At 45.4% G+C, this 42,384-nt stretch carries 33 protein-coding genes and 2 rRNA genes; 15 read left to right on the forward strand and 20 right to left on the reverse strand.

From position 1 onward, the window contains the following. The first annotated feature begins 396 nt into the window (after positions 1-396). The gene (locus NBH15_RS23080; protein WP_128134957.1) at positions 397-921 is read left to right on the forward strand and encodes a histidine phosphatase family protein; all 525 of its coding nucleotides are present in this window, start codon (positions 397-399) and stop codon (positions 919-921) included. A gap of 12 nt (positions 922-933) precedes the next feature. On the opposite strand, the gene NBH15_RS23085 is transcribed toward NBH15_RS23080, so the two are convergent. The 6 genes from NBH15_RS23085 to NBH15_RS23110 all read right to left on the reverse strand — a co-directional run bounded on the left by NBH15_RS23085 (position 934) and on the right by NBH15_RS23110 (position 7,084). Next, on the reverse strand, positions 934-1,347 hold the full coding sequence (locus NBH15_RS23085) for a PaaI family thioesterase (protein ID WP_250823646.1): 414 nt from the start codon (positions 1,345-1,347) through the stop codon (positions 934-936). Positions 1,348-1,375: 28 nt separating this feature from the next. After that, a complete protein-coding gene (xpt, locus tag NBH15_RS23090; protein ID WP_007657631.1) occupies positions 1,376-1,942 on the reverse strand; it encodes a xanthine phosphoribosyltransferase in 567 nt (188 codons plus the stop codon). Positions 1,943-1,948: 6 nt separating this feature from the next. Further along, positions 1,949-3,328, reverse strand: coding sequence for a nucleobase:cation symporter-2 family protein (locus tag NBH15_RS23095; RefSeq protein WP_128134959.1), 1,380 nt, complete (start codon positions 3,326-3,328; stop codon positions 1,949-1,951). 27 nt (positions 3,329-3,355) lie between these two features. After that, positions 3,356-5,185: an endonuclease/exonuclease/phosphatase family protein gene (locus NBH15_RS23100; RefSeq protein ID WP_250823663.1), complete on the reverse strand. Its 1,830-nt coding sequence runs from the start codon at positions 5,183-5,185 to the stop codon at positions 3,356-3,358. A 226-nt stretch (positions 5,186-5,411) separates the two neighbouring features. Further along, entirely contained in the window at positions 5,412-6,437 is a 1,026-nt protein-coding gene (locus NBH15_RS23105) for a threonine aldolase family protein (protein ID WP_128134960.1), read from the reverse strand. 137 nt (positions 6,438-6,574) lie between these two features. After that, positions 6,575-7,084: an RNA polymerase sigma factor gene (locus tag NBH15_RS23110; RefSeq protein ID WP_128134961.1), complete on the reverse strand. Its 510-nt coding sequence runs from the start codon at positions 7,082-7,084 to the stop codon at positions 6,575-6,577. A gap of 263 nt (positions 7,085-7,347) precedes the next feature. Between NBH15_RS23110 and NBH15_RS23115 the strand changes: the two genes are divergently transcribed. Next, positions 7,348-8,733 carry an NfeD family protein gene (locus tag NBH15_RS23115; protein WP_250823647.1) on the forward strand — a complete coding sequence of 462 codons (1,386 nt, stop codon included), beginning with the start codon at positions 7,348-7,350 and terminating at the stop codon, positions 8,731-8,733. Here the strand turns inward: NBH15_RS23115 and NBH15_RS23120 are convergent. Beyond that, positions 8,728-9,384, reverse strand: coding sequence for an AlbA family DNA-binding domain-containing protein (locus tag NBH15_RS23120; RefSeq protein ID WP_128135243.1), 657 nt, complete (start codon positions 9,382-9,384; stop codon positions 8,728-8,730). The two genes, NBH15_RS23115 and NBH15_RS23120, sit on opposite strands and share 6 nt — an antisense overlap. Before the next feature lie 70 nt (positions 9,385-9,454). Here NBH15_RS23120 and NBH15_RS23125 point away from each other — a divergent pair, with 70 nt between their 5' ends. After that, positions 9,455-11,716, forward strand: a complete 2,262-nt coding sequence (locus tag NBH15_RS23125; RefSeq protein ID WP_250823648.1) for a cation:proton antiporter domain-containing protein — start codon at positions 9,455-9,457, stop codon at positions 11,714-11,716. 28 nt (positions 11,717-11,744) lie between these two features. Then, a complete protein-coding gene (gene kdsB / locus NBH15_RS23130) occupies positions 11,745-12,512 on the forward strand; it encodes a 3-deoxy-manno-octulosonate cytidylyltransferase (RefSeq protein WP_250823649.1) in 768 nt (255 codons plus the stop codon). Here kdsB and NBH15_RS23135 read toward each other — a convergent pair. The 3 genes from NBH15_RS23135 to pyrG form a co-directional block, all read right to left on the reverse strand. Continuing rightward, positions 12,484-13,317: a DUF6057 family protein gene (locus tag NBH15_RS23135; protein ID WP_250823650.1), complete on the reverse strand. Its 834-nt coding sequence runs from the start codon at positions 13,315-13,317 to the stop codon at positions 12,484-12,486. The genes kdsB and NBH15_RS23135 overlap by 29 nt on opposite strands. 281 nt (positions 13,318-13,598) lie before the next feature. Further along, entirely contained in the window at positions 13,599-15,497 is a 1,899-nt protein-coding gene (gene yidC / locus NBH15_RS23140) for a membrane protein insertase YidC (protein WP_128135247.1), read from the reverse strand. A gap of 11 nt (positions 15,498-15,508) precedes the next feature. Next, the gene (pyrG, locus tag NBH15_RS23145; protein ID WP_128135248.1) at positions 15,509-17,113 is read right to left on the reverse strand and encodes a CTP synthase; all 1,605 of its coding nucleotides are present in this window, start codon (positions 17,111-17,113) and stop codon (positions 15,509-15,511) included. Between the two features lie 231 nt (positions 17,114-17,344). Here pyrG and NBH15_RS23150 point away from each other — a divergent pair, with 231 nt between their 5' ends. From NBH15_RS23150 to NBH15_RS23200, 11 genes are all read left to right on the forward strand, one after another. After that, positions 17,345-18,883, forward strand: coding sequence for a DUF3078 domain-containing protein (locus NBH15_RS23150; protein WP_250823651.1), 1,539 nt, complete (start codon positions 17,345-17,347; stop codon positions 18,881-18,883). A 101-nt stretch (positions 18,884-18,984) separates the two neighbouring features. Next, positions 18,985-19,404, forward strand: coding sequence for a SoxR reducing system RseC family protein (locus NBH15_RS23155; RefSeq protein WP_128135250.1), 420 nt, complete (start codon positions 18,985-18,987; stop codon positions 19,402-19,404). A 9-nt stretch (positions 19,405-19,413) separates the two neighbouring features. After that, positions 19,414-20,379, forward strand: coding sequence for a Fe-S cluster domain-containing protein (locus NBH15_RS23160; RefSeq protein WP_250823652.1), 966 nt, complete (start codon positions 19,414-19,416; stop codon positions 20,377-20,379). Positions 20,380-20,391: 12 nt separating this feature from the next. After that, positions 20,392-21,723: an electron transport complex subunit RsxC gene (gene rsxC, locus NBH15_RS23165; RefSeq protein ID WP_250823653.1), complete on the forward strand. Its 1,332-nt coding sequence runs from the start codon at positions 20,392-20,394 to the stop codon at positions 21,721-21,723. A gap of 12 nt (positions 21,724-21,735) precedes the next feature. Next, complete coding sequence (locus NBH15_RS23170; protein ID WP_122328723.1) at positions 21,736-22,695, forward strand: RnfABCDGE type electron transport complex subunit D; 960 nt, start codon at positions 21,736-21,738, stop codon at positions 22,693-22,695. A gap of 2 nt (positions 22,696-22,697) precedes the next feature. Beyond that, complete coding sequence (locus NBH15_RS23175) at positions 22,698-23,333, forward strand: RnfABCDGE type electron transport complex subunit G (RefSeq protein ID WP_128135253.1); 636 nt, start codon at positions 22,698-22,700, stop codon at positions 23,331-23,333. Beyond that, positions 23,326-23,910: an RnfABCDGE type electron transport complex subunit E gene (locus NBH15_RS23180; protein WP_250823654.1), complete on the forward strand. Its 585-nt coding sequence runs from the start codon at positions 23,326-23,328 to the stop codon at positions 23,908-23,910. Before NBH15_RS23175 ends, NBH15_RS23180 begins: the two co-directional genes overlap by 8 nt. 18 nt (positions 23,911-23,928) lie before the next feature. Beyond that, positions 23,929-24,501: an electron transport complex subunit RsxA gene (gene rsxA, locus NBH15_RS23185; RefSeq protein ID WP_007657600.1), complete on the forward strand. Its 573-nt coding sequence runs from the start codon at positions 23,929-23,931 to the stop codon at positions 24,499-24,501. Positions 24,502-24,522: 21 nt separating this feature from the next. Beyond that, entirely contained in the window at positions 24,523-25,563 is a 1,041-nt protein-coding gene (gene galE, locus NBH15_RS23190) for a UDP-glucose 4-epimerase GalE (protein ID WP_007657598.1), read from the forward strand. A gap of 298 nt (positions 25,564-25,861) precedes the next feature. Beyond that, positions 25,862-26,224 (forward strand): Hpt domain-containing protein, encoded by a 363-nt coding sequence (locus NBH15_RS23195; RefSeq protein ID WP_128135254.1) that lies wholly within the window; start codon positions 25,862-25,864, stop codon positions 26,222-26,224. Positions 26,225-26,236: 12 nt separating this feature from the next. Continuing rightward, positions 26,237-28,594, forward strand: a complete 2,358-nt coding sequence (locus NBH15_RS23200; RefSeq protein WP_250823655.1) for a hybrid sensor histidine kinase/response regulator — start codon at positions 26,237-26,239, stop codon at positions 28,592-28,594. Between the two features lie 15 nt (positions 28,595-28,609). Here NBH15_RS23200 and NBH15_RS23205 read toward each other — a convergent pair whose 3' ends face one another. The 10 genes from NBH15_RS23205 to NBH15_RS23250 all read right to left on the reverse strand — a co-directional run. After that, positions 28,610-29,236, reverse strand: a complete 627-nt coding sequence (locus NBH15_RS23205) for an HAD family hydrolase (RefSeq protein ID WP_250823656.1) — start codon at positions 29,234-29,236, stop codon at positions 28,610-28,612. 110 nt (positions 29,237-29,346) lie between these two features. Then, positions 29,347-29,997: an NAD(P)-dependent oxidoreductase gene (locus NBH15_RS23210; protein ID WP_250823657.1), complete on the reverse strand. Its 651-nt coding sequence runs from the start codon at positions 29,995-29,997 to the stop codon at positions 29,347-29,349. Between the two features lie 69 nt (positions 29,998-30,066). Further along, on the reverse strand, positions 30,067-30,795 hold the full coding sequence (locus tag NBH15_RS23215; protein ID WP_250823658.1) for a peptidylprolyl isomerase: 729 nt from the start codon (positions 30,793-30,795) through the stop codon (positions 30,067-30,069). A gap of 529 nt (positions 30,796-31,324) precedes the next feature. Then, positions 31,325-33,151, reverse strand: a complete 1,827-nt coding sequence (locus tag NBH15_RS23220) for a peptidase U32 family protein (protein ID WP_250823659.1) — start codon at positions 33,149-33,151, stop codon at positions 31,325-31,327. 33 nt (positions 33,152-33,184) lie between these two features. Next, positions 33,185-34,930, reverse strand: a complete 1,746-nt coding sequence (locus tag NBH15_RS23225) for a PD-(D/E)XK nuclease domain-containing ATP-binding protein (protein WP_250823660.1) — start codon at positions 34,928-34,930, stop codon at positions 33,185-33,187. Positions 34,931-34,978: 48 nt separating this feature from the next. Next, positions 34,979-35,911, reverse strand: coding sequence for a homoserine O-acetyltransferase MetA (metA, locus tag NBH15_RS23230; RefSeq protein WP_250823661.1), 933 nt, complete (start codon positions 35,909-35,911; stop codon positions 34,979-34,981). Positions 35,912-36,074: 163 nt separating this feature from the next. Next, positions 36,075-40,589, reverse strand: coding sequence for a multidrug efflux RND transporter permease subunit (locus NBH15_RS23235; RefSeq protein ID WP_250823662.1), 4,515 nt, complete (start codon positions 40,587-40,589; stop codon positions 36,075-36,077). Then, the gene (locus tag NBH15_RS23240) at positions 40,586-41,752 is read right to left on the reverse strand and encodes an efflux RND transporter periplasmic adaptor subunit (RefSeq protein ID WP_046146546.1); all 1,167 of its coding nucleotides are present in this window, start codon (positions 41,750-41,752) and stop codon (positions 40,586-40,588) included. Before NBH15_RS23240 ends, NBH15_RS23235 begins: the two co-directional genes overlap by 4 nt. A gap of 333 nt (positions 41,753-42,085) precedes the next feature. Beyond that, positions 42,086-42,196, reverse strand: a 5S ribosomal RNA gene (gene rrf, locus NBH15_RS23245). Positions 42,197-42,297: 101 nt separating this feature from the next. Beyond that, positions 42,298-42,384: ribosomal RNA gene (locus tag NBH15_RS23250) — 23S ribosomal RNA — on the reverse strand; the annotation flags it as partial.

The raw sequence follows: 42,384 nt of genomic DNA on the forward strand, positions 1-42,384 counted from the left end.
TGGTTGTATCATAGATCATGGATTACTTGTTGTGTGGTAACTTTAAAGTAATTCTTTCTTTGATATTTCCAATGGCTTTTTTCGTTTTAAGGGTATTTTTTCTTAAATTGATGACATTGGGTTCTAACCCTGGGTCCCCTTGAATCCTTCTCTTCCAGAGGCACCCTGTAGGGGTGCGACAAGGTAGAAAGGGTTGATATTTATCTTGTTCCGCCCCTACAGGGCGGAAAGGCAGGAGCGAGTTTTCATAAACCCAGGGTTGGAACCCTGGGCTGGTTTGTTAAAGCCTTACAGGCTTATATTGACACCGTAAAGGCGGTTCGCGAACCGCCCCTACCAACGACGCAACATTCACATCTGATAATATTCGAAACATTCATATCCGACAATATAAATATGGAAGCGACAATATCACTTATATTAAGCCGTCATGGAGAGACGGAAGAGAATAAATTGCATATTATGCAGGGACAGATGCCCGGTCATCTGTCTGAGTTGGGCAAACAACAGGCGGAACAGTTGGCCGACCTGCTGGAAGAGGAAGAAATAGATGTAATTGTCAGCAGCGACCTGGCCCGGAGTTACGACACTGCTATGGCTGTTGCCCGTCGCAAAGGGTTGGAGCCTGTCCAGACACCGCTGCTCAGGGAAATGGATTGGGGTATCTATACCGGAAAAGTGGCTAATGAAATGGACTTCAAGAATCTGCCGGAAAGTGTGGAGAGTGTGGAGGCTTTATATAAAAGAGCCGGAGAGTTTCTGCAATTCCTGCAAACGAACTTTCCGGGAAAACGTATCCTGGCTATCGGGCACGGAGGTTTCAACCGTGCCATTATCGTCCGTATAGAAAAAAGGCAGCAAGAGGAAATCCTGAAGCTGCCAATCATGAAAAACACAGCTTGCCTGCGTTTTTCACTCTAAATGATATTCACTTTACACCTGGGGCTGCACGACACTGAATGTACCGGATGCTTTGCTGACCAGTTTATCGTCGCAATAAATCTCACATTCACTGAAATGAACGTGCCGTCCCGGTTTGATAACTGTTCCTCTCGCGATCAGTTCCTTTCCCCAGACAGCCCTTAAAAAGGAAACTTTCAATTCAGCTGTCAATACGTCTTTATCGAGCGGCGTCATCGTATAAGCAGCAAAACCGGCTATCGTATCTGCCAAAGCCGCTAACACACCTCCATGAATAACGCCGCTATATTGGCGTTGTTCATCATGCAAAGGCATACGCGCCTCAACGATCCCATCTTCAACAGTAGTGAACTGTACCCCCAAATGATTTACATAAGGGTTTGTCTTCACCCTGTCGAGTAATCTTTCTTTTACTTCTGCATTCATTATTTTTACTCAATTAGTTGGTTTCTTTCTAGCGGATAGTAATCTTACAATCATCCAGATTGTCGATAATGGCCAGGCTTTCCACATGGATACCCGACTCACGCAAGGCTTTTCCTCCATCCTGGAAGGCTTTTTCTATAATAAAGCCCATACCGGAAATGGTTGCACCGGCCTGCTCTGCCAGATCGATCATTCCCAAGGCGGCATTACCGAAAGCCAGGAAATCGTCTATAAAAAGAATATGATCGTCTGCCGTCAGGAAGTTATTACTGATACAAACCGTATAATCACGGTCTTTCGTAAAAGAATGGACTACCGTACTCAGCATGTTCTCCATCGTCTTCGGTTGCTTCTTCTTTACAAATACGACCGGTAACTGCAAAATATATCCCACCATAATAGCCGGAGCAATACCGCTGGCTTCGATCGTTACAATCTTATTAATATGTTCGCCTTTAAAACGATTGATAAATTCTTCGGCAACCTTATACAGAAGCATCGGGTCCATCTGATGGTTAATAAAACTATCGACTTTCAGGATACCTCCCGGATAACATCTGCCATCTTGCAGAATACGCTGTTTAAGTAATTCCATGTGTTTTTATTCTGTTTTATCTACTTGATCTTCCTTTACTCTTATCAAAACATTTGCTATGATAGCCGTCAATCCGCCGGTTGTTATACCTGAGGAAAAGATACCTTTAATCGCTTCGGGAGCCGTTTTCAGAATATCGGGCATCAACTCGACACCGAGCCCCAACGACAAACTGACTGCCAGCACCAGTGTAGCCTTCCGATTGATTTCCTGTGCGGCAATAATACGGATACCGGCCGCAGCCACCGTACCGAACATCAATAAAGTCGCTCCCCCAAGGACCGGATCGGGCATCAAAGAAAAAATAACCCCGACAACCGGAAATAACCCCAACAGGATCAACATTCCGGCAATATAATAGCCTACATACCGGCTGGCAACACCTGTCAACTGGATAATCCCGTTATTTTGTGCAAAGATAGAGTTTGGAAACGAATTAAAGACACCTGCGACGAAAGAATTCACGCCGTCAGCCAACACACCGCCGGATACACGCTTCAGATACCCCTCTCCTTCAATCGATTTACCGGAAATCAGGGAATTGGCAGTGACATCGCCGGTCGCCTCGATCGCAGTAATCAGGTAGACCAGCCCAATGGCAATAAAGGAAGATATATTAAAATCCAACCCATACTTAAAAGGCACCGGAATATTGAATCCGCTCAGATTTTGTGAAGCGGCAGCGCTCATGTCCACCATTCCCAAAGCAAAAGAAAGTCCGTAACCGATACACAGCCCAAGAACAATCGAACTCATCCGCAAGTATTTATTCTTACAACGGTTGAAGAACAGGACGCTCAACAACACCGTCGCCGCCACTCCCAGATTCTCCAAACTACCGAACGTTCCGTTATCCATCGCTGCAAAGCCACCTCCGCAGGAGACAACCCCCACTTTAATCAAGCTCAAACCAATCAACAAGACAACGATACCGGAAACCAACGGTGTAATGATGGAACGCATATACTTAAATGTACGGCTGATAATCATCTCGACCGGAGCGGCAGCCATACAAACACCAAAGATAAGCGGCAATCCGCCAGCCAGGCCGGCAGAGATGATCGGTCCGATAAAAGAAAAACTCGTCCCCTGTATACAGAGCAACCCTGCCCCTACCGGACCGATCCGCTTACATTGTATGAAGGTCGACACACCGGAAGCAAAAAGAGCCATCGACACCAAAAAACCGGTTGTTTCGAGATCCAGTTTCAATGCCCCCGCAATAATCAAAGGCGGAGTAATGATTGCGACAAAAATGGCTAATAAATGCTGCAAAGCGGCAAATAACGTTTCCTTTAAAGGTGGACGGTCATCGATGCCATAAATCAAATCTGTTTCTTTTACCGGGATAATAGTCTCTTCTAACTCCTCTGTGTTAATCTTCATCTTTACTTTATATATTGATATATTCTATTACAGTTTCAAATCCTGCAAGGTTTCGCCTTTGGCATTCAATACACGCAATGTCATTTCCTTTCCTTTCTTCTGAAGGACCATCACTGTGGCACCGTCCATCCGGTATCCTCCTCCCACCATAACGGGGAAGTTATTGCCGTTGGCAGTACCTTTCGGATAATAGGCATGGCGATGGGTATGTGCATTGATACAAATATTAAACGGTGCTTTTGCCAGCAGACCTCCCCATAACTCCAAACACGGATTATAACGATCCACATCTTTACCATAAATAGGTACATGATGAATCAAGACACGTTTTGCCGCCTGTTTGAAAGGTTTCGAGGCCAGTTCTTCTTTCAGGAAACCGACCTGTGCTTCGCGCAAAGCCGAAAAATCATTCAAGCCATAATATACCCAGTGGTCATCCGGTTTGTCTTCGCCACAGTCGAGCATAACGATACGGGTATCACCCCAGTTGAATGCTCCATATGTTTTATCACCTACATAATCGAACAAGCTGCGCAGCCCGATTGAATAAGCATTTCTAATCTCGTGGTTACCACGCAGATAAAAAACAGGAACATCAGCAGCACCGACAGTCTCGTTCAGCTCCGAAAGGAAATGAGTCGCTTCGTCATGATCTTTCGGATCATCGATGCAGTCACCATTAAAGATCACGAAATCATAATCTACATCCTTCACTTGTTTATATAGGGCTTGTAATGTCTCAGAATGTTTGTGCAGGTCGTTGAAGATAATAGTTGTAAAATCAGCATCGGAAGAAGCCGGTAAGGTGAATGAATGGAAATCGGAAACAGCCGTTTCACCGAATACTTTCTTATAGGCCTGATAAAGCATGATTTCCTGTGAGCAAACACGATAATAATATGTCTTGCCTGGTTCCAGATCGTTCAGTCTTACTTTATTTTGCAAGCCATTGCAAATAACTTGTCCGTCCACGATCGTACGTGCTTTTTTCAACTGGTTCTTATCGGTTCCGTATTCTACCCAACTATAAGCAGGCACTGTTGTCTGCCACATAACCGTGATACCGTTTCCTATCGGGTTCTGCAAATAAGGTTCCGTACGGAATATCTGCGCGGCAGGCTGCATAAAAGCAATCTCCGCTACAATCGGACGATGATCGGAGGCAACCGGCTCATTCACAACATAAGTAGAAAGGCGGGTAAATGCCGTTGTGTCCTTGGCATAAGCAGCGATATAATCGATTGTTTCCGTAGGTTCGTCGGCCGGGAAAGTCGGTTGCTTGGTGTTTGTCAGGATAACGAAATCCTTTTGAACCTCCTGTATGACTTCCGAATCAGGATGAGCATTGAAATCGCCGGCAATGAATAAAGGCTTATTGGCTTTTGCCGCTTCCTTACGGATGATATCCAAGGAGGCCAGACGATCTTCCCCTGTCAGTGACAGGTGGGTACAGCAATAAATATATTTCTCAAATTCAACAATCAGCAAAGCACGTTCTTCCTCTCTTCCCGGAAGAGCCAAATAACGGTAACTAAGCGGTTTCTCTTTACTCAGCATCCCAATGCCGTATTTACCGCCGTCATAATTTATTGCGGGAGCATAAACGGGAAACATAAGCGTCTTATCAGCCAATACACGCAAGATGTCGGTCTGGCCGCTTCTCCCCGTTACACTGTCCACTTCCTGAACAGCGACAACATTCGGACGCACCTTATTGATTACATCAGCCGTACGTTGAATATTGGAGACATTATCCAATCCTCTACCGTTACGGATATTATAACTCATGATACGCAAGGTGTTATCCTCCCTTGTCCCTTTCTCCTGTGAATAAAGATTACATAATGGCAGTAACATAAAAAGTATCGCCATGAACCTACTCCCGTGTCTCATCTGTTTATTATTTAGTGATTAACAGAGGACAAAAGTAAGAAAAAGGAATGATTTTCCCTTTAGAGGTAGGTCTAATTTCATTTAGAGGTAGGTGTAAATCGATTTAGACGTACCTCTAAATTCATTTACACCTACCTCTTTTCTCTAAAGGGATGGTAGAAAAAACGAAAATGTTCTAAATATCCCGAAATTATTCTCCCATTATTTCTTTCAAGTCCTGTTCGAACTGTGCAATATCTTCACCGGTCGTATCCCACGAAGTAACCAGGCGGGCCTCGTTATTATCTTCGTTCCACATATAGAAAAAATAACGGTCCTGCAATTTCTTCAGCGGTTCTGCCGGGATGGTGAAAAATATCTGATTGGTTTCAACCTTTTGCGTAAACTGTATCTGCGGATATTGTTTGAGTGCCTCAGCCAGTTTAGCTGCACTGATATTGGCTTTCATCGCATTTTCAAGCCAGAGGTTGTTTTCAAGATAAGGAATAAACTGTGCAGACAGATAACGCAACTTGGAGGCCAACTGAGCCGATTGCTTCCGGTAATACTGCAAATTCTCCGTGATCTCAGGACGGAAGGAAACGACAGCCTCCCCCATCATCATTCCGTTTTTGGTTCCACCGAAGCTCAGGATATCCACGCCGGCATCTACCGTCACCTGTTTCATGGAACAATTCAGATATGCACAGGCATTTGCCAGACGGGCACCGTCCATGTGCAGATACATATTGTGAGCATGCAACAAATCGGCAATGGCTTTTACTTCTTCTACCGTATAGACCGTTCCCAGTTCAGAAACCTGGGAGATATAAACAGCTTTCGGCTGGGAATGATGGCAAACGCCGAAGTTATGCAAACGCGGTTTTATTAATTCGGGAGTAAGTTTGCCGTCGGTTGTCGGAATAGTAACAACCGCACAGCCGGTCATCCGGGCCGGAGCTCCGCATTCGTCTACATTAATATGTGCCGTTTCAGCACACAAAATACTGTTGAAAGGACGCGTCACAGCCTGTAAAGCCACCGAATTTGCACCGGTACCGTTAAAAACAAAGAACGGAGAGGCCTCTTCACCAAATATACTTTTAATCTTTGCCACTGCGGCACTTGTCCAGGGGTCGTCGCCATATCCGATTGCGTGATCCTCATTTGCTTTTATCACAGCCTCCATTACTAATGGATGGACGCCCGAATTGTTATCGCTTGCAAAACTTCTCATTGTGTTTTAGTATTTTGCGGCAAAAGTACGGATTTATTCATTAATATGTCATTTTTATCATCTATATATTAAAAAAGAAGAGGCCTCCAACCGGAAGCCTCTTCTTTTTATTAACTTGTTTATTAGAATATTAACCACTAACTCAGGCGAAAATCCTTCAAAACTTTCTGCAACTCCTGGCGGGCAAAGAAGATACGGCTCTTTACCGTTCCCAGTGGTACATTCAATTTTTCAGCGATCTCATTATATTTATAGCCACTTAAAAACATGGAAAAAGGAACTTTCAATTCATCATTCAATCCATTAATGGCTTTTGTGATTTCCTGAATCTGATAAGCTCCGTCCGGAGAATCAAATCCCGAATCATTCACGACGTCCAAATTATACAAATCAACACCCTGATCAACAACGGTTTGCGTACGAACAATTTTATGATAATTGTTTATAAAGATATTACGCATTACGGTCAAGACCCAGCCTTTAAAATTAATATTGTCAACAAACTTTTCCTGATTGTCTAAAACCTTCAGCGTTGTGTCTTGCATCAAATCCTGGGCGTCATCCCGATTTGCGGTGAGCATCAGTGCAAAATTCATCATGTTTTCTTGCATGCTCAATAATTTTTTCTGAAATTGCAACGCATTCATATTACTTACTATTTATAAAAGGTTAATACCGGTTAAGTATAGCCCCTCACTATTGAGAGACAATACAAATGTAGGAAATATTATTGATACTGGATGGCGCTTTGAGAAATATTAATATTAAAAATCGTAACTTAATATATTTATAACAAATTCAGCTGAAAATGAACAGCTTTTACAAGTTTACAACTTGAAGAATTTCAAAATTTACAAGTTGTATGTTACAATTTTCAATTAAGTATAAAAAGTATAGCTAATTAGACAAAATGATGAAAAATTCAGGATTCTTATTATCACTGTTATTTATAGCGATAACAACCTTTAAATCAACAGCTAAAGAACAAAAACTAGTCTATCAAATCGACATAAAGAAAGAGATTGATAATACTACCCGCTTATACCTTCGTAACGGATTGGAAGAAGCGAAATCATTGGGAGCCGATGCCGTTCTTCTTCATATGAACACCTATGGAGGATTGCTCGAAGCAGCGGATTCAATGCGTACCGCAATCTTGTACAACCCTGTTCCCGTCTACGTTTTTATCGATAACAATGCCGCTTCGGCCGGAGCGCTGATATCGATTGCGTGTAAAAAAATCTTTATGAGGAAAGGCGCCAACATCGGTGCCGCGACTGTCGTTAACCAAACCGGAGCCGCTTTACCTGATAAATATCAATCATACATGCGTTCGATGATTCGATCGACAGCCGAAGCACACGGAAAAGATACGATCATCCAAGGGACAGATACTACATACAGATGGAAAAGGGATCCGCTGATAGCCGAAGCCATGGTAGACGAACGTGTCATTGTTCCGAACCTGATCGACTCGGGCAAAGTGCTCACCTTCACTGCCGACGAGGCGCTGGAATGGGGATATTGCGACGGCATTGCGGAAACACCCGGTGAAGTGATCACAAAGTATCTGGGATACAACGATTATGAACTGAAGACATACGAACCGTCCTGGTATGACGACCTGAAAGGTTTCCTGATGAATCCGATGTTGCAATCGCTTCTTATCATTATTATTATAGGAGGTATCTATTTCGAAATGCAGACGCCGGGGCTCGGCTTCCCGTCGGCAGCAGCCATCGTCGCCGCGATTCTTTATTTCGCACCTTTATATATGGACGGACTGGCACAGAACTGGGAAATACTGGTCTTTATCATCGGATTACTGTTAATTGCAGCGGAGATATTTATCATCCCGGGATTCGGTATAGCGGGCATCAGCGGCATCATCTTTCTGGTTACCGGATTGACACTCAGCCTGCTGAATAATACGGATTTCAACTTCGAAGCAGTTTCTTCCAAAGAAATCGGAGAAGCGGCATTGACCGTCCTGATCGGACTGGGGCTGGGCTTTGTACTGATGATCTGGTTATCCAACAAAATCGGGACAAAAGGTATGTTCCGGAAAGTAGCGCTCCACAAAGACCTTGAAGACGCCCACTCCTCCCCTTCATTGACTCCGCTGATCGGGAAGGAAGGAACAGCCTTCACCGTACTTCGTCCTTCGGGTAAAGTAATGATCGACAACGAACTCTACGATGGTGTATCGGATTCCGGCTTCATTGAAAAAGGGACAAAAGTGAAAGTGGTCCGTTTTGAGAATGCACAGGTATATGTGGAAACCTCCGGCCTATAACGCCAGCTTATCGTTGCCGGGCACCCGTTGATAAAAAATACGTTTATCAACGACCACATATTCCAGGGCATCGATCGCCAGCAAATCGCTCAGAATATTTTTGGCCGTGTAATAATTTACATGGCCAATACGGCAAAGCTGACCCGCATTGATATAAGGATATTGCTCCAGGTAAGAGAACAGCCGCTCTACCGGCTTACTGATCTTCACCAGTGTCCCGTCTTTCCGGCGCTTCTTCTCCCACGAAAGAACCAGAATCTCATTTGCCAGGATATTCTCGTCGGCTACGCGGATATAGGCTTTATACTTATCCTCTTTATCAGGCGCCAGGTGAGGTTTGTCCGCACTGGGCGCTATATAGATTTCCAAAACGGTTTTCCCGTTTATTTCCCAGCGGGTAGCCTCGAAAGGGACTTCCGGCTGAGTGTACATTTTAGATGCAGCCTCAATCATATAATACTCTTCCTCACTACGGACACCGGAGATATTCCCGTTGTCTTTCACCCCAATCAGCAACCGACCGCCATCGGTATTGGCAAAAGCAGACAAGGTGCGGGCAATCTTCTTACTGTCGCTCACTTCGAACTTAAAATCGAGTTGTTGATGCTCGCCCTGTTCAATCAATGCTTCTATCGGATGTTTCTTCTTCATTTTGGCTCATTATTTGACCTGCAAAATTAAAATAAATGTATAACTTTGCCAACCGAAAAAGAGTGAAAGCATGTCACAGATCCCTTCATTAATTTCAGACCTGGCAGTAATACTGATTTCTGCGGGGCTTGTTACTTTGCTTTTCAAGAAATTAAAGCAACCGGTCGTACTAGGCTATATTGTTGCCGGAATTCTGGCAGGACCAGCCATTAAAGAAATCCCTACCGTTACAGACGTAGAAAGTATCCGTATCTGGGCCGACATCGGTGTCGTGTTCCTGCTTTTTGCCCTGGGACTGGATTTCAGTTTTAAGAAACTGATGAAAGTCGGAGGTACCGCCGTTATCGGAGCGGTCACTGTCGTTATCGGGATGATGACGTTCGGCTATATCACCGGATTGTCGCTCGGCTGGGGGCACATGAACAGTCTTTTCCTGGGCGGAATGCTTTCCATGTCGTCCACGACAATCATATTCAAGGCTTTCGACGATATGGGACTGCGCAACCAACGGTTTGCCGGAGTGGTGTTCGGGATATTGGTGGTGGAAGACTTATTTGCCGTCCTGCTGATGGTTTTGCTTTCCACACTTGCCGTCAGTAAACATGTCGAAGGGATGGAGTTACTCGACAGCGTGATAAAACTGGGGGTATTCCTGCTCTTCTGTTTTGTAGTCGGTATTTACCTTATTCCTTCTTTCCTGAAAAGAGCACGGACTTTCCTCAATGACGAAACCCTGCTGATCGTCAGTATCGGCCTATGCCTGGGGATGGTCATGATCGCGACTAAAGCCGGATTTTCTTCTGCACTTGGCGCTTTCGTGATGGGGTCTATCCTTGCTGAGACAATCGATGCGGAACATATAGAACATATCGTAAAACCGGTAAAAGACTTGTTCGGAGCCATTTTCTTCGTTTCCGTCGGCATGCTGATCGACCCGGTATTACTTTGGGAATACAAAATACCGATCCTGATACTGACACTGGTCGTCATGGTCGGACAGATACTTTTTGCCACCTTCGGCGTACTATTATCAGGACAGACTGTCAAAGTCGCCATCCAGTCCGGTTTCTCGCTGGCACAGATCGGTGAGTTCGCCTTTATCATCGCCTCTTTGGGACTGACGCTCAAAGTAACGGATAATTTCCTTTACCCGATCGTTGTGGCCGTATCTGTCATAACAACCTTTTTTACGCCCTATATGATACGTATGGCCGAACCGGCTTATAAAATAGCTGAACGAGTCATCCCGGCAAGCTGGATGAGTTTTCTGGAACGTTATTCTTCTGGCTCCAACACGATCCGGCAGAAAAGTGCCTGGGACAAACTGCTGAAAGCGCTGGTACGTATCGTAGGCACCTATACGGCTGTCACGCTGGTACTGATCTTTATCTGGTTGCAATTCGTCGCTCCGTTCATTATCGACCAGCTACCGGGACTACAAGGACAAATCATATCCCTGGTTCTGATCCTTCTCCTGATCTCACCGATGCTGCGTGCCATCATGATGAAAAAGAACCATTCCGTAGAATACCAACAGTTGTGGCACGATAACAAATATAACCGTGGACCGCTGGTTTCCCTGATTGTGCTCCGTATTATATTATGTATAGGACTCGTCATGCTGCCGATCGCACGCCTGCTGAACACTGCTGTCGGAATAGGACTCGCCATCGCAGCCACCGTCATAGCCCTGGTTATCTTCTCTAAACGGTTGAAGAAGCAGTCGATCCTGATGGAACGCCATTTCTTCACAAACCTGACAGCACGTGAGATGGAAAACGAACGGAACGCCCCCATCAACCAACGGTTCGCCAGCCACCTGCTGGAACGCGACCTTCACCTGGCAGACTTTGAAGTGAAGCAAAACTCCCCCAGTATGGGTAAGACACTCAAAGAACTTAATTTCAGGCAGAAATGCAATGTGAACATCGTCACTATTATCCGGGGAAGCAAGCGTATCAACATACCGGGAGGAAACGAACGGCTTTATCCGTTTGATAAGCTGGTCGTAGTCGGTGCGGATGACGACCTGGCCCATTTCCGCCAATATATAGAGGAGCGTTATAAAGAATCGCTGAATAACCTCCAGGAGACTAAAGAGGTGAATATGGAACAATTCTTTATCAGTGAAGGCTCCGGACTTATCGGCCGGACTATCCTTGAATCCGGAATACGCGATAACTCCGGCTGCCTGGTGATCGGTATCGAACGGGATGCCCGTTCAATCAAAAACCCGCCTCCCACAACCGTATTCGAGCAGGGAGACATTGTATGGATCGTCGGCGAACATGAGAAAGTGCTTCGTCTCAGCGAAGGTAAAACAGTAAAATAATTAACTAACGAATAAAAACAACCGGAGTATGAAGTTTATAGGAATAATACCGGCAAGATATGCCTCCACCCGCTTCCCGGGGAAACCTCTGGCCGACATGGCCGGCAAACCCATGATACAGCGTGTGTATGAACAAGTGAAGGATGTACTGGATGCCGTATGTGTAGCTACCGACGACAGCCGTATCGAAGCAGCCGTGAAAGCCTTCGGCGGAAATGTCGTTATGACTTCCGACCAGCACCGGAGTGGTACCGACCGTGTTTACGAAGCCTACACCAAGGTAGGACAAGGATACGATGTCATTGTCAATATCCAGGGAGACGAACCTTTCATCCATCCGGAACAGATCGAGACGCTAAAAGCATGTTTTATCGATGCCGGCACACAGATTGCCACACTGGTGAAACCATTCCGTCCGGACGATGACTTCGAAACGACATTGTTCAATGCGAACTCACCGAAAGTAGTTATCAACAAGAATAACGAAGCAATGTATTTCAGCCGTTCCATCATTCCTTATATGCGCGGCAAAAATTACCAGGAGTGGTTACCCAACCATACATATTACAAACATATCGGTTTGTATGCTTACCGGGCCGATACGCTGAAAGAAATCACCCACCTGCCCCAATCGTCGCTGGAGCTTGCCGAAAGCCTGGAACAACTCAGATGGCTCGAAAACGGCTATAAGATAAAAGTAGGTATCACCCAACAGGAGACAATCGGCATCGACACGCCTGAAGACATGAAGAAAGCACTTGCTTTTCTTAGCCGACAGCATGGCAGAACGCAGTAAGCGCCAGCAATACCAGTAAAAGTCCGGAAGTGACAGATACAGACCATACACTGATCTGCATATACCGGACTTTCTTAAACTGCGTAGCCACCAACACACAAGCCAGCATGATAGCCGGGAAAAATGCCGGAAGCCATGCTTGTGGATATTGATATGCCTGTTCTTCTGAAAGTGAATACAGTTCTTTCAGGAATTCAGGCAGCACAGTACCCGTTATCAATAGCAAAGCCCAGTACACCCAATGCTTCTCTCCTATTTCCGCCTCGTACAACAATACAAGGATTACAAAAATAAACAACCGGCTCCCCACCATACAATAAACCACAAACAACAAAACAAATCCCGTCATCCAGGAGAGCCATTTTTCCTTTATCTGTATATAACCACAAAATATATACAAAACAATAACTAAAGAAAGAATAGAATTCAAATGATAATAAGGACTACAATAAGTTCCCCACTCCATAATAACCGGAAACAGAGCATACAAAGGAGCCATATTCCCTACATTGAATTTCCGCAGAATAAATAAAGAAGCCCACCATTCCAGCATCAACACGGCTGTAATCAAAACCGCCCCGCCACCGACAGGAACAAACAAAGACGTAAGTACTTTCGCCATTGAACAAGCCAGCCATGCAGGTTTCCCCCAATAGCCGACCAACACTTCCGGCAAACTCGCAACACTTACCACCTCTTCCTTCAGGAACAAATGATCCGAATCAAAAAACTGGAAAAAGATAACGCATAGTAATGCAAAGAGTCCAGCTACCCTCTTTTGCAAAAGCTTTTCTTTCTTATCCATCAGTGAACTATTTTTATACCTATTAAATTCAAAACGTAAAAGCCGGCACTTGCTATTCCGACAGGATAAGTCGTCAACGTAAGCATAATCATCAATAGTTGACTCATATATAATAGTGCAAATATATAAACATTTTAATACAATGCACGACACATTTCTTCAAATTCAAGCGATTGTACAAAATATACAACTTATTGCATAATCCGGACACAAAGAGAGGCGTACCTAAGTCTTTTCCAGACCGGCACGCCTCTCTTTTATTTATCTTGCAGAAAAAGCTGTTATCTTTTCTTTTTCTGATCCTGTTGTTTCTTCAACTGGTCCTGCTGCATACGCTGCGCTTCTTCCAGACGTTTCATGAAACCTGATTTCTTCTGAGGCTTCTTCTTGTTGGCTTCCAGCTTGGCCAGCAGCTTATCTTCATTAATCGTATAACGGAACACCAATGTCTGAACAATCGTGATCAGCGTAGAAATGAAGTAATAGTAAGTCAGACCCGACGCATACTGGTTAAAGAATACCAGGAACATCAGCGGCATCATATACATCATCGCCTTCATACCCGGCATCTGTTGCTGTCCGGTATTGGTCATTTCCATATTATACTTGGTATAGATAACGTTGGTGATTGTCATCAGCAGACAGAACAAACTGATGTGGTTACCAAAATACGGAGTAATAATAGGAATATATTTGTTCCAACTGAAAATAGCATCGTATGTTGATAAGTCGTGCGCCCAAAGGAAACTCTGGTGACGCAGTTCGATTGCCGACGGGAAGAACATGAACAGGGCGATCAAAATCGGCATCTGCAACAGCATCGGGATACAACCCGCCATCGGGCTTGCCCCAGCTCGGCTATACAGTTCCATAGTTGCACGCTGGCGTTCCACCGCTTTCTCCTGTCCCGGATACTTGGCATTAAGCTCTTCCACCTGCGGACGAAGCACACGCATCTTCGCAGACGACATATATGATTTATATGTCAACGGGAATAAAATCAATTTCACGATAATCGTCATCAACAGGATGATCAGACCGTAACTCTTGATATATTTACCCAGGAAGTCAAACATCGGAATGACGAAATACTGGTTCACCCAACGGAAGACACTGGCACCCAACGGAACCAAGCGTTCCAGATCCAACTGCTGGTCCGAAGCAATCCCTTTGTCATACGATTTTAGCAACGGATAGCTGTTCGGCCCGAAGAAATAACGGAAAGTCGTTGCCTCATTGCCTCTCAGGTCGAAAGGAACGGCTGTTGTAGTCTTAAACTCTTTAACGATACCGTCTGCCTCAACCATCTTTGAATCGAAAGTGGCGCTTTCAAAACCTTCATCGGCAATCATCACCGTCGAGAAGAATTTATCTTTATAAGCAATCCATTTCAGACGGCCCGACACCTTCTTGTCTTCACTCTTGCTTTCGCTCAATTGCTCCACATCATCGGACAGGAACTTATAATATAAAGCAGTATATCTGTTTTCATATTTGATACCCTGTTCCTGCTGGCGGATTTTCTGACGCCATACCATATCCAAAGCAGTCGTACTCGGAGCCAGGACACCGTTCAGACCCGTTCCCTTTATATCGAACTGAACCATATAATCGTCCGGCTTGACTGTATAGATAAAGTCCAGCGAACTGCCTTCACCTGTATTTAACCGCATCACCAACTGGTTCGGGTCCTGTGTTTTCACCGGAGTGAAATACAGGTCGGCCGTGTTCAATACGCGGTTGGTTGCTGTTACCAGGGTAAAGTCAAGCGAAGCCTCTTTTCCTTCAAACAAGATGACCGGCTTATCATCATAGGTTGTATAATCCTTCAGGCGGGCATATGAAATACGTCCTCCTTTATTACTGATATGCAGTTCGATCAGGTCATTCGCCAATACAGTTACATCGTCTGTTCCTGTCATTGCTTCAGCGAATACACCGAAACTGCTCTTCAGCCGGGCATCTCTCGCAGAATCCGGCAAGCTATCAAAAGAATTATCGGCAGTGCTTTTGCTGTCTTCGCGTTGCAACTCCGCCTGTTTAGTCAGTTCGATCTGAGCGATCGAGTCCTGATAACGGCGCTGGGCTTCCAACTGCTCAGGCGTCGGTTTGTTAAACCAGCTGAATGCAAATAAAACAATACCAATAAGCAGAAAACCAATTAATGTGTTTTTATCCATCTATAACGTTGTTATTTATTATCAATAGCGGCTTTCACAAAGCTCACGAAAAGTGGGTTCGGATTAACTACCGTACTGTTGTATTCCGGATGGAACTGAACACCAACGAACCATTTCAACGCAGGAATTTCTACCACTTCCACCAGACCGGTTTCCGGGTTCTCGCCTGCACATTTCATGCCGGCTTCTTCAAACTGTTCGCGATACTGGCTGTTGAATTCGAAACGGTGGCGGTGACGTTCCTGGATGTGTTCTTTTCCATAAGCCTCATAGGCTTTGGAACCTTTCTTCAAGATACAGTCGTAAGCTCCCAGACGCATAGAACCTCCCATATTGGTAATGTTCTTCTGTTCTTCCATCAAGTCGATCACCTTAAACGGCGTATTCGGCTCCATCTCGGTCGAATTGGCATCCGTCATACCCAAAACGTCGCGGGCAAATTCAATCACCATACATTGCATACCCAGACAGATACCAAGGCAAGGCACATCGTTTTCGCGGGCATATTTCAAGGCTGCGAACTTTCCTTCGATACCGCGCTGTCCGAATCCCGGAGCAATCAGGATACCATCCATGTCCTTCAACTGTTCAGCCGCATTGGCTTCAGTCAGTTTTTCCGAATGGAACAAATGAAGATCCAGTTTGCGGTCGTTGTAGATAGCTGCTTGCAACAATGATTCGTCGATTGACTTATAAGCATCCTGTAATTCCACATATTTACCAACCAGACCGATCTTAACTGTTTCGGTAGCATCTGTCTTTTTCTTCAGGAACTCTTTCCAAGGTTTCATTTCCGGAGTCGGTCCTACTTCCAATCCCATCTTTTTCAGGATAGTTACATCCATGTTCTGACGCTGCAATACCAACGGAACTTCGTAAATAGTAGGAACGTCGACCGACTGCACTACAGCGTCGGCGTCTACGTTACAGAACAAAGCAACCTTGCGGGTAATATCATTACTCAGCAAATGTTCGGTTCTCAAGACCAGTACATCCGGCTGGATACCCAGTTCCTGCAACTGTTTTACAGAATGCTGTGTAGGTTTCGTTTTAAATTCTTTCGCAGCTGCGATATAAGGTACATAAGTAAGATGTACACATATACAATTCTTACCTAATTCCCATTTCAGCTGGCGAACGCTTTCGATGAAAGGCAGCGATTCGATATCGCCTACTGTTCCACCGATTTCCGTGATCACAAAGTCAAACTTGTACTTCGATCCCAGCAGCTTCACATTTCTCTTGATCTCGTCGGTGATATGAGGAACAACCTGCACAGTCTTGCCCAGATAATCGCCCTTGCGTTCCTTATTTATCACACTCTGATAAATACGACCTGTCGTAATATTGTTCGAGCGTGTAGTCGGAACATTCAGGAAACGTTCATAATGTCCCAGGTCCAGGTCCGCTTCATGTCCGTCTACGGTTACATAACATTCACCGTGCTCATAAGGGTTCAATGTACCCGGATCGATATTAATGTAGGGGTCAAACTTTTGGATAGTAACCTTGTAGCCTCTCGCCTGAAGGAGTTTACCCAATGATGCAGCAATAATTCCCTTTCCTAAAGAAGAGACTACGCCGCCCGTAACGAAGATGTACTTTGTATCTGCCACGATAGTAATATTTTAATTGTCTTTAATTGCTCACTCGCATTTCAAAACTGCAAAGTTAGTCATTTTCATTCAGACAGCAAGTGTCTCGGATATTTTTTCAAAACACATTCATCCGCGTTCCGGTTTCCCTATTAGTTCAGATTGTTATATGATGTGAAAGATTAGTAGATTTCATACTTTTTATCTAATTTCGCACCGTAGATACTTATAGATTGTAAATAAAAAGGAATTATGGTTATCAAGAGATACTTCATTCTATTTTCTATACTTTCATTATTGGCAAACCTGGCAAATGCACAGGAAGTGACAACTATTACCGGAACCAATCTTAAAGATACAGTACAGAGCAATGCGGCTGATACTATCCCTATGATTGAAATCGAAGATCCGGACCTGGATAATATCATAAGCCTGCGGGCACAATTCGAGAAACAAAACCAGTCATATTCTGCACCGGTCACACCGAATGAAAATCTGCTTCGCTTCCTGAAAAAAGACGAAGTGGAATTGTCGGACGAAGCCATGTACTGGGCACGTCTGGTGCGCGATGCTTCCACTATATTCGACGCGAATATGACATTCCAGGATACAGTTATAGCAGACCCATTGTTTTTACCGCTCATATTCAAAGGGAAACTCCTTCCGAAAGATCTTTCCTTCTACGATGAAGATGCATGGAAAAATAAAATCGATATCCCGCAACCTTTTATTCAGGACACCATATTTAAAGAAGAGGTGTTCAGACAGCAGTTCCGCGAGAAAGCACAAAGAAATATAGAAGCTAATCATCCTGAATATTTCCGTTATTCAATGAGGGATCTACCTCAGGACAAAGTAGTTGCCAAAGTGATCAGAAAGCCGACTTATCAACCGGACCTGATCAAGGTAGAAAGCGAAGCAGACTTCAGTGACGTGGATGCACCGGTAAAATTCATTCCCGAAAGACGTTACTGGACGTCACATTTCGAAAGTTCTTTACAGTTTGCTCAGAATTACATCTCTCCAAACTGGCATAAAGGGGGTGTAAGTACGCTGAACCTGACCAACCGCGAACTGTTTACATATAATTATAATAAGGATAAGATAAAGTTCGACAATTCACTGGAAATAAAGAACAACCTGTATACCGCTCCCAAAGATACTTTGCGCGATTACAAAGTCGGAGATGACGTGTTCCGTATCTACAGCAACTTTGGTTATAAGGCATTCAACAAATGGTACTACACACTGGATCTGGACTTCAAAACCCAGCTTTTCAGCAGTTATGCCGAAAACCAGAACGTTAAACTGGCCGGACTGCTCTCCCCTTTCAGTATTAACTTCGGTCTTGGTATGAAATACGACCTGGATAAAACGTTCGCGTCGTCCAAACACAAAAAAGTAACGTTAAGTGCCAACCTTGCACCGTTATCTTATACGTACGTTCGTACATTAGATAAAGACATCGACCTGGGCCGGCATTTCCAGAAGAGAGACGGAGAAGAAGAGTTTCCTTACAAACAAAGCCTGTTCGGTTCTACCGTCAACGCAACTATGACATTCCAGTTCAGCAGGAATATCATCTGGTATTCGCGTTTCTATTACATGACAGATTATAAACGTATCCAAGGAGAGTTCGAAAACCGTCTGAATATGGCAATAAGTCGATTCTTCTCGACTATCATCTCGCTGAACTTACGTTATGATGATGGTATCTCCAAGCATGAAGACTTCGACAGCTACTTACAGATTAACGAGTTGTTGAGCTTTGGCTTTAATTACAAATGGTAAGCTGAACACGATTATTTCTGTAATAAACTTTGTTAATCGTGACATAATATCCAAATAATCCTTACTTTTGCCCCTGATTTTGCAATGTCGAGATTACAAACATGAGTGAAAGTATCAGTCACAACGGAATAATAGAGAAGATCGATGGCAATGCGGTCTTTGTCAGGATCATTCAACAATCGGCCTGCTCCGGTTGCCACGCACAAAGCATGTGCAGCGCATCTGAAAAGAAGGAAAAGATCATTGAAGTGAACGACAATAACCCCGGTAGATTCCATGTGAACGAAAAAGTAACCCTATGCGGCCAGAGTTCGCTCGGCCTGCAAGCGGTTTTTCTGGCTTTTGTACTTCCTCTGATTGTTGTAGTTGCGGCGATTGTAGCAGGAAGCTGTTTGCAATGGGACGAAACAACCAGCGGGTTAACCGGTCTATTACTACTAGTTCCCTACTACAGTATATTATACTTTTTACGCGAGAAACTGAAAAGAAAATTTATATTTACCTTGAAAAAACTTAATTGATCAAATATCATGATTTTAATTGCCGTTATTTCATTAGGAGCCATTGGAGCCATCGGCGCAGTATTCCTCTACGCTGCCTCCAAGAAGTTTGAAGTATACGAAGATCCTCGTATCGCAGAGGTCCAGGAGGCATTGCCCGGAGCCAACTGCGGAGGTTGCGGTTATCCCGGTTGCGGCGGTTTTGCGGCAGCCTGTGTAAAGGCCGATTCACTGGAAGGACTGCTTTGTCCGGTCGGTGGCGCCGAAACAATGGGTAAGGTCGCATCCATCCTCGGTATGGAAGCTGCTACTGCCGAACCAATGGTAGCAGTTGTCCGTTGCAACGGAACCTGCCAGGCCCGTCCGCGCACCAACCAGTATGATGGCGTAAAAAGCTGTGCCATAGCATCCTCTTTGTACGGAGGCGAAACGAACTGTACGTTCGGTTGCTTGGGTTACGGCGACTGCGAAAGTGCCTGTACCTTCGACGCCATCCACATCAATCTAACGACCGGACTGCCGGAAGTGGACGAGGACAAATGTACTTCATGCGGAGCCTGCGTCAAAGCTTGTCCGAAAAACATTATCGAACTGCGCAAAAAGGGACCGAAATCACGCCGTATCTTCGTCAGCTGTGTAAACAAAGACAAAGGAGCTGCTGCCCGTAAAGCATGTGCGAACGCTTGTATCGGTTGTGGTAAATGTGTGAAAGAATGTCCGTTCGAAGCAATCACGCTCGAAAACAACGTGGCTTATATCGACTACCGCAAATGCCGCCTGTGCCGTAAATGCGTAGCTGTATGTCCGACCGGAGCAATTCACGAATTGAACTTCCCGCCCCGTAAAGAAGCCGCCCCTGCTGTGGACGCCGACAAAGTAAAGCCAGTAACGCCAAAAGCTGCACCGGCCCCTAAAGCCGAAGCAACGACAAAAGTCGAAGTTGCACCGGCGACAGCGCCTGAAACAAGAACAAAAGAAGAAACAACTCAAAAATAAAAATCTAATAGTATGCTAAGGACATTTCGAATCGGAGGTATACATCCACCCGAAAATAAATTGTCTGCCGGGAAGAAAATCACCGGACTGGCTATACCCAAGCAGGTTATTATACCGCTGAGCCAGCATATCGGGGCTCCTGCCCAGGCTGTGGTAAAGAAGGGTGATACAGTTAAAGTAGGTACACTTCTCGCCAAAGCCGGAGGTTTTGTATCGGCGAATATCCACTCGTCGGTATCCGGTAAAGTAAACAAGATAGATAACGCTCTCGACGCAAGCGGATACAAACGTCCCGCTATCTATATTGATGTGGAAGGTGACGAATGGGAAGAGTCGATCGACCGCAGCGAAACGCTCGTGAAAGAGTGTCCGCTTCCTTCCAAAGAAATCGTAGACAAGATCGCTGCAGCCGGTATCGTCGGTCTGGGTGGTGCGACATTCCCCACACAGGTCAAACTGATGCCACCTCCCGGAAGCAAAGCCGAGATCATCATTATCAACGCTGTAGAATGTGAGCCGTATCTGACTTCCGACCATTCGTTGATGATGGAGAAGGCAGAGCAGATTCTGGTCGGCGTTACGCTGTTGATGAAAGCTGTAAATGTAACAAAAGCTGTGATCGGTATCGAAAACAACAAGCCCGACGCCATCGCTCATCTGAGTAAACTAGCTACAGCCTATAAAGGTATCGAGATTATGCCGCTGAAAGTACAATATCCGCAAGGAGGTGAAAAGCAATTAATCGACGCTGTGATTCGCCGTCAGGTGAAGAGCGGTGCACTGCCTATTTCCGCCGGAGCTGTAGTACAAAATGTAGGAACGGCTTTTGCAGTGTATGAAGCGGTAATGAAAAACAAACCTTTGTTTGAACGCGTCGTTACCGTGACAGGTAAAGCGGTAGCCAATCCTTCCAACTTCCTGGTCCGTATGGGTACACCAATCAGTGCACTGATTGAAGCAGCCGGTGGCATTCCTGAAAATACAGGAAAGATAATCGGTGGTGGCCCGATGATGGGAAAAGCCCTGATTGCTCCGGAAGTACCGGTAACGAAAGGTAGTTCAGGCGTATTGCTCCTGACGAAAGAAGAGTCTGTCCGCAAACCGATGCGCGACTGTATCCGCTGTGCCAAATGTGTCAGCGTTTGTCCGATGGGCCTCAACCCTACCCTGCTGATGAATGCAACAGAATTTGCAGAATGGGATTTGGCCGAGAAGAATTATATCACCGACTGTATCGAGTGCGGTTCTTGTAGTTATACCTGCCCGGCCAACCGTCCGTTACTGGATTATATCCGTTCGGGTAAAGGAAAGGTAATGGGTATCATACGGGCACGAAAGTCATAAAAACAGAGCAATATGGAAAATAATTTAATAGTATCTCCTTCGCCCCATATCCACGGCGGCGATAGCATAAGCAAAAATATGTATGGTGTACTGATTGCCCTTGTTCCGGCTTTCCTGGTATCCCTCTACTACTTTGGACTGGGTGCGCTGATCGTTACTGCAACATCGGTCGTAGCCTGCGTCCTCTTTGAATATCTGATCCAGAAGTTCCTGATGAAAAAGGAACCGACCGTATGTGACGGTTCGGCTATCCTGACCGGTGTACTGCTGGCATTCAACCTGCCGTCGAACCTGCCTGTATGGATCATCCTGATCGGTGCATTGGCGGCAATCGGTATCGGCAAGATGTCGTTTGGCGGACTGGGTAACAATATCTTTAACCCGGCATTGGTCGGACGTGTATTCCTGCTGATCTCTTTCCCGGCACAGATGACGATGTGGCCGGAAGTCGGGCAGCTGACAGCCTACACCGACGCAACCACCGGTGCAACTGTTTTATCACTGATGAATGAAGGAGCACTCGACAAGTTACCTACCCTGGTAGATATGTTGTTAGGTAAAATGGGTGGTAGCCTCGGTGAAGTAAGTGCACTGGCATTGTTGCTGGGACTTGTCTTTATGTTATGGAAAAAGATTATTACCTGGCAGATTCCGGTTTCTATCCTGCTGACCGTATTTGTATTCACTGGTATTATGCACCTGGTTAATCCGGTACAATACGCAAGTCCGTTCGTTCACCTGCTGTCGGGAGGTCTGATGCTGGGAGCCATCTTTATGGCAACCGACTATGTGACTTCGCCCATGAGCAAGAACGGTATGCTGGTCTACGGTGTCGGTATCGGTATTCTAACCACCGTTATCCGTCTGTTTGGTTCTTATCCGGAAGGTATGTCGTTTGCTATTCTTATTATGAATGCATTTACCCCGCTGATCAACAGTTATATCAAACCTAAACATTTTGGAGGGAAATAAGCATGGCAAAACTAAAATCAACATTACCCAATATGCTCTTGTCGCTTACCATCATCTGTTTGGTTGCGGGAGCGATATTAGCCGGAGTAAATATGTACACCACCGGCCCGATAGCAGCCTCTAAAGCTGCAGCGCTGGAAGCTGCTATCAAAGCTGTAACACCTGAATTCGACAACAAACCGTCGGAGGATGCTTATATGGCAGTTACGGCCGACGGCGATTCCCTGAAAATCTATCCGGCTTCCAAAGGCGGAGAGTTCGTAGGTGCAGCTGTCGAAAGTAATACAAAGAAAGGATTCAGCGGCGAGATCAAAGTAATCGTCGGATTCGATAAGGAAGGCAAGTTATTGAATTATTCCGTATTACAACATGCAGAAACTCCCGGCTTGGGAGCTAAGATGCAGGAATGGTTCAGTACGGACAAGAATAAACAAAGCGTGCTGGGGCGCAGCCTCTCCGCCGGACCATTAAAAGTAACTAAAGACGGTGGCGACGTGGATGCTATCACAGCAGCAACCATCACCAGCCGTGCATTTCTGGATGCGGTGAACCGTGCTTACAGCGCATTCGCCGGAACTGACGGAGTAACCGGTGCAACAACCGCTAACACTAACGAGGGAGGAAACGACAATGAGTAATATGAAAGTATTGATGAACGGTATCATCAAAGAGAACCCGACATTTGTCTTGTTGCTGGGTATGTGTCCAACTCTGGGAACAACATCTTCAGCACTGAACGGTATGAGTATGGGACTGGCCACCATGTTCGTTTTGATCTGTTCCAATATGGTTATTTCAGCCTTGAAGAACCTGATCCCCGACATGGTACGTATTCCGGCCTTTATTGTCGTAATCGCTACATTCGTAACCGTCGTGCAGATGTGTATGGAAGCATTCGTTCCGACTCTTTACGCCAGCCTGGGATTGTTCATCCCGTTGATCGTTGTAAACTGTATTGTGTTGGGACGTGCGGAAGCATTTGCCGCTAAAAACGGAGTGATCCCTTCCGCATTCGACGGATTAGGTATGGGACTCGGCTTTACGCTGGCACTTACCTTGCTGGGAGCAACCCGCGAACTGTTGGGAACAGGTAAACTGTTCGGCCTGACACTGATGCCCGAACAATATGGTTCGCTGATCTTTGTATTGGCACCAGGAGCCTTCATCGCGCTGGGTTACCTGATTGCTATTGTTAATAAATTGCGTAAAGCCTGATATTAAAAAACGAAAGATATGGAATATATACTAATATTTATCGCAGCCGTATTCGTCAACAACGTAGTGTTGGCGCAGTTCCTGGGTATCTGTCCGTTCCTGGGCGTATCGAAGAAGGTGGAAACGGCAGCCGGTATGGGTGCAGCAGTAACATTCGTGTTGACGATCGCAACCATCGTTACTTTCCTGGTGCAGAAATATATCCTGGATAAGTTCGGATTGGGCTTTATGCAGACCATCAGCTTTATCCTGATCATCGCCGCACTGGTTCAGATGGTCGAGATCATACTGAAAAAGGTTTCTCCGGCTCTTTACCAGGCACTTGGCGTGTTCCTTCCGTTGATTACCACCAACTGCTGTATCCTGGGTGTCGCCATCCTCGTAATACAAAAAGAATATAATTTATTGGAATCTGTTGTATATGCAATATCAACAGCTATTGGATTTGCGCTAGCTTTAGTTATCTTTGCAGGGATAAGAGAACAGTTGGCTTTGACACGTGTTCCCGAAGGTATGAAAGGTACCCCTATTGCGCTGATAACAGCCGGTTTGCTGGCAATGGCGTTTATGGGATTCTCCGGAATCGTATAATTAATCTAAATAGAGACTAGCATGAAAAAGAAAATCTTAGTAGCAGGTGGAACCGGATATATTGGCTCACACACTACAGTTGAGTTGCAGAATGCAGGTTATGATGTAGTTATCATCGACGACCTGTCAAACTCCAATATTGAAGTGTTGGATGGCATTGAAAAGATCACAGGTATCCGTCCTGAATTCATCAAACTGGATTTAAAAGATAAAGAAGGAACCCGCGAAGCACTGAAGGCTCATCCGGGTATCAATGGTATCATCCTTTTCGCAGCAAGCAAAGCTGTTGGCGAATCGGTTCAGCAGCCACTGAAGTACTACCGTAACAATGTTGTTACGCTGGTAAACCTGCTGGAACTGATGCCGGAATTTAATATCGAAGGAATCGTATTCTCTTCTTCCTGTACCGTTTACGGACAGCCTGATCCCGAAAACCTGCCTGTAACAGAAGATGCCCCGATCAAACCGGCAACATCTCCTTATGGCAACACCAAACAGATCAACGAAGAGATCATCCGCGATACTATTCACGCAAACGCTCCGTTCAAGAGCATTATCCTGCGTTACTTCAACCCGATCGGTGCTCACCCGAGTGCAGAAATCGGCGAATTGCCTAACGGCGTTCCCCAGAACCTGATCCCGTATCTGACACAGACTGCAATCGGTATCCGCAAGGAACTGAGCGTATTCGGTGACGACTATGATACACCTGACGGCTCTTGTATCCGCGACTATATCAATGTAGTCGACCTGGCAAAAGCACACGTAATCGCTATGGACCGTATGCTGGGTGGTAAAACAGAAGAGAATGTTGAATATTTCAACCTGGGAACCGGTAATGGTGTAACAGTGTTGGAACTGATCAATACATTCGAAAAAGCTACCGGTGTAAAAGTTCCTCACAAAATCGTAGGCCGCCGCGAAGGTGATATCGAAAAAGTTTGGGCTAACCCGGAACGTGCCAACAAAGTATTGGGCTGGACTGCTAAAGAAACGTTGTCCGACACTTTGGCTTCTGCCTGGAAATGGCAGGAAAAACTGCGCGAACGCGGTATCCAATAAAAGAAAAGTCTTTTTAAATAAGCATGCCGGAAGATTCTCCAGAGATTTCTTCCGGCATTTTTCTTGCCCCCCTGCATGTAACCGGTACTTATCAATGAAACGTTGACTGAGCTTCAAAACCAACATCAGACATCAAAACAGACTCGTTGGAGGACTGGATTCGTCAATTAGCAGAAAAAAACATACATTCCTATTGAATTATAACGCTTTTTCCATCTCCATACATATTTTTTATCTACTTTTGGGGATTCCTTTCGTAACAGACAGATGATTTGTTATATAAATGGTGATAAAAAACATGACAAGCGAATATAAAGAGAAGTTACAAGCGTACGGAGTTAACCTGGACAGTGCATTAAACCGTTTCATGGATAATGAACAGTTTTATGAAAGAATACTTTCCAAATTCCCTATGGATGAAAACTTCATCCTGATGGAAAGAAGCCTCAATGAGAATAACATTTCCCTGGCTTTCAGATATGCCCATACATTAAAAGGACTGGTGGCTACGCTTGACCTGACAAATATATCGGACATATTGATCCCGATGACAGAAAAACTCAGAACCGGAGATACTGAAGGTATGCAAGACCTGTTTGATCAGCTGAAAGTACAGTACAAACTAATCTGCGACCTGATTACCGAACACAAAGCAAGATAATAAACAAACTGCATGAATAAGAGGCTTAAATCAAATGAATCATTGGCTAACTACCAATATCTCATGGATACTATCTGGACTATCTATCTGGAAGATGGAAGTGTCGAAATACAAAAAGACTCCATGATTCCGGAGTTGGAAAATACGAAACATGATTACGTCATTCTCAATAACACGATAAAGAATGATGTCTATCTGCCTGACCATACTCTATGGGACGAAACGGTTTCGCTTGAAGCCTTCCGTAAAATGATAGCCGAAGGATGTTTCCACAAAAAATTCGACATGCGTTTCTGTAACGACCATTTCGGTTTTGAATGGCACGAAGCCTTTATAGATATCTTGACTAACAAAGAAGGCATACCCGACAGGGTTGTCTTCTCCAGCCACAATGTTAATGATTTCAGGAAATCACAAATCATTGAAACAGCCGTGAAAGCTGAATACGACTATGTGATTTATATCGAAGCCTCTAAAAACAGTTATGTCATGTACACTTCCGGTACGGAAAGCGAAACTCCTCCCCCGGTAGCCAGCAGCAACTATGAAGCGGTAGTTGCAGAGTACAACCGGCAATATATGGAGCCGGAGTTTTGCGACACAATGACCGAGAAGATGAGTATCGCCCACGTCGATCCGATACTGCGACAACATGGAGAGTATATTTTATACGGTACCATGATAGAAAACGGTGAAAACCGTGAAAAGAAAATACGGTTCAGCAACTTCGACAGGGAACAAAACATCTGGTTGATGACCAGGACCGATATAACTGAAATCAAGGAAGAGAGAAAACAGAAGCTATTGTTGCAGGAAGCCCCACAGAGCGCAACAGCCGCCAACCGTGCCAAGTCAGACTTCCTGTCACGAATGAGCCATGACGTACGTACTCCCATAAATGCAATCGTGGGCATGACGGCAATAGCCGGCCTTCATATGAACGACCAGAACCGCATAGCCGACTGCCTGAAGAAAATAACCATATCTTCCAAACTCCTGCTCAACCTGATAAACGAAGTATTGGATATGTCGAAGCTCGAAAGCGGTAAGATCATGCTGACGGAAGAGACATTCAAACTCGACGAACTGCTGGAAAGTTTATTCATCATGGTGCAGTCGGCCTTTGAAGCAAAAAAGCAAAAGTTAGTAATACACAGCAAAGTAAAGCACGAATGCCTGATCGGTGACGTACAACGCATACAACAGGCACTGTTGAATATGCTGACAAATGCAATCAAATATACCCCTGACAAAGGACTAATACAAATTTCAGTCGAGGAGAAACCTTCCGTTTATAACGGTTACGGGCAATTTGAAATAGCCGTCACGGACAATGGCATAGGAATGAAACCTGAATTCTTAAGCAAAGTATTCGAGCCGTTCGAACGGTCGGACGATAAAGCCATCCGCAATATCCAGGGGACTGGACTCGGTATGGCAATCAGTCGTCATATCGCTCAGATGATGAACGGGGATATCCTGGTAGAAAGCGAATATGGAAAAGGTTCCAAATTCACCATGAGATTCCATGTCAAACTGGGAGGCATGGATGAATACGACAACAATCTATTAATAGACCTGCCGGTATTAGTTGTGGATGATGATGATGTATCCTGCGAAATAGCCTATGAAAACCTGCAAGAATTAGGAATGAAACCGGAATGGGTTCTTTCCGGTCAGGATGCGGTACAGAAAGTAAACGAAGGAAACAATTATTTTGCAATCATCATAGACTTGATGATGCCCAATATGAATGGCATTGAAACAACCTACAAAATACGGGAATGCGTAGGACCGGATATTCCTATTATCATCATTTCGGCTTACGACTATTCCGGCTACGAAATCGAAGCCCTGAAAGCAGGAGTCAACGGTTTCATCTGTAAGCCTATCATGAAGTCCAAACTGTTTCACCTGATGAAAAAGTTTGCCACAAACAAAAAAGAGGAAGAACAGGCAACTGTCGTACCATCTATCGTCTCCTCTTTTCCGGACAAACGGATACTCGTTGTGGAAGACAACGACCTGAACCGTGAGATCGCTTATGAGTTGCTACAGGAAACCGGTGCTGAAATTGAAACAGCCAGCGACGGACTGGAAGCAGTCAACAAGGTTTCCGCTTCCCCCGAAGGATATTACGATTTCATAATCATGGATATACAAATGCCTGTCATGGACGGTCTTGAAGCCACTCGGCAAATCCGTCTTCTCAACCGGCAAGACATCAAGGACTTACCGATCGTAGCCATGTCGGCCAATGCTTTTGCCGAAGACGTACGGCTAAGCCTGGAAGCCGGGATGAACGAACATATCGCCAAACCCATAGAAATAGACAGGCTTTACAGTGTTATGGGAAAGTGGTTCCGTTGAATACCCCCAACCGGTTTATTTCAACAGTGCATCGATAGCTTCACGCCAATCTTCCCCGTTTTGGGGTTGGTAGGTGATGAAGCCCAGTGTGCGTCCTACTTCAATATTGCTTTTACCATCATCCACAAAGAGCGTCTCTGCCGGAATCAGTCCGCTGTCTTTGATCATATAGTCAAAGATCCGCCGGTCGGGCTTAGTTACGCCAACTTCATACGAGGTGTACATTTTATCAAAATAGGCACCGATCGGACGACCTGCCGAAGTAAACTCGTTTGTCCTTGCCCACCCTTCCTGGATGATGGGATTGGTATTGCTCAACAGATAAACATTGTAGCGCTCGCGAAGTTTCAACACATAATCGAGCTTATATTGAGGCGTATCAACGATAAATCCCAGCCAACCGGATTTTATATCTTCATACGTCAGGTCTTTCCCCGTATGCTCCCGAAGCTTTTGGCAAAACTCGTCAGCACTGATCGTACCGTTTTCCACTTCCAGAAAGATCCCTTTCTGCTCATAAGGATCCAGCAACTGTTCCGCATCCTCCACTCCGATCTCTTTAAAGCGACGAACTGCCTGATCATGGTCCAGGTCTATAAAAACTCCTCCTAAATCAAATACAATGTTTTTAATCTTTGCCATAATTATCTCTTTTTACATCTATCTTTATCTCTACTTCCTGACAAAGATAAGCATAATAAGTGTAAAGCAACAACTATTCGAATACCTGCAACTGTTTTTGTCAAAGACACTTAGTACCCGAGTGTAAATCGCTCCTGATGATGTTTTTCCTGTTCCAGTTCATCAATCATGGCAACAGCGAAATCTTCTACGGAGATGTTGCTATCCCCACTTTCATCGACAATCAGTTCATCTTTTCCCAGACGGAACTTTCCGGTACGCTCTCCCGGTGCCATATTAGCCGCAGGACTCAGGAAAACCCAATCCACCGACTTTTCCGGCAACAACAAATCGGTATAAACCTTTGCCATCCCCCGTATTCCCGGTAAAAGTTTCTTGGGAACGTCCGGTTCATCCATCAGCTGACGACCGGGAGCCACCAACAAACTGCCTGCTCCGCCAACCATCAGGAAACGATGCACACCGGAGTTGCGAACGGCACAAAGGATAGAGCCATAGCCTTCCAGTGTCTCTTCATAAATATTGGGATTCGACCAGCCCGGATTGAAAGCACTGATCACCGCATCCGACTTAGCCAGTTCGCGGGATAAAAAGTCCGTATCGGTCACATTCCCTCCCACTACTTTCAGATGCGGATGGATTAAAGTCAGTTTCGACGGATCTCTGACGATGGCTTTTACCTGATGCCCCCTGCCTAATGCTTCTTTCAGAATAGCGGACCCGACATAGCCGGTCGCGCCTATGATAACTATTTTCTTCATGACTGTATGTTGTTTGATTACTTTCTATAGAACAACATCAGGTAGCCATCTTGTTTTGGAAAAGCGAATTTACTTTTGAAATACTTTCGTCGATTTAATCATAACATCCTGGATAGGCCGGTCATTCTTGTCTGTTTTCACCAGCGACATTTTCTCTACGATATCGAAACCGTCCACCACTTCTCCGAAGATCGTCACGGAACTATCCAGATGGGGCACTCCGCCAACCGTCTTATATACTTCGCGATGTTCGGCGGGAATAACATACGGGCCCAGGTCGGCCAATGTATCCTCCACCATAACCAAAGCACGGTTTGTCAGTTCCGTTTCCAAAGAGTCGGCAGCCAGTGCCGGATCTTCTTTCTTCAACTGATCCAGGAATTTATAATATAACCAGTTACGGCGAATCTGGTTGATCCGTACCTCTTTCTCATCCAGTTCAGCATCAGTATGTTTCTTTCCCTGCACGAAACAAAACTGGGTTCCGGCCGATGCACGTTCGGGATTTACATCATCACTTTCCTTGGCATCGATCAGAGCACCTCGTTTATTGAAATGGTTGGGAAGTATCTCGGCCGGAACGGTATAACCACCATCACCGTCTCCATACAAAACACCCGGTTCATGAGCTTTGCTGGTCGGATCACCACCTTGCACTACAAAATCTTTAATGATACGGTGAAATAGCATCCCCTCATATTCACCCGACCGGCACAACCGGATGAAGTTATCACGATGCAAGGGAGTGTCATCATACAACAGGACAGTAACATCTCCCATAGTCGTTTTCACTGTCACATAAACGGGTTTCGAAGGGTCCAGCGGTTTATCGCCACAAGAGACCAAAGTAAAAAAGAAGAAGCAAAAGAGTAAATAGTCGTTGTTTCATAACACCTTGTTTTTATTTATTTGTTCATTATTGACAGATATGCAAGTATCCTTTCCGCCCTGCTGTATACGGTCTCTTATAATTCGTTTCCTTACTACCTTTTTATCCCAAATCTATTACTTCATTTCACCCGAATACAGACTTTTTGTTGCCGGGATGCCCATCTCATCCTGTTTTACACCCCCATCTTAACGATGCCTACATCCGGGTGTAGAGGGGGTAGAGACCCGGGTGTAGAGCAACTCTTATTATTATCTTGCTGAACTTTAGCTATATAGTCACTAAAAACAGCATACTGTCTATACTACTTTTTAAGCAGGGTATGATAGATGAATGATAGATAAGTGATAGTTGAAAACCCCTACTATCACAATATAACAATCATAGTTACAACATCTTATATCAGAAAGTGATAGTATGATAGTTAATTTCAAAAAATCATTTATACACCAGCATCTGACACCGCTTACAATCGAACTGCAATCTTAGCCGGGTATCCTTATATAAAAGATAATAAGGTTCCTTATAAGGTGACTTCTCCTTCTGATACGTCGGGCACCAGCCCATGCTATACCGCAGGCAATGCTTCGTAAACATCAACGGAACGTCTTTTTCCGGCTTCAACTCAAAGGCTTCAGCAACTGTCTCTACCCCATGCGCCTTATAAAAAGCTTCCGCCCGGCTGTTAGAGACATTCCCCAGATAAGTCAACTGGCGTTCCGGAAAAGGAACCTCTTTCGCAGGTTCAACCTTACGCGAGAGTTCACGCTGGTAACGGATCATACGGTCTGACTGCAACTTCTCTACAGCCTTGCGACGCATATCCGCCAGAAGAGACGACGGAACGAACCAGTTTTCCCCCATTCCTATATGTACTTCCGAAGCTTCAAACGGCGTGTTCCCCAACTTGGCAAGTTGCGTCCGGATATTGTCGGCCTGGTCACGGCGTGCCAGTTCCTTATCGAACGGCTCGGTCAGCATCACACGTGCTCCCGTTTCATCTTCCATAACCAATGTAAAACCGAAAGGATTATCCAGGAATTCAATCCTTACAGCCAGCTTACGTTCGGCAGAAGGTTTCGCCAACTGCTTTTCAAAAACCTGGTCAAAGTTACGATACAAAGGCGTCTTAGGCTTTATATCCGGCATATCCAACGGAAAGACACGGTTCGCCTCTACCCTGTTGACACGAAACCCTTCCAACTCACCGCGACTATTGAAAAATACCAAGCCATCCCCATTATTCAGTTGCTTCACTCCAGCGATGGTAAACGAATTGCCTTTCAGTTCCTTGACGGTTCCGACAGGTTCACCCAATGATTTCGGAGTATTGAAAGCTGTTATATCTTTTGTACGTTCATGCAGGAAGAAAGGAGTAAATCCCCGGTTGAAACTTTTCTCGGCTACCGGCTCAAACTCATAGGTACTTTTTCCTGCTGAGGCACGGATATATTCGGGTCGGCGCGTCAATATAGCATCCAGTTTCTTCCGGTAATAAGCCGTTATATTCTTTACATAAGTGACATCTTTCAAGCGCCCTTCTATTTTAAAAGAAGAAGCACCCGCATCCAGCAGGGCTTCCAGTTGGTCGGAACGGTTCATATCCTTGAGTGATAACAAATGTTTGTTATGAACGATCTCCGTCCCATTCGCATCCACCATCGAATAAGGCAACCGGCAATATTGCGCACACTCTCCTCTGTTAGCGCTCCGCCCGCTCAAAGCCGCACTCAGATAGCACTGCCCGCTGTAACTCACACATAATGCGCCATGTACGAAAACCTCCAGCGGGACAGAAACCTGTTCCGATATGCAGCGAATCTCATTCAACGACAATTCACGTGCCAGAACCACCTGTGTAAAACCGGCTGCCTCCAGGAACTTCACCTTTTCAGGCGTACGGTTATCCGTTTGTGTGCTGGCATGCAGCGGGATAGGTGGCAGATTCAGGCAAGTGATCCCCATGTCCTGTACAATCAGAGCATCGGCTCCTGCCTGATAGAGTTGCCGGATCAGTTGCTCCGCTTCCGGCAATTCTTCTTCCCGCAGAATGGTATTTAAAGCCACATAGATACGGGCATTATATAAATGAGCATATTCACAAAGAGCACGAATATCCTCCAACGTATTTCCGGCAGCGGCACGGGCCCCAAACTTCGGCGCACCGATATACACGGCATCAGCCCCATGATTAATGGCTTCAATACCACAGTTCAGATCTTTAGCCGGCGATAGTAATTCTATGCGGCGGGGTTTTATTGGCATATTGTTATTTCAGATTTATCAAAAAAGTACAACTCACAAAACAAATTCGCGCATTGCCTCCGGTTGCCAGCCACGGTAAACAGCGGCTAGCAGGCGTAAGCGAGTGTTACCGATGCTACTGAGTATCTTCTCGTCAGCGGCGTAACGGCGCAATTGGTTTTCGGCTTCCTGCAATAAGGCTTCCACATCGGTTGTCGTATCATCCCGTTTCAGGAATTTCAACTCTACCAGATAGGAATATTGCATATCCGGATAGTTTGCCAGGTTGGGCATCAGGTAAAGATCGGAGAAACCACGGCCCGCTTCAAACTCAGGCCAGATAATAAAGTAATCCGTCAACCCCATATAAGCAACCATCAGTGTTTTAATGGTCGACTCCTGATAGATCGCATCACGAAGAACCGCTTTCTTATCAACCTGACGGGCGAAAAAGTCCAAAGCAGCTTCCCATTCCCCGAAATAAGCCATACGACGCATCCGGTCGGACAAGTCCATAAAAGGGAAAACAACCGACTCGCGTTCTTTCATCGCTTCCACCAGATAACTGTAAATCTGTTCGCGGACGGCCAGATTGGGTACTTTCATGATCGTTTCGCCATATTCCATCCGGTCGTAAGTCAGCAAACCAAAATAGTATAGCAGTGAAATAAAGTTACCCGGATCGGCCAGGTTCTCTGCTGGAAAACTGTCTTTTATCACATTTCCGTTCACTTCGCCGGTATCGATCAACTTTGTAATGACCGAACAACCTTCTTCCTGCATCCTGTCGATACGGATAAAGTAGCGCAATTTGCTGTAATCCGTCCGGATATTACGGTCGACCATTTCGGAAGGCGGACGTTTCCTCTGCAAATAGTTATTCAGGAAATAGAGCACCATATCCGAATTATACATCGTTTGCCCGATACATTCTTTAGCAAAACAGTAATTATCGTACCAGGGTTTCATCATCCGGACAATATCATCGATAGAATCGGCCAGCATGCCTTCCGACTGGTAATAAGATAACATCTCATGCAGTTCCGATTCGCTGAAACCGACCATCGAATTAAACTGTTCATCTGTCGTTATATTCGTCCCGATATTGAAACCACTCGTCACGTCATCCAACGTAACAGGCGACACACCGGTAATGAACATTCGTTTCACAGGGGCTTCCGCTCCGGTGGTAACACCTTTTACCACATTAAAGAATGAACGATAGAAACCAGAATCGTGCGTCAAAGAATGATACACATCATTTCCTTTAGAGGATAATATCGTATTGGTAAAATTATCGTATTCGTCGATCAGCAAGTAGATAGACAGCCCTTGTTCTTTGGCACACAGGCAAATATATTCCAAACGTCCGGCAGCCTCCGGAATCAATTTTAGCTGTTCCTGGAAATCAGGTTTAAAATAAGAAGCATATACGCTGGCAAAATACGCTGTTTCCAGACTGATATGCCGGTTGAAGGCAGCTTCCAGTTTATCGTCCGTAGCCCTTACCATGCTGAAATTAAAACGTAAAACCAGGTATTTACCCTGTTCAGCAGTCGGATGCTTGCCGATGTATTGATTACCGAACAGTTCCTCAAAACGGTCGGCATATTTCACATCGTAATAGCAGTTAAGCATATTCAGGAACAACGATTTCCCGAAACGGCGCGGACGGATCAGAAACAGGAAAGCCGCTGTCTTTTCCAGATCTTCAATATATTCCGTCTTATCCACATAGTAATAATCTTCTGTAACAATACGAAGATAATCCGTCAATCCGTAAGGTATTTTCTTTGCCATATATACTCTTTATTTAATCGTTTCGTCAGCTCCTTTCGGTAGCGATATTTACAAACTCCCCAAATTCTTTATATCCTTAATATTGAACGGAGTTGCCTGGTAAACGTAATAGTTCAGCCAGTTTGTAAACAACAGGTTCGCATGGCCGCGCCAACGGACTACAGGGCCCTGGGCCGGGTCGTTGTTGCGGTAATAGTTGTGGGGAACGGAAATAGGAAGGCCTTTATTCAGGTCGCGGATATATTCATCGCTTAACGTATAAGGCGAATATTCGGAATGGCCTGTAATATAAAACTCACGGCCGCCGCGCGACATCGCCATATAAACGCCCGACTCCTCACTCTCCGAAAGAAGCGTCAATTCCGGTACCTTCCGGATATCTTCGCGGCGTATTTCCGTATGACGGCTGTGAGGCACATAAAACTCATCATCGAACCCGCGGAATATTGGCAAATAAGGCTCACGCAACGTATGCCGGAAAACACCGAACATCTTTGCCGGCAAATCATATTTAGGCACACCATAGAAATGATACAATCCCGCCTGCGCCGCCCAACAGATATATAACGTAGAGGTTACATGCGTACGCGCCCATTCGAAGATCGTCGTCACCTCTTCCCAGTAACTGACTTCTTCAAAAGGCATCTGTTCTACCGGAGCACCGGTAATGATCATTCCGTCGTAATAATCTTTCTCTATATCGTCGAAGTCTTTATAAAACTCCTGCATATGTTCGATCGGAGTATTCTTTGGGGTATGGCCCTTTATCTTCATAAAGTCCAGCTCCACCTGCAAAGGGGTATTACTCAACAGACGGATCAGGTCTGTCTCTGTCGTGATCTTCAACGGCATCAGGTTCAGTACCACCACACGCAGCGGACGGATATCCTGGGATGATGCACGCAAGGAATCCATCACAAAGATGTGTTCCTTTTTAAGGAGTTCGATAGCGGGTAAATTCTTTTGTAAATTTAATGGCATGGCAATTCCTCTCTTTATTGTTTTTAGGAATACAAAGATAGAAATAAGTTAGCAGTTAACGTTTTTCCTACTGAAAAAAGTACCTATAGGCTCTTTAGTAAATAGCCCATAGGTACGCAAATATATCAGAGTATTTCTATCTAACTACTGTATTTCTATCTAACTACTGTATTTCTTCTGAGGCTGATGTATATCCTCCTCCCAGCGCTTTATACAGATAAACGACCGACAGCAGTTCATCCTGTACCGCCTTATTCAAACTGATCTGGGCATCCAGATAACCACGCTGGGCATCCAATACATCTATATAATTGGTTACACCATTGATATACTGCAATTCCGCCAACTTTAAATATTTCCTCGAGGCTGCTTCCAGTTTTTCCTGCGAGCGACGAATATCTTTCGCCATATGGATCGTAACAATTGCATCGTTCACCTCCTTGAAAGCACCGATCACGCTTTTCTGGTAACTGTACACCTCCTGCTCATAACGGGCTTTGGACGCTTTCAGCTTTGCCTTGTTCTTCCCCATTGCGAAAAGAGGCTGAAGCAGATCCCCTGCCAGGAACCATGCCGGACTTTTCAACAGGTCGCCCAACTCTTCACTCTCGAGACCGAAATTACCGGTCAGGCTGATCTTCGGAAACAGATCGGTATAGGCTACTCCTACTTTTGCATTCGCTTCGCGCAACTTCAACTCGGCCTGACGCATATCCGGACGGCGTTCCAACAGAGCCGAGGGCAATCCTACCGGCAAAGCATCCGGCAAATGTTGCTGGTCGAGAGACAGGCCGCGGGGGATATATCCCGGATATTCGCCTAACAACAGGGACAGGTCATTTTCCTTGATCTTTACCTGGCGCTCCAAGGAAGGGACAAGCGTCTCGGTACGGGCAAGCTCCACCAAAGCCTGGTTATAAGAAGTCTCGGAAGTCAGACCACCATCATAGCGGAGTTTAGCCAGGCGAACCCCTTCACGACGGGCTTCCAATGTCTGGCGGACTATAGCCAACTGACGGTCGAGAGCACACAGTTGATAATAAGCGGCCGCCACTTCGGCAACCAGTGTCAACTGTAATCCCCGGCGGGCCTCTACCGATTGCAGGTAGGCAGCAACGCCGGCTTCGTTTGCCCAACGGAGGTTACCCCACAAATCCAACTCCCACGAAAGGGTCAGCTTCGCCCCGTATTCTGGATCGGGTTTAGGATTATCGCCTCCATAATTCAACCGTTCTTTCTGGCTGTAAATACGTGCGCCTATTTCCGGAAACTGGTCGGCAAATGTGATACGTTTGGCAGCGATCATTTCCTTGATCTTGGCGGCTGCTATCTTCATATCTTTATTATTTTCCAGGGCAGTCGTAATAAGCCGTTGCAAAGTGGTATCGGCATACAGGCTTTCCCAGGGAATATTATCCACGGAAAGACTGTCGGCACCGGCCTCCAGTTCAGCCGGAAGGTTCAACTCCGGACGGGCATATTTCTCTCCTAGCTTACAAGAAGAAAAAGAGAAGGTAATAGCCGACGCAGCAACCATAAAAAAGAACACCTTCTTTTTAGGTATTATCCGCGCAACACGATCCATCCGCAGCGTTCGTTTAATCTTATAAATCAGAACAAAGAAGAACGGTACCAATACAATACCTACCGTAATGGCAACCAACATACCAAAGAACACACCTGTACCGATGCTATGGCGTGAGGCTGATCCCGGCCCGCTAGCCAACACCATCGGAAGCATACCCAATACGAATGCCAAAGAGGTCATCAGGATCGGACGGAAACGCATCCGCGCCGCATGGATAGCAGCCTGAACAACGTCTACTCCGGTATCGACCTGTACTTTGGCAAATTCGACGATCAGGATCGCATTCTTCGCCGCCAATCCGATCAGCGTGACAAGCCCGATCTGGAAATAGACATCGTTATGTAACCCGGTAGCCCAAATTCCCAGATAAGCACCCAAAGCGGCAACCGGCAAAGATAAGATAACAGCGATCGGAACGATCCAACTTTCATACTGTGCAGCCAGGAACAAGAACACAAAAAGAAATACGAGTGCAAGCACCATGCCTGTCTGTCCGCCGGCCTTCTTTTCCTGATAAGACAGACCGCTCCATTCCAAACCTATATTATCGGGTAGATGTTCGCGTGTAATCCGTTGCATGGCAGCCATGGCTTCACCGGAACTATAGCCGGGGGCAGCCACTGCACTGATGGCAGCTGTCGAGAACATATTGAACTTCTTGATCGTACCCGGTCCGGTCGTATAGCTCGTCGTACCCAAAGCGGTTAACGGAACCATCGAACCGTTTTGTGCACGGACAAAGAACAGTCCAATATTATCACGAGTGGCGCGATAAGGGGCTTCTGCCTGGATATATACCTTATATATACGGTTGAACATATTGAAGTCATTCACGTAGACGGAGCCCAAATAGGCTTTCATCGTCGAGAAGATATCCGTCAGAGGAATACCCAGGAACTTTGCCCGGTCACGGTCTACGTCAAAGTATAGCTGTGGAATCTCCGGTTGCAGGGCGGAAGATACGCCGGTCAGTTCGGGAGCTTTCGACGCATATAGCATAAATGTATCGGTTGCGCTTACCAGATTTTCCCAACTGGCTTCACCGCGGGCTTCCAACTGCATTTCCAAACCTCCGCTTTCTCCCAGACCGGGTATTACCGGCGGACGATTCAGATAAGCGAGTATCTCCGGATAATATTCAAATTCTTTACGGGCCACAGCCATCACATCTTCAACACCCATGCCGGAAGATTTACGTTCTTCCCAGGGTTTCAGAATAACGGTAAGCGTGGAGCGGCTTTGCGAAGTTCCCACACGGGTACTGCTTCCCGTCACGTTCTGGACGTAAGCGACAGCCGGTTGTTTTTCCAGAAATTCTATCGCTCTGTCGGTTACTTTACGGGTACGCTCCAATGTCGCACCTTCGGGCATAACTAATTCCACCGTAAAAAATCCCTGGTCTTCTTCCGGGATAAAACTGGTAGGAATAATCCGGTTCAGTACAAAGATAAAAACAAGTACCATACCGAATCCGGCCAGGATTCTTTTGGGATTAGTGATCGCACGGGTCAGCAAATGGATATATTTATTATTTCCTTTATGCAGCCATATATTGATCTTGCGGAAGACGAAATTTTTCTTTCCGACAGTCGGACGTAATATCAAAGCACACATCGCCGGGCTTAATGTCAAAGCAACGACAGTCGACAACAATACGGAAACCACTATCGTAATAGAGAACTGACGGTATAATGCTCCGGTAATTCCACTCAGAAAACTCACCGGAACGAATACGGCTGCCAATACCATCGATGTTGCGATCAAAGCTCCCGATAATTCGCGCATCGCTTTATGGGTGGCTTCGCGGGCTGTAAGCCGTTCTTCATGCATAATACGTTCCACATTCTCCACTACGACAATCGCATCGTCGACCACAATACCAATCGCCAGGATCAGTCCGAGCAAGGTCAGCATATTCAGGGAGAATCCCATGATAAGCATAAATCCGAATGTCCCGATCAATGATATGGGAACAGCGATAGTCGGGATTAAAGCGGCACGCCAGTTCTGTAATGACAGGAATACAACCAGTATAACCAGGAACAAAGCCTCAAACAAGGTTTTATAAACTTCGTGGATAGACTGTGATATATATTCAGTCATATCAAAGGGAAACTTATATTCCAGTCCTTCCGGGAAGTTCTGGCTGATCTCTTTCATAGCTTCTTTTACATTGGTTGCCACTTCCAGAGCATTGGCACCCGGTAGCATATAAATACCCAGGATAGCCGCATTCTTTCCGTTTATTCCACTTTCCGTAGAATAGGAAGAGGCTTCCAAAGATATTCTCGCAACATCGCGCAAACGGACAATCGATCCGTCAGGATTGGCACGGACAACGATATCTTCAAATTCTTTTACCGTAGACAGACGTCCGCGGGCAGTGATCGGCAAAGTGATATCCACGTCGATAACCGGCTGTTTACCCAATTCTCCGGCAGCGGATTCACTGTTCTGTTCTTTCAGGGCAGCCTGGATATCTTTTACCGTCAGTCCCATATTTGCCAGGCGATCCGGATATACCCATATCTGCATACCATAGTAACGGCTACCGATATTGGAGACACGTCCCACACCCGGAATACGGCGAAGTACGTCGAGCACATTGATCGTAGCGAAGTTACTCAGATAGATTTCATCAAAACGCGGGTCATCCGAACTCAGGCTTAACGTCATCAACTGGCTGGCCGATTGTTTTTCCACGGTGATACCATTCTGAACAACATCGGAAGGCAGGCGCGATTCAGCCAGCTTCACACGGTTCTGTATTTCAACAGCAGCAAGGTCAGCATCGGCAGAAACATCAAAAGTGACTGTTATAGTCAAACCTCCGGAGTTCGTACTGCTGCTCTGCATATAGATCATACCCGGAGTACCATTCAGTTCCTGTTCGATTGGTGTTGCAACAGCCTGCGACACCGTCAAGGCACTGGCTCCCGGATAAGAGGCGCTGATCTTCACAACCGGAGGCGTGATCTGAGGATACTGGTCCACCGGTAACATCATCAATCCTATAACCCCGACAATAACGATCAATAAAGATAGTACGGTCGAGAATACGGGACGGTCTATAAAGAATCCCGGCTTCATTCTCCTGCCTCCTCTCTATATGCTTCGATGGCTTTGTCATCCCCTGCCTGAACCGGACGAACCAGCATACCAGGAACTAATTTATGATAGCCTTCGATAACTACTGCTTCATTTTCTCCCAGACCGCGTTCAATAACAATGTTATTTCCAATTTCAGGTCCTGTTTGCACGAAACGTTTTTCCGCTACATTATCACGCCGGATAATATAGATGAAGACACCGCCTTGTTCTATGGAAATAGCCTTTCGGGGAACAACGATTGACCGTTCACGTACATCCAATAATAGTTTTACGCGGGTAAACTGTCCGGGAAGTAATTTCTGATTCGGATTAGCCAATTCTGCACGTACACCGAATGTTCCTGTTTGAGGATCTACAATCGGATCAGCAAAGTCGACTACACCTTTGACCGGATATTCGGAATTATCGGCTAGTGTCACGGTTACAGTCGGCTGCCAGGAACGGGTCGTATCCTGCTCACCGAACTTAATGTTACGGCGTTCGGCACGCAGATAATCCAATGCGGTCATTTTGAAGTCGACCAATACCGTATCACTTTTTACCACGGCCGCTAATTTGGAGTTGACACCGGGACCAACCAGGGCGCCGACATCGACAAAACGCTCACTGATATATCCGGCAATCGGTGAAGTGACCGTTGTATAACCCAGCTCCAGTTGTGCCTGGTCCAGGTCAGCTCTGCTCATTGCGATATTAGCTTCCGAATCATCCAGGGAAGCTAATGCGTTATCAAGATCCAACTGGCTGGCCGCATGCTGTTCGTACAACGGCTGTAAACGCTCTACATCTCTTTTGGCTTTTGCCGCCTGAGCTTCGTTCTTTTTTAACTGTGCTTTCGCTTTCTCTACGCGTGCCTTATAAAGTGCTGAATTTATAATAAACAAAGGTTCATTTTGTTTCACCTGTTTACCTTCTACAAACAGCATCCTTTCCAGATAACCTTCTACGCGTGCATGTATCTCTACATAACTTGCGGCACGAATACGGCCTACATATTCACCAAAAATTTGTACATCTTCTTTCTGAGGCTTGTCAACTATGACAAGGGGACGCAACGGCTCTTCTTTTTTTCGACATCCTGTTGCCAACATTAAAAGGGCGACTAATACGATACCTCCTTTTACTAATCTTTCTCCTACCATTACTAATATCTATAAATGACATTTAAATTTTCTATTGTTCTATCTCTATATTGTAAGAATGAAATAATCGTACCATTGTTCAATACAATCTGTTAAAAAACGCTATACTCCTAAATATTAACCATATAAATAAACAACCAAATAGAACAACTTCTTTATTAAAAATGGGGTTCGTAGAATTATTCCACAGACAAATGCTACATAATCCACAAAACAAATATAAACCAAATACAAATAATGTATTTATGAATAGTCAGAGTCATCTGCTATAAACGCAAAAAGGAACCAACCTTACGATTGATTCCTTTCATTTGTTTGGAGTCTGTGACTCTAAAACGGCGGCTATCTACTCTCCCACTTTTACGCAGTACCATCGACGTGATTGGGCTTAACTTCTCTGTTCGGAATGGGAAGAGGTGGATCCCCAACGCTATAACCACCTTAATACCTTTAAGATGTTTGACCTGGACAACGCTACTCTTTCAGTAACCTTCGCTTTGCTAGTATAGATACTAACACTGCTGATATATCAATCCTTCCTCTCGGAAATAGAAAGTCTCGGGCTATTAGTACTACTCGGCTTCGACATTACTGCCCTTACACCTGTAGCCTATCTACGTCGTAGTCTACAA

Source organism: Parabacteroides caeci, from assembly GCF_023656795.1.
Lineage (GTDB): Bacteria > Bacteroidota > Bacteroidia > Bacteroidales > Tannerellaceae > Parabacteroides > Parabacteroides segnis.

Coding starts and splice junctions, on each gene's coding strand:
- NBH15_RS23080 (WP_128134957.1), top strand. CDS start 397: ATGGAAGCGACAATATCACTTATATTAAGCCGTCATGGAGAGACGGAA.
- NBH15_RS23085 (WP_250823646.1), bottom strand. CDS start 1,347: ATGAATGCAGAAGTAAAAGAAAGATTACTCGACAGGGTGAAGACAAAC.
- xpt (WP_007657631.1), bottom strand. CDS start 1,942: ATGGAATTACTTAAACAGCGTATTCTGCAAGATGGCAGATGTTATCCG.
- NBH15_RS23095 (WP_128134959.1), bottom strand. CDS start 3,328: ATGAAGATTAACACAGAGGAGTTAGAAGAGACTATTATCCCGGTAAAA.
- NBH15_RS23100 (WP_250823663.1), bottom strand. CDS start 5,185: ATGTTACTGCCATTATGTAATCTTTATTCACAGGAGAAAGGGACAAGG.
- NBH15_RS23105 (WP_128134960.1), bottom strand. CDS start 6,437: ATGAGAAGTTTTGCAAGCGATAACAATTCGGGCGTCCATCCATTAGTA.
- NBH15_RS23110 (WP_128134961.1), bottom strand. CDS start 7,084: ATGAATGCGTTGCAATTTCAGAAAAAATTATTGAGCATGCAAGAAAAC.
- NBH15_RS23115 (WP_250823647.1), top strand. CDS start 7,348: ATGATGAAAAATTCAGGATTCTTATTATCACTGTTATTTATAGCGATA.
- NBH15_RS23120 (WP_128135243.1), bottom strand. CDS start 9,384: ATGAAGAAGAAACATCCGATAGAAGCATTGATTGAACAGGGCGAGCAT.
- NBH15_RS23125 (WP_250823648.1), top strand. CDS start 9,455: ATGTCACAGATCCCTTCATTAATTTCAGACCTGGCAGTAATACTGATT.
- kdsB (WP_250823649.1), top strand. CDS start 11,745: ATGAAGTTTATAGGAATAATACCGGCAAGATATGCCTCCACCCGCTTC.
- NBH15_RS23135 (WP_250823650.1), bottom strand. CDS start 13,317: ATGGATAAGAAAGAAAAGCTTTTGCAAAAGAGGGTAGCTGGACTCTTT.
- yidC (WP_128135247.1), bottom strand. CDS start 15,497: ATGGATAAAAACACATTAATTGGTTTTCTGCTTATTGGTATTGTTTTA.
- NBH15_RS23150 (WP_250823651.1), top strand. CDS start 17,345: ATGGTTATCAAGAGATACTTCATTCTATTTTCTATACTTTCATTATTG.
- NBH15_RS23155 (WP_128135250.1), top strand. CDS start 18,985: ATGAGTGAAAGTATCAGTCACAACGGAATAATAGAGAAGATCGATGGC.
- NBH15_RS23160 (WP_250823652.1), top strand. CDS start 19,414: ATGATTTTAATTGCCGTTATTTCATTAGGAGCCATTGGAGCCATCGGC.
- rsxC (WP_250823653.1), top strand. CDS start 20,392: ATGCTAAGGACATTTCGAATCGGAGGTATACATCCACCCGAAAATAAA.
- NBH15_RS23170 (WP_122328723.1), top strand. CDS start 21,736: ATGGAAAATAATTTAATAGTATCTCCTTCGCCCCATATCCACGGCGGC.
- NBH15_RS23175 (WP_128135253.1), top strand. CDS start 22,698: ATGGCAAAACTAAAATCAACATTACCCAATATGCTCTTGTCGCTTACC.
- NBH15_RS23180 (WP_250823654.1), top strand. CDS start 23,326: ATGAGTAATATGAAAGTATTGATGAACGGTATCATCAAAGAGAACCCG.
- rsxA (WP_007657600.1), top strand. CDS start 23,929: ATGGAATATATACTAATATTTATCGCAGCCGTATTCGTCAACAACGTA.
- galE (WP_007657598.1), top strand. CDS start 24,523: ATGAAAAAGAAAATCTTAGTAGCAGGTGGAACCGGATATATTGGCTCA.
- NBH15_RS23195 (WP_128135254.1), top strand. CDS start 25,862: ATGACAAGCGAATATAAAGAGAAGTTACAAGCGTACGGAGTTAACCTG.
- NBH15_RS23200 (WP_250823655.1), top strand. CDS start 26,237: ATGAATAAGAGGCTTAAATCAAATGAATCATTGGCTAACTACCAATAT.
- NBH15_RS23205 (WP_250823656.1), bottom strand. CDS start 29,236: ATGGCAAAGATTAAAAACATTGTATTTGATTTAGGAGGAGTTTTTATA.
- NBH15_RS23210 (WP_250823657.1), bottom strand. CDS start 29,997: ATGAAGAAAATAGTTATCATAGGCGCGACCGGCTATGTCGGGTCCGCT.
- NBH15_RS23220 (WP_250823659.1), bottom strand. CDS start 33,151: ATGCCAATAAAACCCCGCCGCATAGAATTACTATCGCCGGCTAAAGAT.
- NBH15_RS23225 (WP_250823660.1), bottom strand. CDS start 34,930: ATGGCAAAGAAAATACCTTACGGATTGACGGATTATCTTCGTATTGTT.
- metA (WP_250823661.1), bottom strand. CDS start 35,911: ATGCCATTAAATTTACAAAAGAATTTACCCGCTATCGAACTCCTTAAA.
- NBH15_RS23235 (WP_250823662.1), bottom strand. CDS start 40,589: ATGAAGCCGGGATTCTTTATAGACCGTCCCGTATTCTCGACCGTACTA.
- NBH15_RS23240 (WP_046146546.1), bottom strand. CDS start 41,752: ATGGTAGGAGAAAGATTAGTAAAAGGAGGTATCGTATTAGTCGCCCTT.